The sequence below is a fragment of the Psychroserpens jangbogonensis genome (genome assembly GCF_000797465.1).
Classification (GTDB): domain Bacteria; phylum Bacteroidota; class Bacteroidia; order Flavobacteriales; family Flavobacteriaceae; genus Psychroserpens; species Psychroserpens jangbogonensis.
This window is the reverse complement of record NZ_JSWG01000003.1, coordinates 1-56,452: the sequence shown is the minus strand read 5'-3', so window position 1 is coordinate 56,452 and position 56,452 is coordinate 1. Positions and strand designations below refer to the sequence as shown.

70 protein-coding genes and 1 tRNA gene (1 of these 71 cut by a window edge) are annotated in these 56,452 nt (G+C 30.7%); 9 read left to right on the top strand and 62 right to left on the bottom strand.

The window, feature by feature from the left end; genetic code table 11:
* The 3 genes from RH81_RS02285 to RH81_RS02275 form a co-directional block, all read left to right on the top strand.
* A protein-coding gene (locus RH81_RS02285) for a type I phosphomannose isomerase catalytic subunit (protein WP_033957118.1) crosses the window boundary here: on the top strand, positions 1–668 show its 3' portion. 304 nt of this gene lie to the left of the window's left edge; only the last 668 of its 972 coding nucleotides appear in the window; its start codon lies off the left edge, out of view; it ends in the stop codon at positions 666–668.
* Positions 669–695: 27 nt separating this feature from the next.
* Positions 696–962: a hypothetical protein gene (locus tag RH81_RS02280; RefSeq protein WP_033957117.1), complete on the top strand. Its 267-nt coding sequence runs from the start codon at positions 696–698 to the stop codon at positions 960–962.
* A gap of 60 nt (positions 963–1,022) precedes the next feature.
* Positions 1,023–1,096, top strand: a tRNA-Thr gene (locus tag RH81_RS02275).
* Between the two features lie 62 nt (positions 1,097–1,158).
* Here the strand turns inward: RH81_RS02275 and RH81_RS02270 are convergent.
* The 10 genes from RH81_RS02270 to RH81_RS02230 all read right to left on the bottom strand — a co-directional run bounded on the left by RH81_RS02270 (position 1,159) and on the right by RH81_RS02230 (position 8,281).
* Positions 1,159–1,848 (bottom strand): DUF4369 domain-containing protein, encoded by a 690-nt coding sequence (locus tag RH81_RS02270; protein WP_033957114.1) that lies wholly within the window; start codon positions 1,846–1,848, stop codon positions 1,159–1,161.
* Positions 1,849–1,898: 50 nt separating this feature from the next.
* Positions 1,899–3,209 carry a DUF819 family protein gene (locus RH81_RS02265; protein WP_033957110.1) on the bottom strand — a complete coding sequence of 437 codons (1,311 nt, stop codon included), beginning with the start codon at positions 3,207–3,209 and terminating at the stop codon, positions 1,899–1,901.
* A gap of 63 nt (positions 3,210–3,272) precedes the next feature.
* A complete protein-coding gene (locus RH81_RS02260) occupies positions 3,273–3,452 on the bottom strand; it encodes a type II toxin-antitoxin system antitoxin (protein WP_033957107.1) in 180 nt (59 codons plus the stop codon).
* A 1-nt stretch (position 3,453) separates the two neighbouring features.
* Entirely contained in the window at positions 3,454–4,401 is a 948-nt protein-coding gene (locus RH81_RS02255; RefSeq protein ID WP_052172387.1) for an alpha/beta hydrolase, read from the bottom strand.
* Positions 4,398–4,901 (bottom strand): DUF1648 domain-containing protein, encoded by a 504-nt coding sequence (locus RH81_RS02250; RefSeq protein ID WP_033957100.1) that lies wholly within the window; start codon positions 4,899–4,901, stop codon positions 4,398–4,400. Before RH81_RS02250 ends, RH81_RS02255 begins: the two co-directional genes overlap by 4 nt.
* Positions 4,902–4,903: 2 nt before the next feature.
* Positions 4,904–5,071, bottom strand: coding sequence for a DUF4177 domain-containing protein (locus RH81_RS16715; protein ID WP_081988171.1), 168 nt, complete (start codon positions 5,069–5,071; stop codon positions 4,904–4,906).
* On the bottom strand, positions 5,068–5,253 hold the full coding sequence (locus tag RH81_RS02245; RefSeq protein ID WP_033957097.1) for a hypothetical protein: 186 nt from the start codon (positions 5,251–5,253) through the stop codon (positions 5,068–5,070). Before RH81_RS02245 ends, RH81_RS16715 begins: the two co-directional genes overlap by 4 nt.
* Position 5,254: 1 nt before the next feature.
* Entirely contained in the window at positions 5,255–6,115 is an 861-nt protein-coding gene (locus tag RH81_RS02240) for an SPFH domain-containing protein (protein WP_033957094.1), read from the bottom strand.
* Positions 6,116–6,363: 248 nt separating this feature from the next.
* Positions 6,364–7,290, bottom strand: coding sequence for an alpha/beta hydrolase (locus RH81_RS02235; RefSeq protein WP_033957091.1), 927 nt, complete (start codon positions 7,288–7,290; stop codon positions 6,364–6,366).
* Between the two features lie 385 nt (positions 7,291–7,675).
* Positions 7,676–8,281 carry an alpha-ketoglutarate-dependent dioxygenase AlkB family protein gene (locus RH81_RS02230; protein WP_033957088.1) on the bottom strand — a complete coding sequence of 202 codons (606 nt, stop codon included), beginning with the start codon at positions 8,279–8,281 and terminating at the stop codon, positions 7,676–7,678.
* Between the two features lie 33 nt (positions 8,282–8,314).
* Between RH81_RS02230 and RH81_RS02225 the strand changes: the two genes are divergently transcribed.
* Positions 8,315–8,995, top strand: a complete 681-nt coding sequence (locus RH81_RS02225; protein ID WP_033957085.1) for a M15 family metallopeptidase — start codon at positions 8,315–8,317, stop codon at positions 8,993–8,995.
* 7 nt (positions 8,996–9,002) lie between these two features.
* On the opposite strand, the gene RH81_RS02220 is transcribed toward RH81_RS02225, so the two are convergent.
* From RH81_RS02220 to RH81_RS02180, 9 genes are all read right to left on the bottom strand, one after another.
* Entirely contained in the window at positions 9,003–9,842 is an 840-nt protein-coding gene (locus RH81_RS02220; RefSeq protein ID WP_081988170.1) for an FKBP-type peptidyl-prolyl cis-trans isomerase, read from the bottom strand.
* Positions 9,843–9,962: 120 nt separating this feature from the next.
* Positions 9,963–10,514, bottom strand: a complete 552-nt coding sequence (locus RH81_RS02215; protein WP_033957079.1) for a hypothetical protein — start codon at positions 10,512–10,514, stop codon at positions 9,963–9,965.
* A gap of 135 nt (positions 10,515–10,649) precedes the next feature.
* Positions 10,650–11,084 carry a universal stress protein gene (locus RH81_RS02210; RefSeq protein WP_033957078.1) on the bottom strand — a complete coding sequence of 145 codons (435 nt, stop codon included), beginning with the start codon at positions 11,082–11,084 and terminating at the stop codon, positions 10,650–10,652.
* A gap of 139 nt (positions 11,085–11,223) precedes the next feature.
* A complete protein-coding gene (locus RH81_RS02205) occupies positions 11,224–11,955 on the bottom strand; it encodes an NAD(P)-dependent oxidoreductase (RefSeq protein ID WP_033957068.1) in 732 nt (243 codons plus the stop codon).
* 648 nt (positions 11,956–12,603) lie between these two features.
* A complete protein-coding gene (locus RH81_RS02200) occupies positions 12,604–12,972 on the bottom strand; it encodes a YrdB family protein (RefSeq protein ID WP_033957065.1) in 369 nt (122 codons plus the stop codon).
* Positions 12,973–13,030: 58 nt separating this feature from the next.
* Positions 13,031–14,611 carry a phytoene desaturase family protein gene (locus RH81_RS02195; RefSeq protein WP_033957063.1) on the bottom strand — a complete coding sequence of 527 codons (1,581 nt, stop codon included), beginning with the start codon at positions 14,609–14,611 and terminating at the stop codon, positions 13,031–13,033.
* Between the two features lie 43 nt (positions 14,612–14,654).
* Positions 14,655–15,197, bottom strand: coding sequence for a hypothetical protein (locus tag RH81_RS02190; protein WP_033957061.1), 543 nt, complete (start codon positions 15,195–15,197; stop codon positions 14,655–14,657).
* Between the two features lie 244 nt (positions 15,198–15,441).
* Positions 15,442–16,398, bottom strand: coding sequence for a hypothetical protein (locus RH81_RS02185; RefSeq protein ID WP_033957059.1), 957 nt, complete (start codon positions 16,396–16,398; stop codon positions 15,442–15,444).
* A gap of 2 nt (positions 16,399–16,400) precedes the next feature.
* Positions 16,401–17,852, bottom strand: a complete 1,452-nt coding sequence (locus tag RH81_RS02180) for an MBOAT family O-acyltransferase (RefSeq protein ID WP_033957056.1) — start codon at positions 17,850–17,852, stop codon at positions 16,401–16,403.
* A 265-nt stretch (positions 17,853–18,117) separates the two neighbouring features.
* Here RH81_RS02180 and RH81_RS02175 point away from each other — a divergent pair, with 265 nt between their 5' ends.
* The gene (locus RH81_RS02175; RefSeq protein WP_081988169.1) at positions 18,118–18,756 is read left to right on the top strand and encodes a YceI family protein; all 639 of its coding nucleotides are present in this window, start codon (positions 18,118–18,120) and stop codon (positions 18,754–18,756) included.
* Between the two features lie 50 nt (positions 18,757–18,806).
* On the opposite strand, the gene RH81_RS02170 is transcribed toward RH81_RS02175, so the two are convergent.
* Positions 18,807–19,031, bottom strand: a complete 225-nt coding sequence (locus tag RH81_RS02170; protein WP_033957051.1) for a hypothetical protein — start codon at positions 19,029–19,031, stop codon at positions 18,807–18,809.
* A 259-nt stretch (positions 19,032–19,290) separates the two neighbouring features.
* Between RH81_RS02170 and RH81_RS02165 the strand changes: the two genes are divergently transcribed.
* Positions 19,291–19,968 (top strand): class I SAM-dependent methyltransferase, encoded by a 678-nt coding sequence (locus RH81_RS02165; RefSeq protein ID WP_033957041.1) that lies wholly within the window; start codon positions 19,291–19,293, stop codon positions 19,966–19,968.
* Here the strand turns inward: RH81_RS02165 and RH81_RS02160 are convergent.
* From RH81_RS02160 to RH81_RS02025, 29 genes are all read right to left on the bottom strand, one after another.
* Positions 19,949–20,599: a hypothetical protein gene (locus RH81_RS02160; RefSeq protein WP_033957040.1), complete on the bottom strand. Its 651-nt coding sequence runs from the start codon at positions 20,597–20,599 to the stop codon at positions 19,949–19,951. The genes RH81_RS02165 and RH81_RS02160 overlap by 20 nt on opposite strands.
* Positions 20,600–20,641: 42 nt before the next feature.
* Positions 20,642–21,271: a hypothetical protein gene (locus RH81_RS02155; protein WP_033957039.1), complete on the bottom strand. Its 630-nt coding sequence runs from the start codon at positions 21,269–21,271 to the stop codon at positions 20,642–20,644.
* Between the two features lie 13 nt (positions 21,272–21,284).
* Entirely contained in the window at positions 21,285–21,974 is a 690-nt protein-coding gene (locus RH81_RS02150) for a HupE/UreJ family protein (protein ID WP_033957033.1), read from the bottom strand.
* A gap of 10 nt (positions 21,975–21,984) precedes the next feature.
* The gene (locus tag RH81_RS02145) at positions 21,985–22,191 is read right to left on the bottom strand and encodes a hypothetical protein (RefSeq protein WP_033957025.1); all 207 of its coding nucleotides are present in this window, start codon (positions 22,189–22,191) and stop codon (positions 21,985–21,987) included.
* 218 nt (positions 22,192–22,409) lie between these two features.
* Positions 22,410–22,766, bottom strand: coding sequence for a bleomycin resistance protein (locus RH81_RS02140; RefSeq protein WP_033957010.1), 357 nt, complete (start codon positions 22,764–22,766; stop codon positions 22,410–22,412).
* 32 nt (positions 22,767–22,798) lie between these two features.
* Entirely contained in the window at positions 22,799–22,954 is a 156-nt protein-coding gene (locus tag RH81_RS16980; protein WP_161791967.1) for a hypothetical protein, read from the bottom strand.
* A 56-nt stretch (positions 22,955–23,010) separates the two neighbouring features.
* Complete coding sequence (locus tag RH81_RS02135; RefSeq protein ID WP_033957003.1) at positions 23,011–23,517, bottom strand: hypothetical protein; 507 nt, start codon at positions 23,515–23,517, stop codon at positions 23,011–23,013.
* A gap of 239 nt (positions 23,518–23,756) precedes the next feature.
* Positions 23,757–24,452 (bottom strand): hypothetical protein, encoded by a 696-nt coding sequence (locus RH81_RS02130; protein ID WP_152604769.1) that lies wholly within the window; start codon positions 24,450–24,452, stop codon positions 23,757–23,759.
* 113 nt (positions 24,453–24,565) lie between these two features.
* Positions 24,566–25,420, bottom strand: a complete 855-nt coding sequence (locus RH81_RS02125; RefSeq protein ID WP_206539384.1) for an MBL fold metallo-hydrolase — start codon at positions 25,418–25,420, stop codon at positions 24,566–24,568.
* 107 nt (positions 25,421–25,527) lie between these two features.
* The gene (locus RH81_RS02120; protein WP_033956995.1) at positions 25,528–26,133 is read right to left on the bottom strand and encodes a hypothetical protein; all 606 of its coding nucleotides are present in this window, start codon (positions 26,131–26,133) and stop codon (positions 25,528–25,530) included.
* Between the two features lie 68 nt (positions 26,134–26,201).
* Positions 26,202–26,666 (bottom strand): tellurite resistance TerB family protein, encoded by a 465-nt coding sequence (locus RH81_RS02115; RefSeq protein ID WP_033956992.1) that lies wholly within the window; start codon positions 26,664–26,666, stop codon positions 26,202–26,204.
* Positions 26,667–27,097: 431 nt separating this feature from the next.
* Complete coding sequence (locus RH81_RS02110) at positions 27,098–27,583, bottom strand: hypothetical protein (protein WP_033956989.1); 486 nt, start codon at positions 27,581–27,583, stop codon at positions 27,098–27,100.
* A gap of 157 nt (positions 27,584–27,740) precedes the next feature.
* Entirely contained in the window at positions 27,741–28,118 is a 378-nt protein-coding gene (locus RH81_RS02105) for a hypothetical protein (RefSeq protein WP_033956984.1), read from the bottom strand.
* Positions 28,119–28,131: 13 nt separating this feature from the next.
* On the bottom strand, positions 28,132–29,505 hold the full coding sequence (locus RH81_RS02100; protein ID WP_033956981.1) for a S41 family peptidase: 1,374 nt from the start codon (positions 29,503–29,505) through the stop codon (positions 28,132–28,134).
* A gap of 58 nt (positions 29,506–29,563) precedes the next feature.
* Positions 29,564–30,709 carry a helix-turn-helix domain-containing protein gene (locus RH81_RS16305; RefSeq protein ID WP_052172385.1) on the bottom strand — a complete coding sequence of 382 codons (1,146 nt, stop codon included), beginning with the start codon at positions 30,707–30,709 and terminating at the stop codon, positions 29,564–29,566.
* Positions 30,710–30,838: 129 nt separating this feature from the next.
* A complete protein-coding gene (locus RH81_RS02090) occupies positions 30,839–31,267 on the bottom strand; it encodes a lipocalin-like domain-containing protein (protein ID WP_033956977.1) in 429 nt (142 codons plus the stop codon).
* 73 nt (positions 31,268–31,340) lie between these two features.
* A complete protein-coding gene (locus RH81_RS02085) occupies positions 31,341–32,102 on the bottom strand; it encodes a class I SAM-dependent methyltransferase (RefSeq protein WP_033956974.1) in 762 nt (253 codons plus the stop codon).
* 405 nt (positions 32,103–32,507) lie between these two features.
* Positions 32,508–32,981, bottom strand: a complete 474-nt coding sequence (locus tag RH81_RS02080; RefSeq protein WP_033956971.1) for a YHS domain-containing (seleno)protein — start codon at positions 32,979–32,981, stop codon at positions 32,508–32,510.
* Between the two features lie 29 nt (positions 32,982–33,010).
* Positions 33,011–33,367 (bottom strand): hypothetical protein, encoded by a 357-nt coding sequence (locus RH81_RS02075; protein ID WP_033956968.1) that lies wholly within the window; start codon positions 33,365–33,367, stop codon positions 33,011–33,013.
* A 74-nt stretch (positions 33,368–33,441) separates the two neighbouring features.
* The gene (locus RH81_RS02070) at positions 33,442–34,500 is read right to left on the bottom strand and encodes a helix-turn-helix domain-containing protein (protein ID WP_033956965.1); all 1,059 of its coding nucleotides are present in this window, start codon (positions 34,498–34,500) and stop codon (positions 33,442–33,444) included.
* Between the two features lie 199 nt (positions 34,501–34,699).
* On the bottom strand, positions 34,700–35,125 hold the full coding sequence (locus tag RH81_RS02065; protein ID WP_033956962.1) for a VOC family protein: 426 nt from the start codon (positions 35,123–35,125) through the stop codon (positions 34,700–34,702).
* Between the two features lie 218 nt (positions 35,126–35,343).
* Positions 35,344–35,766, bottom strand: coding sequence for a hypothetical protein (locus RH81_RS02060; protein WP_033956954.1), 423 nt, complete (start codon positions 35,764–35,766; stop codon positions 35,344–35,346).
* 132 nt (positions 35,767–35,898) lie between these two features.
* Entirely contained in the window at positions 35,899–36,339 is a 441-nt protein-coding gene (locus tag RH81_RS02055; RefSeq protein ID WP_033956951.1) for a hypothetical protein, read from the bottom strand.
* 71 nt (positions 36,340–36,410) lie between these two features.
* Complete coding sequence (locus RH81_RS02050; protein ID WP_033956948.1) at positions 36,411–37,274, bottom strand: cyanophycinase; 864 nt, start codon at positions 37,272–37,274, stop codon at positions 36,411–36,413.
* A 160-nt stretch (positions 37,275–37,434) separates the two neighbouring features.
* Entirely contained in the window at positions 37,435–37,794 is a 360-nt protein-coding gene (locus RH81_RS02045; protein WP_033956947.1) for a lipocalin-like domain-containing protein, read from the bottom strand.
* Between the two features lie 384 nt (positions 37,795–38,178).
* A complete protein-coding gene (locus RH81_RS02040) occupies positions 38,179–39,318 on the bottom strand; it encodes a T9SS type A sorting domain-containing protein (RefSeq protein ID WP_052172384.1) in 1,140 nt (379 codons plus the stop codon).
* A 344-nt stretch (positions 39,319–39,662) separates the two neighbouring features.
* Positions 39,663–40,022, bottom strand: a complete 360-nt coding sequence (locus RH81_RS02035) for a cupin domain-containing protein (RefSeq protein WP_033956946.1) — start codon at positions 40,020–40,022, stop codon at positions 39,663–39,665.
* Positions 40,023–40,045: 23 nt separating this feature from the next.
* Entirely contained in the window at positions 40,046–40,849 is an 804-nt protein-coding gene (locus RH81_RS02030; RefSeq protein WP_081988168.1) for a CPBP family intramembrane glutamic endopeptidase, read from the bottom strand.
* 53 nt (positions 40,850–40,902) lie between these two features.
* Entirely contained in the window at positions 40,903–41,403 is a 501-nt protein-coding gene (locus tag RH81_RS02025; RefSeq protein ID WP_033956944.1) for a TlpA family protein disulfide reductase, read from the bottom strand.
* 268 nt (positions 41,404–41,671) lie between these two features.
* Here RH81_RS02025 and RH81_RS02020 point away from each other — a divergent pair, with 268 nt between their 5' ends.
* Positions 41,672–42,016, top strand: coding sequence for a winged helix-turn-helix transcriptional regulator (locus RH81_RS02020; RefSeq protein ID WP_033956943.1), 345 nt, complete (start codon positions 41,672–41,674; stop codon positions 42,014–42,016).
* Positions 42,017–42,273: 257 nt separating this feature from the next.
* On the opposite strand, the gene RH81_RS02015 is transcribed toward RH81_RS02020, so the two are convergent.
* Positions 42,274–44,085 carry a serine hydrolase gene (locus tag RH81_RS02015; protein WP_033956937.1) on the bottom strand — a complete coding sequence of 604 codons (1,812 nt, stop codon included), beginning with the start codon at positions 44,083–44,085 and terminating at the stop codon, positions 42,274–42,276.
* Positions 44,086–44,310: 225 nt separating this feature from the next.
* Here RH81_RS02015 and RH81_RS16300 point away from each other — a divergent pair, with 225 nt between their 5' ends.
* Positions 44,311–45,342 (top strand): sensor histidine kinase, encoded by a 1,032-nt coding sequence (locus RH81_RS16300; RefSeq protein ID WP_052172383.1) that lies wholly within the window; start codon positions 44,311–44,313, stop codon positions 45,340–45,342.
* 7 nt (positions 45,343–45,349) lie between these two features.
* Positions 45,350–46,081: a LytR/AlgR family response regulator transcription factor gene (locus RH81_RS02005; protein WP_033956929.1), complete on the top strand. Its 732-nt coding sequence runs from the start codon at positions 45,350–45,352 to the stop codon at positions 46,079–46,081.
* A gap of 196 nt (positions 46,082–46,277) precedes the next feature.
* Here RH81_RS02005 and RH81_RS02000 read toward each other — a convergent pair whose 3' ends face one another.
* From RH81_RS02000 to RH81_RS01945, 12 genes are all read right to left on the bottom strand, one after another.
* Positions 46,278–46,991 (bottom strand): DUF4386 domain-containing protein, encoded by a 714-nt coding sequence (locus RH81_RS02000; RefSeq protein WP_052172382.1) that lies wholly within the window; start codon positions 46,989–46,991, stop codon positions 46,278–46,280.
* A 224-nt stretch (positions 46,992–47,215) separates the two neighbouring features.
* Positions 47,216–47,947, bottom strand: a complete 732-nt coding sequence (locus RH81_RS17110; protein WP_152604768.1) for a DUF6090 family protein — start codon at positions 47,945–47,947, stop codon at positions 47,216–47,218.
* A gap of 141 nt (positions 47,948–48,088) precedes the next feature.
* The gene (locus RH81_RS01990; RefSeq protein ID WP_033956924.1) at positions 48,089–48,502 is read right to left on the bottom strand and encodes an immunity 22 family protein; all 414 of its coding nucleotides are present in this window, start codon (positions 48,500–48,502) and stop codon (positions 48,089–48,091) included.
* A gap of 211 nt (positions 48,503–48,713) precedes the next feature.
* Entirely contained in the window at positions 48,714–49,160 is a 447-nt protein-coding gene (locus RH81_RS01985; RefSeq protein ID WP_033956921.1) for a lipocalin-like domain-containing protein, read from the bottom strand.
* A gap of 191 nt (positions 49,161–49,351) precedes the next feature.
* Positions 49,352–49,828, bottom strand: coding sequence for a DinB family protein (locus tag RH81_RS16290; protein ID WP_052172380.1), 477 nt, complete (start codon positions 49,826–49,828; stop codon positions 49,352–49,354).
* Between the two features lie 186 nt (positions 49,829–50,014).
* Positions 50,015–50,413, bottom strand: coding sequence for a VOC family protein (locus RH81_RS01975; protein WP_033956917.1), 399 nt, complete (start codon positions 50,411–50,413; stop codon positions 50,015–50,017).
* A gap of 168 nt (positions 50,414–50,581) precedes the next feature.
* Positions 50,582–51,487, bottom strand: coding sequence for a TolB-like translocation protein (locus RH81_RS01970; RefSeq protein WP_052172379.1), 906 nt, complete (start codon positions 51,485–51,487; stop codon positions 50,582–50,584).
* 164 nt (positions 51,488–51,651) lie between these two features.
* Entirely contained in the window at positions 51,652–52,821 is a 1,170-nt protein-coding gene (locus RH81_RS01965; protein ID WP_081988167.1) for an endonuclease/exonuclease/phosphatase family protein, read from the bottom strand.
* A 170-nt stretch (positions 52,822–52,991) separates the two neighbouring features.
* The gene (locus tag RH81_RS01960; protein ID WP_033956912.1) at positions 52,992–53,570 is read right to left on the bottom strand and encodes an NAD(P)H-dependent oxidoreductase; all 579 of its coding nucleotides are present in this window, start codon (positions 53,568–53,570) and stop codon (positions 52,992–52,994) included.
* Between the two features lie 61 nt (positions 53,571–53,631).
* Positions 53,632–54,195 carry a Crp/Fnr family transcriptional regulator gene (locus RH81_RS01955; protein ID WP_033957128.1) on the bottom strand — a complete coding sequence of 188 codons (564 nt, stop codon included), beginning with the start codon at positions 54,193–54,195 and terminating at the stop codon, positions 53,632–53,634.
* A 170-nt stretch (positions 54,196–54,365) separates the two neighbouring features.
* On the bottom strand, positions 54,366–55,031 hold the full coding sequence (locus RH81_RS01950; protein WP_033956910.1) for a DUF4386 family protein: 666 nt from the start codon (positions 55,029–55,031) through the stop codon (positions 54,366–54,368).
* Positions 55,032–55,242: 211 nt separating this feature from the next.
* Positions 55,243–56,319 (bottom strand): serine hydrolase domain-containing protein, encoded by a 1,077-nt coding sequence (locus RH81_RS01945; RefSeq protein ID WP_033956908.1) that lies wholly within the window; start codon positions 56,317–56,319, stop codon positions 55,243–55,245.
* Positions 56,320–56,452: the final 133 nt, after the last annotated feature.

Below are 56,452 nucleotides of genomic sequence, written 5' to 3'. Positions count from 1 at the left end.
TCCAATTACATCCAAATGATGAACTGGCTGCTAAACGTCATAATTCTTTTGGAAAAACCGAAATGTGGTATGTGATGCAAGCTGATGATGATGCAAACTTAATTGTTGGTTTTAATCAAGATATGACACCTGAAACATATTTGAAACATTTAGAAGACAAAACGCTTACCCAAATTCTAAATTTTGATAAAGTAAAAACTGGAGATACGTATTTTATAGAAGTTGGTCGTGTTCATGCTATTGGAGCTGGAGTATTGTTAGCTGAAATACAACAAACTAGTGATATTACATATAGAGTTTATGATTGGGATCGTGTTGATGATGAAGGAAACGAAAGAGATCTTCATAATGATTTAGCGATTGATGCTTTTAATTTTGAAATGGAGGATAATTTCAAAGTCGACTATGATCAAGACGAAAACACATCTAATGAAATGGTGAGTTGTCCTTATTTTACAACAAGTTTTCTTCATGTTACAGAACCAATATTAAAACTAAATACTAAAGATTCGTTTTTTATTTACATGTGTGTTGAAGGAGAAGCCTTGATTGAAACAGAGCATGCTTCAGAATTTATTAAACAGGGTGAAACCATTTTAATTCCTGCAGCAATAGAAACCTATAAAATAACGTCTACTAATGCAAAACTATTAGAAGTTTATGTTTAATTTTGTGGCAAAATAAATTTAAGTATTATGGCAAATGTTAGAGACCTAAAAAAAGATATCAATTTTGTTTTAGGAGATATTATTGAAGCAGTTTATGTTTGGGAATATACAAACACTGATAAGGATACAAAAAAGAGTGAAGCTATCATTGATGAAGCTATTTCAACTTTTGATGAATTAATTGCTAAAGTTAACGATAGAAGTGTCGAGAACAAAAAAGCACACTTTAAAACGATTAATAGCGAACTTGAGGAAAAAGGAAGAGCGTTAATCGAAAAAGTAAATAAATTATAAGCTTTTTTCATTGAGCTATTTGCAAATATCATTTACAAGTTTATATTTGCAGGCTGAAAAGCCGATGTAGCTCAGCTGGCTAGAGCAGCTGATTTGTAATCAGCAGGTCGTGGGTTCGAGTCCCTCCATCGGCTCAAAAATCAAAAAACTCCAATCGAAAGATTGGAGTTTTTTTTATATTGTTTTAATCCTAGACTTAGTTACTTTCTGATGAAGTTCTAAGGTCAATAGTTTCTTTTAGTAGTTTTCCGTACTTAGACTCTTTTATAGGAGGAGTTAATGTATTGTAAATAGTATCTAAATAACGAACGGTTGTATTAGGTACTTCATAAAGCGCTAAATAAGGCGCAACTTCACTGTTGGCATGGTGTAAAGCAAAACTAATAGTATAGGTATACTTTCGCTTCATGAAATTTAGTTGTTGCTGATCAAATGGAGTATTGGTCTTAGTTTCAAAATCAGATTGCATTAAATCCAAATTTCTATTATTCAATTTAAGTAAGGTTGATAAATACTCTTCAAGCACTACTTGTTGTTTTGACCCTTTAATTTTAGCATTAAAACTAAACAGTTTCCTAGTAGATTTTATTTCGGTAACACCAGTGTCTGCGAAAAAGGATACCCAGTTTTCTCGATCATCATTCTTATCTAATGTAAGAATCAATATCTCAGGCTCTTCTAAATCTGTATGCAATTCAAAATTTGGTTCACCTTTTATTTCAAGAGAATCTAATGTTATTATTAGAGAGTCCTGTTGTTTTTGTAAATAAACAGTTCCTTTTTTTAAACCTTTTACGTAACCCTTAAGTTTGAAGTTGTGCTGTTCTTCTTTTGCACAAGAAACCATTAGAAAACTAAGTAATATGACACCTAAAATATACTTCATGAATCTTTAAATTTTGAGCACAAATATATTAATCTTTTATTGTTTTAATACTAACTAACTGCTGCTAATTCCATCAAAATTGTACAACCAATGGCAGCAATAGTTCCTATGGCATAGCCAAATACTGCAAGTAAAACTCCAACGGTTGCTAACGATGGATGAAAGGCTGAAGCTACAATAGGAGCTGAAGCAGCTCCGCCAACGTTTGCCTGACTACCAACTGCTAAAAAGAAATAAGGTGCTTTAATGAGTTTAGCTACAACAATAAGAAGAATCGCATGAAATGTCATCCAAACAACACCAATAGCGATAAGTCCTAAGTTATCAAAAATAAGCATTAAGTCCATTTTCATACCAATACTTGCTACAAGAACATATATAAAAACACTACCAAATTTACTGGCACCTGCACCTTCATAATTCTTGGCTTTTGTAAAAGATAATGCTACAGCAATTATAGTTGCGATACTAATCATCCAGAAGAATTTAGATCCTAAAAAAGTAAATATATTCCTTGTGGTTTGAGAGTCGATACCAGCAACAAGATCATTAAAGAAGGGTGCTAAAAAGTTTGAGCATAAATGTGCAAAACTAACGGTTCCAAAGGCAATAGCTCCAATAATCATGATGTCTGCTAGTGATGGATTTCGTTTTACTTTTTCAGAAAACGTAGACATTTTTTCTTTTAATTCTTCAATTGAAGAGGTATCTGCTTGTAACCATTTATTAATTCGATTGCGTTTTCCAATTCCTATTAAAATAAGAGCCATCCATATATTAGCAACAACAATATCAACGAATACCATTCCGCCATAAAGTTTTTGGTTATATCCATAAATTTCTAGCATTGCTGTTTGGTTGGCTCCACCACCAATCCAGCTTCCAGCCAATGTTGAGAGTCCTCTCCAAACGGCATCTGCACCAAAACCTCCAACTGTTTCTGGAGATACAGCTGCAATTAATAAAATAGCAATTGGTCCTCCTATTACGATACCTACAGTTCCAGTGAAAAACATAACTAGTGCTTTCCAGCCTAAATTAAAGACGGCCTTTAAATCGATGCTTAAAGTCATTAAAACCAGGGCAGCTGGCAGTAAATAGCGACTAGAGACATAATAAAGACTAGAACTATGTTCTGTAATTGCACCTGTTTCTGAAACTGTTTGCCATTCAGGTGAAATCAATCCAACAGTTGTTAATACTGCAGGAATCATATAGGCCATAAATAAGCCAGGAACAATTTTATAAAATTTAGGCCAAAAACCTGTTTTTATCGATTCGGTTAAAAAGACAAACCCTAATGAAAGCATTAGAAGTCCGAAAACAATTGTGTCATCTGTAAAAAGAGGTGTGGTATCCATATTTTAAAATTTCTTTAGTGTCTGCAAAATACCAAAATAAAAGCGCATAAAAAAAACGACTCGCTATGAGTCGCTTTCAGTATTCTTTTTTGGTTTGGGTTGTCTGTTTTTTTCTTTAAGATATTGCATAAGCATCCACTCAATCTGACCATTGGTACTTCTGAATTCGTCACCAGCCCATTTCTCAATTTGCTTGAGCATATCTTCATTGATTCGTAATGCAAATGCTTTCTTTTTAGACATCTTATTTTTTTATAAATGTTTCGATCACTTCTACTAATTCTTCAGATAGCATAAAATCAGGAGTCATGTAGGAAGCCAAATTGTCTTCATCCTTTTCTATAATTTTCAAAACATGGTTCATTTTATCAATGATTACCAATTCTGATTTTGGATTGGCATTATGTAAATTATGAGCATCTTCAACCTTAACCTGAAGGTCTTTACTACCGTTAATAATTAAAATTGGTATGTTTAATTTTTTGATTTCTTCGTTAGGATCAAGTGGTAAATAACTAATTAAAAATTGATGATTTTGTTTAGCAAATAATCCAACTAACATTGGATTAACCTCTTTGATTGTACCTGTAGAATTTAATTCTTCAATATGTTGCTCGGCTATTTTTGCTAAATCAGGACTTTGAGCATTAAGTTGTTTGACTATGGTTATGTCTACGGATTCACCTAGTCCTGCTAAAGAAATGAATTTGTTTATGTTTTCATCAGCCGCCATCATTGATACTAAAGATCCTTGACTATGTCCAATTAAGGTAATACTGCTAAAAGTTTTATTGTTTTTGAAGGTATTTATTACTGCTTTAATATCGTTTACTAGGTCGTTAAATTCATAACTTTTTAGAATATGTTTTATATTAGAAGGTGTGACGTTACGTTTATCAAATCTAAAAAAAGCAATATCTTTAATAGCTAATGCATAAGATAAAGATTTGATATAATTTCCATTAACTCCAAATTGAGGTTGATTACCATTGCGATCTGGATTTCCAGAACCTGGAACAAAAATAACAAGTGGTTGTTTATTTAAATAGGGATTATAAGTTAATGTGCCAGGTAATTTAATACTGTCGTTCATTACTAAAACTTCTTTAGCTCTAAGATTTTTAATGATCTCTTGGCTAAATAAGAGCGTTGTCGATAGTAAGGCTAAACTAAAAAACAGATATTTCATCATTTGTTTATTTTTTTCTTATAAATCAAAATAGCTATAGGGAATAAAATACTTAATCCGATAATTAACGGAAGAATCCATCCATCCATATTACTATTGTTGCCTTTGGCAGATTCTACAATGCTATACGTAATTATTCCGAAGATAAACATTATAAATAGATTTGTAAACCGAACAATTCTTGTACTTAACCTATAGTTTTTAAGTGCATTTTCTTCGGTAATATTTACCATATAATTATGCAAATATGGATACCTGTTTATAATGTACAAACCAAAAAATAAAACAACACCAATAGCTGGGAGCAACCAGATCGTGATTTTTTCACTGTAACCATCAACTTCACCTTTGGCATTGAAGTGAGATGGAATACTATCTGGTAATTCTGTATAAGATATGATCGCGTATGCTATCAATAATATTAATATTGTAGCAGAAATAATATCTAGAACTATATCTAATCCTTCTAACGGGGCTTTTATTTTTGGTCTTCCAGTATTCATGATTATCTGTTTTTATCTCTTTCAAAAATAATATAAGAAATAGTATGTTCAATTGGTAAAATATTATTTACAACCCATCCTTCTCTAGCATGATTATTTATAAGGTCTTCAAGTTTTTCAACAGTATTTCTAAATCCTAATTTTGGTTTGACTACTTTATATTCTTTCATAATTTTTTGTTGTTTTCATCTTTAAAGATTACAAGAGCTAGAATAACACCTATTATAGTTCCTATTAATGAGCCATAAATTACTCCCATGGCAACATTACCTGATACAGCACCAATCGTTGTTCCTAGACTACTTCCTAGAGCAACACCAATAGCGATGCTATATGTTTGATTTTTATTCATTTTAATGATTTAGTGTACCAGTGTTAAGCACTGGAGACGCATCTTTATCTCCACATAATACAACCATTAAATTACTTACCATGGCTGCTTTGCGTTCTTCATCTAAATGAACAACCTCTTTTTTACTTAATTGCTCTATAGCCATTTCAACCATACTCACTGCACCTTCTACAATTTTATGTCTTGCTGCAACAATTGCTGTGGCTTGTTGACGCTTAAGCATTGCATTTGCAATTTCTTGAGCATATGCTAAATATCCAATTCGTGCTTCAAGCACTTCAATACCTGCAATTGATAAACGCTCATCAATTTCTGTTTCAAGCGCTGTACTTACTTCATTTACACTAGAACGTAATGTAATATCTTCGTCAACACCTTCATCTGCAAAATTATCGTAAGGATACATGCTTGCCAATTTTCTAACAGCTGCATCAGTTTGTACTCGAACAAAGTTTTCGTAATTATCTACATCAAAAGCAGCTTTATAAGTGTCTTGAACACGCCAAACTAAAATGGTGCTTATCATTATGGGATTTCCAAGTTTGTCATTTACTTTCAAACGCTCACTGTCAAAATTACTTGCTCTTAGCGATATTTTCTTTTTGGTATAAAAAGGATTTACCCAATAGAAACCATTCTTTTTTACAGTGCCAACATACTTTCCGAATAATAATAGTACTCTAGATCCATTTGGTTGTACCATTATAAATCCAGGAGCGATAAATATAGCTGTAACTATAGAAAGAACTGGCCAAGGACTTTGAAATGCAATCACTGTGATGATGCCTCCAAAAAATAATATAAGAAACACAATGAGCATTAGGTAACCATTTGCTGGGACTATTATTTTTTCTTCTTTCATTGTAATAAGTTTAAATTAAATAATTCAATATGATATTATTTTGATATCAAAGTTACATCAAAGATTTTAGATAAACAAATTGAGTTTGGCATACCATTTGCTTTATATAAAGTGTAAATGATTATGATGATATTAAACGAGGAGTGATTGCCTCAAATAAAGGAGTAAACATTTCATTTGGTTGGTTAGTAAAAAAGCATCTCAGACTTGAGATGCTTTTTTAATAGGCTATACTAGGTTTGTTGAACTTAGTTCTTTATAAAACTGACAAGCTCAGTAATTAGATCACTAGATATTAATCTGAATGATTCATTATATGATTTTGAGTTTTCCAGTTCTTTTCCTTCAATTATGAATAAAACGTGATTCATGTTCTCAATTATTTTAAACGTTGCTTTAGAAGATGAATTTTTCAAGAGTTCTGCTTCAGAAACTGGTACCTGTAAATCTTTTGTACCATTTATAATAAGTGTAGGTATTTCTAAGTTTTTAATAAGCTCTTGAGGACTGTATTGCATCCAACTCATCATAAAGGGTTGTACATCTAGACTAAAAATACTGCCCAAAGCTTGAGGATAATCTTTTGTGAGTTGTCCTTTTCTTAGGGATTCAAATGCACGCTTAGTGGCTTTTACAAGTGCTGGGTCCATCTGAGTAATCTGATCTATGACGACATTATCGATCGATTTGCCAGAACCTGCTAAAGAGATATATTGGTCAACGTTGTCTTGTGACGCTACTAAACCAACTAAACTTCCTTGTCCATGACCTATAACCACGATTTTAGAATAGATATCTTGAGATTTAAAATAGTCAATGGCAGCATTTGCATCTGTAATAAAATCATCAAAAGAGATGTTTGGATTTACTTTTCCTTTTCTAATTTGCTTTACTATTCGCTTATCATATCTAAACGTCGCTATGTTTTGATTAGATAAACCTTCGGCAAGTTTTTTTAAAACATTGTTTTTCTGAAAATTTTGATTTCCATTCCTGTCTGTTGGACCAGCATCAGCAATTATTATGGCTAGAGTAGGAGCACTACTATCATTAGGCGTTAAAAGTGTACCATCCACATGTTTATTAATTGATAGATCTTGAGCAGTGAAATTGACCTCTTGACCAAATCCTATTAAAGTACAGAGTAATAGTATATAGTTTATAAATGGTTTCATTTTCTTTTTTTGGAACTTTTCTTTATCAGATATCAAAAATACGTAAACGAATTTTGTTTATTCATAACGTTTTAAAATCATAATTATTTAAAAAAGGATGTAAATAACTTTGTTTTTCTTGTTTAATCATTTTGCATTTCATCGATGAAATGCATGTTTTCATCTTTAAATGTTAAAATTAAGTGTATTTCATCGATTAATTATGTATTTTAACTTGTACATTGAAATAGAGTTCTATATTTGAAGTGTACTAAAATTTAGTTTTTAGTTCAATGGATTAATTAATTAATATTTGCTTATGTATTGAGTTAGTAACCCTAAATCTATCACATAAATAAAACGCAAATTAGGAAAACCGAGATTGAGGGATCTCGGTTTTTTCTTGTTATATAGGTCGTATACTTCTAAAGGTTAAATTAATCCGTTCTCCTATAGTTTTCTTAGTCTTTGCAATTTGATGTAACCAATAATCTTGCATAGCACCTTTCATTATTAAAAGACTACCATGTTCTAAGTCTAGTTTATAACGTTCTTCTTTTAGTGTTCTGTGTTTAAAATGAAAAGGTCTAGCTACTCCCAAGCTTAAAGATGCGATAACTGGATTTTTCCCTAATTCTTTTTCATTATCTGCATGCCAACCAATACTATCGTTTCCATCTCTATATAAATTAATTAGAGCTGTTGTGAATTTTTGTTGTGCTTCTGTTTCAATGTTCTGTTTCAATTCTAATAATTCTATAGTAAAAGGAGTTGGATGCATTGTAATATTGGAGTAGGAGTATGAGGCTTTGTTTTCAGAATAAAGTGCAGTTAACCTAGGTTGTTTATGGGTTTTCCCGTATATAGTAATATCGTCATGTTGCCAGTCTACATTGGATTTTAATAACTCAAAATAGTGATTGGCATTCTGTTGATTTAAGAAATTCGGAATGTAAATGAGTTCTGCATTTGGAAGTTGTAAAATCGTTTTTTCTTCGGAAAATAAGTCCATCACTAAATTTTTATCTAAATTAGCTTATATCCTATGAAACTCAAAATTACAATCATATCAATAGTAATGCTTTTGTTTGCTTTCGGTTCTCAAGAATCAAAAGAACTTTCAGAAGGATTTGTGTATGCAAAAAACGTGATTCCTGATTTAAATATTGAGTTGCGATACCTAACGACCAATAATTTTGTTGGTGATACTATTGATGGTTACAAAGCTAATGTGCTCATCATTACTAAAGAAACTGCTCAGGCTCTCAAAAAAGTTCAGCACGAATTACAACAGCAAAATTTATGCTTGAAAGTTTATGATGGTTACAGACCACAACGTGCAGTTAATCATTTTATGCGTTGGGCTAAAGATTTAAACGATACGATTAATAAACAACAATTTTATCCAAATGTAGAAAAGCGTTATTTGTTTCGAGAAGAATACATTGCTACGCGTTCAGGCCATAGTAGAGGTAGTACTTTAGATGTAACTATTATTGATGGCATTACAAATGAGCCTTTAGATATGGGAAGTCCATATGATTTTTTCGGAAAAGAATCTTGGGTGAAACATTCAGATTTAACGGAAGCACAAATTGCTAATCGACAACTTTTACAAGAGGTTATGCTGAAACATAACTTTAGAAATTATGCCAAAGAATGGTGGCATTTTACATTGCGTTGGGAACCATTTCCCAATACCTATTTTGATTTTGAAGTTGAATAATTTATGATTAGTTACTACTATCGTTTTCAACTTTTGTTTTTAACTCCAGCATTTTATTGTGCCACCATTCTTGGTTAGTCGCTTGTTTTGCTAATGGTTCAACTAAGACAAGAGCTTCACTAAATTTACTTTGAGATTCAAGAGCAAGAAGTTTGTAAAAAGAAAAACTTTGCTGCACATCCTTATCGTTTGATTTCTTTAAAAAATAACCTGCTATTTCTTCTGATTCAGCATATAATGTTGCTTTATTGAGATTCAGTACTAATTCTGATAAATCTTCAATATCTGTATGGTACTTATTCTTAAGATCACTGTTTAAAATACGTTCGTAAAAATCTGTAGCAGCCTTTGAGTTTACAGTAGAAGCTAGGTTATAAAGAGTATCTCCTAAAAGTTCTTTGGGAGGTGAGACATATCTTACTTGATAAGGATTGTAAATAAGTGTAGATCCTCCTGGTACACCGTTTTTTTCTTGTTTGCCGTATGCTAATGAATCTGGAATTAAAGCGATGACTTCATCACCTTCTGCTAAGTAACTGTTTAACTCTGAAAAACCCTTAATAAGTGAAGTCTTACCATGAATAAAAGCAAATATCGAATCCTTATCTCCAGACGTAGTCCAGAAAACTTCAGGATTATCATTTATATATAGTTCTGTATACGCCTTTATTTTTGAGCCATCTTCAACTTTTTGTCCTGAACCTTCTTTCAAATAAATGTATTTAAGTCCGCTAGGTGTTGTAATCGTATCGTTTAAGACAATATTTCTGTTAAGGTCATTCTTTTTATCGCTACCACATGATGTTAACATTAAGGTAATTATCAATAGGAAAATTGAATTTTTCATAATGAATTATAAAGGTTATAGTTTGTTTTTACTTGAAGGCGAAGATATAAAAATTGAAAGAAATTAAGAATAGGAATTTCTCAAATAATACAAATCACTTGATTAATTTCCGGTGTTGTTTTAGACCGTAGTTTTCCGTTTTGAAATTTCAAAAATTCCTAATATTAGAATTCCGATAATAAATCCTTGCAAAAATATCATAGATAACCCAAAAGTAAAAGAGTCAGACCAAACAAGATTATTATTTACAGGACTATAGTCTCTATGAAAGCTTGTGACTATGATTACAAAACGTTCAAAGAAGAATCCAATTTTCATTAAAAATGCGACTATCAAAACGTATAAAAATTTCTTAGATAATTTCTTGATAAACAAGGTGAAAGGTAAAATAGCTGAAGAAAAAAACATCATCCAATATGTTGTTTTATACGGTCCAGTTGCTCTGTCAATAAAGGAGAATTTTTCAGGAAAGAAAATAAGCCCTATCAAAGAATAAATTATAGACACTATTGTGTAAAGTAATATAATCCAGCAAATTATATTCAATGCTCTTTTTGTTTCAAATCTGTTTTTGAAAAATAATTCAACCAAGATTAAAGTAAGTATTATTGGAATTAAACAGTAAATTAGATTAGCATCTACTATTTCAATAATCCATTTATATAATTCCATTCTTAAATTTTATGGTATTCTTAAAATTGTGCTTGGTGTATTCCAGTAGGATTAATTTTGTCTTTTCGTTACGCTCTTGACAGTTTAGACTAAAGACATGATATATTTATCAATGAAGTCTTATTTAATTCATTCCTAATCTAATGGAATTATAAGTACTGGTATTTTTGATTTTTTCACGATTTGCCCAGATATACTTCCGACAAATGCATTATAAAGAAAACCATGTTCATGATGACCAGCAATAATTAGATCAACATTTAACTTTTTAGATTCTTCCATAATCATTTCTATTGTAGCGCCTTGGACTAGTAAACCTTCAGCTGTAACTCCTTTTTCCTTAAGCTCATTAGAGAGTTTTTGAAGTAACTTATGTTCTTCTCTAAGTTCTGATGCGCGACTATCTCTTATATATTGTGGACCAACTTCGTAGCCAATAAAATCAGGATCTGGAGCAGCAATATGTACTAGCCATATTTTTGAATCAAATTGCTTAGCCAATTGGAATGCTTTTTCAACAAGCAATTGTTCGTCGCTATTAAAATCGATTGTAACTAATATATTTTTCATGACTCATTATTTTAATGACCTTTAGCGAATTCTTGCATGGTTTGTTATGCTTTACTAAAGATAAGAAAAATGAAGGAAAATAAGATTCAGAAACTGAGATTTTATGGGATCATAATTGTTCGTATTGATTTTAAAATTTCTATTTTGGAGTAGATACATTATAAATTACTGGCATTTGTCCTTTCCATTTATTCCATAATTTTTCATCACTAATTAGACTTGCCATAAAATGACCAACATTTATGCGACTGGTCTTACCAGCGTTAAAAATTGCACTTCTAGTTGGAGATGGGTGGATTTCATAATCGGTTACGTCATCATTATCAATTAAACCGTCTGGTCGCACAGCAGTCCATTCGATTAGTTTGTTGTTTTGCCCAACTTGGGTTCTTAAATAATCTGCAGCTTTTTCATTATCCACGTGAGGTGGTAAGAGTAATCTTAAAAGCCCGATTACAGCTTTTTGGGCAAACGAAATAGGTTCATTTAAATCACGATTGCGATTACCTGTTGTATTCATTAAAACAAATTTAGTAGGTCTTTCTGGATTATTTGCTTCTATAGCTTGGCATAATCTACGAGTAGCATCTGTCACCAACTTTCTAGGTTGTCCATAGATTCCTTTCCAGTTCATATTATGTCCTAAACATGATGCGACGGCATGACAATCAAGGGTCAAGTCTATAAGTTCTTTATCATTAAAATCTAAAAGACTTGCAGAAATAATTTTCACGTGCTCATTGTTTTTCCATGTATGTGGCAATTTTTCAGGAGATCTAACAACTGCCTTAACTTCATGTCCTTGAATTAAAAGTTGCTCTACAAGTTGTCTTCCTGTTGCGCCGCTTGCACCTACTACTAAAATGTTCATATGATTTATTTTTTATTCTTTTTAATTAGAGTTTGATTCTTACTTGACGACAAATTCGTTCATATGTTACAGATATGAGAATTGCGTACAATGATTATGGATTTATAGAAATTTGGATTTTTATTTATAGTATTCATGTTAAGGTTCTGCTCTAAAAGTATCACTGTCAATTCCTTAAATATTTGTTAAATTCTGTTAACAAGGGTTAATTGCCGTAACAATATTAAAACAATGTCGTCTATAGAATATAAACAATCGAATAAATCAATTATGAGAACATTAAATACAAATAGAATAACAACGACATCAAATACAACGAAAACCTTTGTTTGGAATTCGAAAAGACGTTACAATTAAACTAAAAGTAAAAACATATAATAACCATTCAATCAACTAAATCATGAGAACATTAAATACCAACAGAATTACAGCAAAATCAAACGCAACGAAAACATTTGTTTGGAATACAAAAAGACGTTATAGTTAGTACCTCGTTATCGAAAGATAACTCATCAATCAAAACAATCAGTAAACACCCTTGTTAATTTATTTTTTCAAGGGTGTTTATTTTTATATCAGTTTTTAAAAGCTCGAATTTTTCGATTATACAGCGAAAACGATTAATTAATTGTGTTGTTTTGTGGATTGTTACTTAGAGATGAGCCATGCGATTCTATCATATGATAATATGTAATGGATTATTATTACTACTCCAAAAGCAAAACTAAGTTTTACTAACCCCAAATTGTACAAAGAATAAATCGCAATTGAGAATATTCCAAATTCAATAATGAGACGTACAATTCCACGAGTTGGAATTACAGTTTTTCCTGAACGGCTAGGATCGTCTGGAACTGCAAATATTCCCCAAATTGCTGCGAGAATAATCGGAATACCAAATGCTAAGACAAATTTTAACCATCCTTCCGTTTGATTCCATCCCCAAACTCCAACTGAGATTAAGGCACAAATTTCAAGAATGAATCGAACTAATAAGTTGATTGGATGTGATCCCATTTTTATTTTTTATTATAACAGCTGTTGCAGTACGATTTCTTATGTCTAGAGTTTTAGTTTAAATCTTTTTCAGGACATTTTTACCCGTTATTGCCATAGAAGTTAGTACACCAGAGAATAAGGCGCCTCCAACTCCTGCAGTTACGATATCTTGTCCTGTTAAATAAAAGTTTTTGATTGTTGTTTTTGGTTTTAAAAAAGGTTGTCTGTATCGAGAAGGACTATGGTCTAATCCATAAATTTCTCCTTTTTCATAATTCACAAAATGTTGTGTTGTTAGAGGGGTAGATAATTCGTAACAATTTATTTTGCCTTCTACTTGTGGTAGTTGTTTATAAACTTCTTTTAATAAGCGTTGTGCAATTTCTTCTTTTTTAGCTTCATAATCTTCACCTCTTTTTTTCCATGGTGTTCCTTCCCATTTTTCGAATGTTTCGAATGGAATTAAGGTAATAACATCAATAGTACTTTTACCTGGATAGCGATTGGACCAATCTGGATCTTTTGCAGAAGGAAAAGAAAGATATACTAATGGAAAGGGTTGAGATATATCTTTTAAATAGTTTTTAATACAAGTGTCATGATCATTATCTTTTGGGTAAACCCAATAATTGGTTTTTGGAATGCCAAGTTCTTCTGGAGTTCCATCTAAACCAATATACAAACTAGCATGAGCTACAGATTGCTTTACTTTTTGTAACTGTTTCTTTAATTGTTGTTTCTCAACTGTTTGTAATGGCAGTAGCGTGTTATATGTCGTCATTATACCAGCATTGCTAACGATATTTGCAGCTCTGAATTGTTTTCCATCTTTCATGCGAACACCAACAGCAGTATTTTTTTTAATAATTACTTCATCTACTTCTGCGCTTACCAAAACGGTTCCGCCAGAAGCAGCTATTATTGGATCTACTTTTTTTGCAATTTGAGAAGATCCTCCAATTGGAAAACTTCCACCATCAAAATAATGCCTTGCTACAGAGGCATGCATTGAAAAACTACTTTGTTTAGGTGGTAAACCGTAATCACCATATTGAGCAGTAAGAACCTTTATTAGAGTTTCGTTGGTTGTTAATGACCGAAGAACTTCATAGGTTGTTTTATCTGAGTATTTGTAAAATGGTTTTTTCAGAAATTTACCAAATAGAGTATTCCATAAGGGTGAAATACCCTTACTTATATAATAGTTTTTACTTGTTTTCACAGCTTTAAAAACTAAATCGACATAGGCATTAATTGCTTGTTCTTCTTTAGGGAAATAAGCAATCATTTGTTTTTTAAAATTCTTTACCCCTTTTACAAAATCATATTGCTGATCACCTATAATAATTCGATCATATACATCTCCCATATCTGCCCATTTTAATTCACCATTACTGATATAATCAAACAGTTTTTTTAAAAGACTGGTCTCACGTTGCATTTCTCCTATATAATGTATTCCTACATCCCATTCGTAACCTTTGCGCTTAAAGACATGTGTGAAACCACCAGGTGTGTAGTGCTTTTCTAAGACCAATACTTTTTGTCCTTCTTTTGCTAAAATAGCAGCAGTAGCAAGTCCTCCCATTCCAGAGCCTATAATAATTGTATCATATGTCTCCTGTAGTAACGCCTTTTTCTTATAGGATTGAATCATTTATTTATTTTATAATATGTTACAACACCTTGAATGTTGTCGTTTAATTGCAGTCAAATTGTGTCTTTTTATTTTTCCACTGAATCCAATATTCTTGTAAACCTTCAGGAGTAGTTTTTAACTCGCTAATATTTAATTTATGACCTTTCATTAATACGCCACTTAGTTGCAGTTTTCTTTCAGATAAAGCTGGAGTATGATTCCATCCACCTACGTGGTCAAAAGATGTATAAGCATTACATTTTGCGAGAACAGATATAAAGGGAATAGATAATTTATAAGTAACATGTCCAGAACCCATTCCTTTGGTAGTCATGCTGATTTTCGAAAAATCAACTTTTCTGTAGTCTCCGGAATGATATAATACCTTTAGTTTATCACCTACAGCCTGAGACATTTTATTTGAAAATTGGTGAGCAACATCAGATCTTTTTACAAATTCAGGTCCAACATAAGTTCCTTCACAACCATCAGAAGAGCATTTGATTTTGGTATCTTGAACTACTATATTTGCTAGCTTTTTTTTAGAATTATTACAATTAATAAAACACAGTCCTAAAACTAAATACGTAACTAATTGTTTCATTTAAGGAAATTATTCACTTTGTTAGCATTTCGTTATTTATTCTATAATTTGGTAGTCAACACTTAGTTTTCGCAATTCTCTTAAAGAGGAACCTGAGTTTTTGTCTTAAACTTCAATGTCTACATTGACTTCTTCTTTGAATATACTTGTAATTTCATCTGTCAAGAATTCATCTATATTATATAAAATCTCTGAAACACAAAATATTAATGTAATAATGTGTTAGCATTGAGGTGAGTCTGCGCTATTCATTTACAATATTATACGTTCTAAATTTTTCGATTTCCTTATTAATAAATTCTGTTTTTTTATTAATTGATAATAACCCATTTTGAATTAATTCATTAAACCATAGAGAAAAAACTTCGGCTCCTTGATAATTGATATGTCCAAAATCTCCAAATTGATTATCTTTAAGAGGGAATTTATCAAAATCTAAAAAATCTAGATTTTCAAATTTTTGCTTTTTTAAACTAAGTAATGCCTTCTCATTTTCTCTAGGAAAATATTTGTGTTGAGGGCTTCTTATTAAAAAGACTTTAACATTGTTAATGTTACAATAATTAATAATTTTTTCTAGATAGTTTAAATTTTCAATAGATAATTCCCGTGCTTTAGGAGTATTAGTATTAGTATTTAGTTTTTGGATTTCCTCTTCTATATTATTTCTTATTAATTTTTTATACCCACCATATTTAGGTTCGATTGTGATGAAATCAAAAGACAGTACCCGAGATAAATTATTACGAGTTGAAGTCGAAATAGCATTCAAGAAATCTTGTGAATTTTTCTCATACAAGAACAGCATATCATCTTTTTTCATAAAAGGTGAGTGCCAAGGAAAATATGCATTCATTTTTTCGTGGCCCCAGATCCACTCATCCATTTTTTTGTCTATCAAACTATTTGAGTATTCGATAAATACAGCTTGAATATTATTGTTTGGAATAATTTCTTTAACTTTTTGATATGTAAAAAAGTACGATTCTCCAGATAGAGAAAGGTTTTTAAAATTTTCTAATAAATCGTCATCAAATGCACACTCTGGATGTGAATGACCGAATATTAGATATTTGTATTCCTCAGAAAGATTAAAATCTGAAGTACGTTTTATTGTATAATGAATTAATAAAACAAAGGCTATTATGCCTATAGAAAACGTAAGAAGTATTAAAACAGTTTTATTTATAAAAGTCTTCATAGTTAAAATTGAAAATATATAAATTGTTGTTCTTTGCCTAAAAACATAAATATTAATAAAACAATACTGAAATATAATGAAAGGCGAAGGTATTTGTTCCAACGAAAACCAATCTTTTCTAATGCATATTCAGATGTTCTACCTTTCCATTCAATTATAATAAACAAGATTATCATTATAATAACTTGTAGTGTGAATAATCTTGAGGTTTTAAATTTTGGAAAATCAAAAATTGAACTTGAAAATATGGTAGATAAATAGGAAATAGCGTGACCAATATTTTCTGCTCTAAAAAACACCCAAGCCAAAACAGTTAAACTAAATGTAATTCCTATTTGAAACAATTCCTTAAAAGACGGTAAATATTTTCCTTCTGCAACCGTATCTTTGTTTGTTCTATTTTTATTAAGTAATAGTAATGGTAAAAAGTATAAAGCATTTAATGCTCCCCAAATAATAAAAGTCCAATTTGCACCATGCCAAAATCCACTTACTATAAATATTATAAATGTATTTCTAACTTTCATCCAAGTTCCACCGCGACTTCCTCCCAATGGAATGTATAAATAATCTCTAAACCAAGTTGATAATGAAATATGCCAACGCCTCCAGAATTCAGCTATATCTCTTGAGAAATAAGGAAATGCAAAGTTTTGTTTAAGGTTAAATCCAAAAAGTCTTGATGTCCCAATTGCTATATCAGAATATCCTGAGAAATCTCCATAAATTTGGAATGTGAAAAATATTGCTCCTAAAACTAATGTGCTTCCTGAATAGGAATCTGAATTGTTAAATATTTCATTCGCTAACTGTGCTGAATTGTCTGCGATTACTATTTTTTTGAAGAGTCCCCATAAAATTTGCCTTAATCCGTCGACTGCCTTAGTATATTCAAAAGTCCTTTTTTTATAAAATTGGGGTAATAAATTTGATGCTCTTTCAATTGGTCCAGCAACTAATTGAGGAAAGAAACTTACAAATGCTGTGAAAGCAATAAAGTCTTTTGTTGGTTCAAGTTTTCTTCTGTAAACATCAATTGTATAGCTCAAAGTTTGGAATGTATAAAAACTAATTCCAACAGGCAGAATAATATTTAACGAATTTGCATTTAATTCTGTTCCAAAAAAGGAAAAGGCAGAAACAAAATTATCAAGGAAGAAATTATAGTATTTAAAAAATCCTAAAAATCCAAGATTTACTAGTATACTAATCCATAGTAATACTTTTCTTTTTAAAACATTCCCTTCAACTAATAATCTGCGACCAACGTAATAATCAATAATTGTACTAAACAAGATTAACGATAAAAACCGCCAGTCCCACCAGCCGTAAAATGTATAACTCGCAAGAACAATTAAATAGTTTTGGAGTTTTAGGTTCTTATTAGCAACAAACCAATATAAGACGAAAACTATAGGCAAAAATACTGCAAAATCTATTGAGTTAAAAAGCATTTATTTTTCTGTTCTTTAAATGTTTGTAATTCTGTTTCTTTTTATGACGCACATTGTTTTCATATATAGATCTCTTCGTTGTTGTATTTCGTTGTCTTGGTCTAAATTAGTAAAAGAAAACGAACCTGAGAAATATCCATAAGGTTTTCAGGATAAACCTTAACAGATCAATAAAATATACTCTTTTTGACATTTTTTTGACATTTCATTTGCAGGTTTAACACTGAAGTGGACATATATTCGTGGAAATAAAAATTATAATATCATGAAAAATATCAAATTTGTTGTGTTGTCGTTAGTCGTATTAGTAATAATGATTGTTGCTAGTGGTTATACTAAAGCCACTCCAGTTTTTCACGAAAATGAGGAGGTTCTTGTCATTGGAAAGAAACAAAATCAAACAGTTAATTTATTTGTAACGCATGGACATTGCAGTACACCGTTTGCTGGAATTGTTAATGATTTAAAAGTGGGTGTAACTAAACGAGATGACTTGGGTAATCCCCTAGAAAACATGAAGATTTCTTTTGAAATAAACCCTAATACATTTAACGTGTGTGCAGGAGATGACTTAACAGCGAGAATTAAAACACCTGGTTTATTTATTGGAGAGAATGATGAAAATATCACTTTCAAATCTACTATTGTTTATACAATGGGAATCGATTGGTATCAAGTAAATGGTAAAATGTCTATAAAAGGAGTTGAAAAAGATGTTAAGTTATTTGTAACTGGCGTTAGAGATCCAAAAGATGCAATGGCTAGTTCACTTGTTTTACAAGGTCAAATGAATCTGTTTGATTGGGAAATTGACTATGATTTGATTGTTAATGGTATTTCGGACACTGTTCCAACTAAATTGATGTATATCAACATGAAAATTGATATGCAAAACATTCAATAGCAATAATTTCCTTAGTAAATGATGTTGACGATGGTTTAAGATAAAATTATTTATTCTATAATTTCGTAGTCAATACTTAATTTCCGCAAAGCTCTTAACCCAGATCCTGAATTTTTATCGTCAATCTCAATATCTACGGCATCTCCTTCTAATAGAATACTTGTAAGTTCAGCAGACAAGGATTCATTAATGCTAGATGAAATTTCTGCAATACATTTGGTTATCGCTCTTCTATCTGGCCTTTGAGCATCACAAGACAATAAGTTTAATTTCATAATAATGATAAATTAATAATACAATATACCTGAGTTGAGGTATATCGGTGTTATACAATTTGTTCTACTTTCTTTACTTATTCAGTTGTAACAAATCAGTTGATTAAAGATATAAATTTAATTTGAAGTAGGAGTGAACTATTGATTAATCACGTTTCATTAAAACGATTTTTATTTAGTGAGTTGTAAGCCATTTAATAAATGATATTGCTTATAATTTGTACGTTTGTTTTAGTTTTTGAAGATCTATAGAGCGTTTATGAAGAAGAAAGAAAGTGGAAGTAGTAAAATAAAGAAACCTTGGCCAACTAAAGATGCAATGGAACAAGTTTATGCAAAGAAACTTTGGGGTGATAATAAATCTGATTTTTATTCAGGTGCAGGATCGCATCAACCAGAGATTGTAAATCCATATATCGACGTTGTAACATCATTTTTAACATCTTTTAAAAGGCCGCTTGTGGTCTGTGATTTAGGTTGTGGAGATTTTAATGTAGGAAAAGAATTGGTAAAACATACAGCTAAGTATGTTGCGGTAGATATAGTAGCAGATTTAATAGAGCATAATAAGGAAAATTTTAATGAAGAAAATTTAGAATTCCATTGTTTAGATATCGCAGTAGATGATTTGCCTATAGGAGATTGTGCTTTATTAAGGCAAGTGCTTCAACATTTATCGAATGCTGAAATTCAAAGCATTGTGAGCAAATTACATGGTTTCAAATATGTTATATTAACAGAACACATGCCTGAAGGGGATTTTGTTCCTAATAAAGAGATTATTTCGGGGCAAGGAACTAGACTGAAAAAACAAAGTGGTATAAAACTATTAGCTCCACCATTTAATTTTAAGGTAAAAGAAGAAAAACAGTTATTGTCTGTTGTTTTAGATGATGGTCAAGGTGTGATTTCAACTACTATTTATGAGATTTTTTAATTAGCTTTTTTTTAATAAATTTTGAATTCAACCAGACCTCTAACATTTCATCCTTGTCCGATTCGTTATTGTAATTAATATTTACGCCAAAGTCAAATCCGTTAATTAAACGACTGTACATTATTTGATTCAAAATAACTTCATCTTTTGGACTATAAATTGTAAAAGTATAAGTGTGAAAATCGAGATCATCAATTTTTACAATTTTTGTTGCTGTCGAATCAGTTTTAATACCTTGTTGCAAATAGGTTTCATAAATTAAGATTTTTAATCCAGCATTATTTTCTTCCCATTCGCCTTCATATTCGAGTTCAAAGGGTTCGGAAGTCGATTGAAACATGTTGAATACATTTTTTTGAAATCCAATAAGGTTTTTTAATCCAGAAATATCAATTTCACCATCTACCATATCTTCTATAACATCTAAACCTTTCTTTTGATTTTCTTCATTTTGTTCTCTAGAAGTCACTTCCCAATTACTAGGAATGTTCATAGTCCATCCTATTTCTTTACTTGAGTAAAAATCATTTTCGACTTTCCCTTCATCAATTTGCTTGTTTGGATCAACTTGTTTACAGGAAGTAATTGATAATATAAGTGCCAAAAATATCACTCTGTATGTTATTTGCATTGTCTATTGTGTTTGTGTGTTACAACGTGTTTGTGTATTCTTTTATTTAAATAGTTCATATTGCCCATTTAGTCTAATAGTAACGACAATATCTTCGTTGGTTTCGTTTCTAAAGTACCAACCATGTTTTCCTTCAAAAGGAGCTGTTAATGTTCCCGCCATATTATTAGAATATGCCAGTGTATAACTCTCATAAAACACATTTTTAGGAGGGTTTTCTTGTTTTACTTCACCATGAAAATCTATATAAACAATACCTTTATCTGTTGACCATTCGTATTTGGTGCTACCATATTTAAGACTTTTAAATTTATATTCAATTCCTTTTTCAGCAGGTACGATAACCTCTATGGTATCTTCTCTTTCAGGATACTGAACTTCTGGAGGTGGATTACCTGCTTCCTTCGGCTTTGAAACGCTTGAAGGAGAGCCTAGTTTATCCATTTTTATTTTCTTAAAATTCAGACTAGAATTGGTTTCATTACTTTTTGATTGTTCATTGCTTTGATATAATTTTGAAAAACCAAAAAATTTGCCTGTTCCTAAAGGATCTAAACCATATTCTGCAGGTAAAACGGCGGTTAGAAGCACAATGGCACCAATTGTAAAAGCAATGATTAGTGATTTTAATAGTTGGCCTTTATTTAAATTAGGTTGATTATTTGCATTCATATTATAGTAAGTATTAAGAAATAAAGTATCCTGTTAATTGATAACCAACTAACAAAAAGCCAGCTGCCATTAAAATTAAGTTGGTGAGCTTAGAGAATTTGATAAAACTGGCGTACTGTCGCCAAAATGAGATAATTAAAAGTACAAAACCTAATGCCAAAAATTGACCAATTTCTACACCTAAGTTAAAGCCTAATAAATTAGTAAAAAGCCCTTCTTTATCAAATTCAAATTCTTGTAATTTCGTTGCAAGTCCAAAACCATGAAATAATCCGAAAATTAAAACGGCTACTTTAGTATTGGGCTGTTTGCCAAATATCTTTTTGAATCCTCCTAAATTATCAAAACCTTTATAGACTATAGATAAGCCAATTATTGCATCTATTATATAAGGGTTTACATTGATATCTGCCATAACACCAAACAAAAGAGTAGCACTATGTCCAATTGTAAAATAACTTACATAGGTGATGATTTCTTTGGTTCGGTACAAAAAAAAGATAACTCCCACTAGAAAAAGTAAATGGTCGTAACCTGTAATCATGTGTTTAGCGCCTATATAAAGAAAAGGTCCAAAAGCAATGCCTTTGTTTGTGTTTAAAAATGATTGCGTCTCTTCATCTACGCCATGTGCATAGGCTGAAACAGAAATAAGACAACACAGTATTAGTATAATAAGAGTTGATAGTTTTACTAATTTCATGAAGTTTTAATTAGTGTGCATGCCCATGTTCTTTTACCTGACGAATACTATCTAGTCTTCTTTTTTCGGCTTCATCATCAGTGTCTTCAACGGATGCTTTCTTCTCTTCTGAAGCAATTTCTGTCTTAGGTTTATCTTCCTTCTTTTTCTTGTCAGTACAAGCTGAGAATACACCTACTGATAGAGTTAAAGCAATAATTAGTGTTTTAGTTTTCATTTTCTGAAATTTAATGTTGTTTGGTTTTCTTTGCTAAGTTGTTTTATTTGTTTTTTTGTAAAGAATGTGTTCGTGTAAGGTTTTATTCTCTCATGTTTTGTGTTGAGCACTAAGTTAGCAAATAAAGAGAAGCCATTTGTTTAAGCTCAAATTTTTTCTGCAAATAACATAAAGACATGGAAGAATCTACCTTGTAGGTAATTCGATTTTATAATTCTCTATATGTCTTGTCCAAAGGTCAACAGATTATTATCTGGATCGAGTATAGAAAATTCTTTTTGTCCCCAAGGTTTTATTTTGAGCGGACCATTCGGGTGAATTTGAGTTTTATTATCTAATAATGATTGGTAAAAATCTTCAATATGATCAGTTCTAATATAAACTTGGCCATAATTCTCTTTAGGATCTAGTGTTTTAAATTCAAAGAAGTGAATTTGAATTTGGTCTTTTTCAATCATTAAATAACCATCATAGTCAGCACTTCCAAATTCCTTAAACCCCAAATTGTTTGCGTAAAATTCTCTCGTCACTTTTTTGTCACGCATCGGCAATTTTGGATGAATCTCGGTTAGCATATTTCTTTAGTTTGGTTTATTGACTTTAATATTTAACGATCTCTTGAAACACCAATTTGTTTCTGAATTTCAGATAGCTTTCCTTTATTCTTATCAATCAAAAGTTCCATGTTTTTATTTAAAAAATGCCCAGAACCAAGACCATTCACGTCATTATCGTTTATGAAATTACATTCGAATTGCCTCAAACAAGAATCTGATCATTCAAAAAGTTTTCTTGTAAATAATAATAATTTAAAGTTTATTAATGATAAGCTGTGTTATGAACCAACTTAGTGCCACAAGTACCACAATTGTCGGCAGCTCCAGATCCTCCAGCACAACCTTTTCCACAGGTATAATGCCATACTCCAGCTGTATTTTGACTAGGCTCTTTTGCGGCAGCAGGAGCAATAGGTGGATTAGCGTAAGGAGCAGAAGAAGTTGGTGTACTATTCGCATTACTATGATAAGATGTGTTATGTGCTAAAAGACCTCCACAATTATCGCAGCTAACAGCTGATCCTGCACCACCAGCGCAACCTTTGCTGCAGGTATAGTGCCAAACTCCTTTTTCATTTTGAGCAGGCTCTTTAGTAACTGGGTTAGTGGTAACTGGGTTTGTAGTCGGAGTCTTTGGAGGAGTAGCCGTATCAACTACTTCCAATTGTTTTGAGTCGTCTTGTTTTGGTGTTTTAGCAGAGTCATTACAGGAATATAAAGAAATGACCGAACTGAATAATACTATGGCAATGATCTTAAAGTATTTCATAATAGTGTTTTTTAAATAGGTAATTAATTAAGCAAGATAATTTAAATTTTTAAGATTATTCTTCTTTTGAATGTTGCAATAAATTTCTAGGTTGGCAATTTCTTAAATCTCATGCAGTTTTCTAAAAGTTAATCCAAACTACTGTTGCTTTTCCAATTTATAATTTTGATTTTATGTTTTAAAACAAATAGGAGTGAAGCATTAGTTTTACAGGTTGTTGTCCTTGGGTTGTTTTTGAATTAGTGAACAATATTTAAAAACTGGTTAGAAGTACATTTCTCATTTCTAAACTCGAGTAGTAATCCCATTGATTTATTATTACTGTATTTAATATTTGAAATTTCATTTTCAAAAGATAGAGTCACATCGCTATTTGTTTCAATGTTAATAATTGTCAATTCTCCATTTCCGTAATAATTGGTATATCCATAGATTAAGTTTGAGTCTATGAACACAGGTTGGCCTGGTAAATTATAAGAATTGAAATTTTTTAAATCAATTAATAAGTAATTCCAAGATTCGTAACCCGTTTGGGAAATAATTATAAAATGACCCACTTTGGCAATGAAATCATAATTCCTGATTTGTTTGGAGTTCGAATTTAAATATGCTTTTTCAATTTTTAATATTTGATCTTGCTGATTTTTAAATTCAAATCCAGTTTTTGTTTTCTTAAAATTTAACGGGTAAGATTTAAACAAATGGTTTTCTATTACCTCATTATTGTCTAAAAAAGTGAATTCATTTGCGTTAAATGATTTTGAATTTGAGCAATATGATTGATATTTTTTAATGTCTTCTTTTATTATTTGATTAAGGCTAATAGAACATCCGTTATTGCTGTTTATTGTTGGGTTAATGGCACAATTTATTGAAACTTGACTATAAGCTTGGGTAGTAAGAAGTATTAGAATAATTATTTTGAGTGCTTTCATTTTGTTCTGAATTTTTGATCCCATAGATAAAATATTAATAGCTAACTATCAATCAAAGTTAACGAGCTAAAGTAAAAAGCTATTTCAATGCAATATAGTTTTCGGTAAAACCATTACTGCTGTAGTTTATACATCTGTTTAACTTGTCGCTCAATTTCTGTAGCGAAATCTTTATATAAGAGTCTATTTTTAGGACCTAATTTCGCTCTAACATCTAAAAGTGTTGCATTTGGGTTTTTATCATTTTCATAGTCCGCTTTTACTTGTTTCCAAACGCTCGATAATAAATCAGCATCTCGAATCACCGATTTTACTGTTGTTGCTTTGCCGTGTCCTGTTAAGACAATTGTGGGATTTAATTTTGCTACGGCGTAAAGGGTGTTAATTAAATTCGGAACATTTCCATGGTGTGTAATAATCGGCATCCAATCAGAACTTAATACATCTCCTCCAAATATGATTTTCTGTTTCGGCAACCACATCAAAATATCTCCAGGAGAATGTCCATCATTGGAAAAAATGAATTCAACGTCTACTCCTCCGAAATTACGTTTTTGTTTGTGAGTCAATAATAGAGTTGGATATACAAGTTGCGTAGAACCGATTTCACCTTTAGTCACACGTGAATAAAATTCCATGGATCCTTGTCCATCCTCTTTCATTGTTCCTAACGCTTGGCTACTTGCAATAATTTCAACATCACTTTTAGAAAAAGCCGCATTTCCTAGCCAATGATCTGCATGACTGTGAGAATTAATCACCCAGCGAACCGGTTGATCAGTGACTGATTTAATTGCACTTTTAATTTTGTTCCCAATTAATTCAGACGATCCAGTATCAAAGAGCAGAACACCTTTTTCGGTAACAACAAAGTGACTATTAGAATTCCAGCCCTTATTCTCAGGAGTAGGTAAACCAAATGATGGAGAAACGATGCTATAGACATTTTCGGCTATAGGAGTTACCACAAAATCAAAATTTGAATTAGTTGCCCACACATGAGTTGTTATCAACCCAATAAGGCCGAAAGTTAGGATGGTTTTTACAATTGATTTTTTAATTCTTTCTTTATTATTCATCGTTTAAGGAATTCAGTTTCACTTCTGGATTTTAGTCTTATTATCATGGCGAAAATTGTTATGGCTACTAGACTAATATATCCAGTTACATTTTTAAAAACACCAAGATTAGCTATAGCGAGAATTATTCCTATAATTCCAGAACTTCTATTTCCAACTAGTTCATAATCAGATCCGCTTTCAATTTGAATAGCTAAATATAGCGACCAGACAAAAATTAGTGTAATGAATAATAACGCAAAAAATTGTGCTTTAGAATACCTTATTACGCTTGGGAGTTCTTTACAATATTTTAGATTTGGATTATCTGTTCTTATATATGCGAAAATCTCTTTTTTAAGGTTATCATTATCAATAAATAGTTCTTCTTCTGAATTATTACCGTAAAATATTTTAATATAATTTTTTCCGCTTTGGCTTTCTATTTTCTTGATGTAAGAGTATGGAATACTGAATAAATTTTTCAAAAAAGAAAAATCTGTAGTGTCGGCATTTATTCGGTTAATCTCATTCTCTTTTAGATTCCCTTTATAGATTGATTTGTCTTTAATCAAAATCAGTTTATTTGATTTAGATTCTTTTAGTTTCCAAATTTTAGGCATTCAGTTTGGTATTAGTGGTAACGTGTCTAAGTGCACGCTGAATGAGTAATTGATCAGTTATAGTCTTTTTAATCAACGATTAAAACATTACCTCTATTTCTAATCAACATTACCTGTATTATTTTTTCAACCAATTCCATGTCGATTTTCATTCGATCAGCTATTAACTCTATGACTTTTTCCTCGTCTTTGTTAAGAATTCCGTCTGCTAATACTATTTCAACTGCCATTGAAAACAAAGTGTCCTTATCATTTTCATTAACGAATTCTGAGCAAGCCTCAACCAAACCAATTCCACCGATTTTTAATTTTGCTTCTGAAACTGAATTGTAAAGTGGTGAGATATCTATTCCCGAGAATTTTTGTTTAAGTACAATCATTCTCGAAAGAGAATCAATTTCTACATCGCTCACTTCTCCATCTGATGACATGCAAGCATATAGGATTCCAATCCAAGCTTCAAAATCTGAAAGAGGTTTATAGATTAAATCTTTAATTTCTGGTGTTTTTACAAATTTGTCAAATAGTCCCATTCTTTTGTTTTATAGTTTTGTTAATATTTAATTATAAGGTTGTTGTGAGTATTGTTTCATTCAATTGCCTCTTTCCATTACTTCCCTTTTCTTATATTCTTTTTTAGCCCTCTTTTGTTGATAATAACCTACGAAAACTAAAGATAATGGGAAAAATAGAATTATCAATATCCACTTAAAAATGTTTAAAATCAGATTCACTTTTTTTCTTTTTTAAGGCAATACATTTTAAGCATATTTCTTGCTCCAATTTAAAAATATAAATTTAAATTGAAGCAAGAGTGAAGCTTTAATTATACACGTTGTTGACCAAAGTATTTATTCTATCAAATTTCTATTAATAAATCCTTCGAATTCATTGGAGTAAATTGAATGCTTACTATAGGAGGATTTAATGAATACAACAAATCTGAATTTATCCTTGCAATCCTTTACTTTATAATTTTAAAGCTGTTATAAAAAAGTTCAAATTGCTCATCTTTAATGCCTGCGTTTTCAATCTGAAACCAAAATTCGGTTGTTTTTATAACTATAAATTCGATATATTCTTTTGGTTTTTCTTTGTGAGTAATTACCGTGTGAATTCCATCAAGGCCATTAATAGAAATGGGCTTTTCAATTATATCATAACCATCATATAATCCATCATGATTGAATATATAATTTATTCTTTCTGTGTTTTCTGGTTTACTCAGCCATAACATCCATTCGGCATTTTTAAAACCACTTTGTTTTCCACACATAAAACCACCTTTACCACCTTTTGCAATCCAGTCTTTAGGATATTCGATTTTATATCCAATAGTGTCGTCTACAAATAATTTCCAATCATTATTATTAATTGAAGTGTTTGATTGTGAATGCGAAGAAATTCCAATTAATAAGATGATTACTAAAGATTTAGGCTTGAAATTCATAGTTTTCAATTTATGTACAATAAGTTATTGGCTGCTATGAATACTAAGATAGCAAAAAGATAGAGCGTAACGAGAATTCTGAAAAATTTCTGTGGTAATCATTACACTCGAATAAGCAATTAAGTAGATTCTACTCTAAATATAGATAATTTGTACATTATGTGAGATTACTCCAATTGGAATGATTGTTTTTTTTAACCTGTAGAATTAAGAGTAAAACAACTATACCTAGTAAACCCAATAAAGATTGTCCAATTCCTAATCCATTATATATATTTATTACTACAGCTAATATATTTGTTACAATCAAACCCCAAACCCCTTTTTTAATCCATTTAAAAACTAATACGATAAAAAGAATATTTATAAGGCTTAATATAGCCAGGAAAAATAGCATAAACGCTGGGATGCCATTATGGAAATCACTAGCCACTAAGTTCTGTTTAAAAAGGTATAAAAGCGCAGATAATATATTAATTACAAGCATAAAAATTAACCACCCAGTCGTTATTCCTGTTCTTTGTTTTGTAGTCATGATTTATAGTTTTTTATTGATTAATGAGTTCAAATATTTTCTGCATATTTGGATCTAAATTATTTTTGTATTCAACAAAGCTTAAAATATTGAAGTAATTAGGTTTAATCCATTTCCTTTTGTCATTAAAATCTGAGTCTTGCCAATATTTGTTTGAGGCGCTAGAAAATAGGTTGCTATTTGGTAGAATAATGCGATTATCTTCACCAACAAAATTTGGACTAGACCCTGTATATTCACCTACAAAAATGGCGTTGGTTTTTTGTTCTAAATTTGTTGCTAAATTCATGGCTGCAGAAAAAGTTCTTCTTCCGACAATTACATAAAGGTTTCCTTTTTTGTTAATGTTTTCTGATTTTAGAATGTTTGAAATAATATCTTTATTCAATTGATTATTCCCTCCAGAATTTAATCGTATGTCAATTACCAAATTTTCAACATTATTATCATCTATAAATTTAAACATCTCTTCGCAGAATGTTTTTAGGTTTTTTTTGGGGTTATCAAAAACTACATTTATTTGAAAGTAAACCATAGATTTTTCTTTAATATGCTCAAATGAGTAAAAATCTTTAGGGAAATCATTGATGTTTTTTAAATATAATGGTAAAGGATTATTAGAGTCATCATGTGCATTCATCCAGTCTGGTCTAACATCTACGAATCTAACATTGTTAATATCAAACAAACTAGAGGTGATTTTTTCAGTAGTAATATTATCATTAGAATCTTTTACTTCTATTGTTATATTTTGGATGTCATCAGTAAGGTTTAGAGAATATAAAACTTCAGGAATTGTCATATATACCTCTATTCCTAAAACTTTTATCCATTGTTTATTATCTCTTGGAGTTATTTCTTTTAAACGCTTCTTTATTTTCTTAATAGGAACGCCTCCGATTGTTATTAGTTCTTTTCCTATAAGATTTTGATACAAAGAATCTGCTCCTTTAATAAAAACACCATCTTTAAAATCTTGGAACGCAATAGGTATTTGATGAAATTGGTATTCCCCTTTAAAAGGCAAATAAATTGAAGTATGGCCATCTCCAATCTTAGAAACAACTTTCATGGTTTCTGTTATAACTTCATGATCTTTCAATTGTGGAATTTTTGAGATTATTTGACGAAATCCCGAATTCCATTCTTTTTTCGTCATCAATCTGAATAAGTTGTAATGTTCCGTTTCAAACTTTCCTTTTAAAAAATTCAAGTCTTGTTTCCAATTTGCAACTCTAATGGATTGCTCCTTTGCATTTGTATTGTCTTGGACTGAAACATTGTTTTTAACAGCACAAGAAATCATACAAAAATAAATACCTACGAGAAATAGTGCGTATTGAATTCTATGATAGGCAGGTTTAGATGTCTTTTTTATTGTTTTCATTTTATCTAATAATTTTAAATTCAATGCAAACAAAAGGTATTATACCTATTAAATCGACCTATTTTCTAATCTGGGACGCATTTGTGTCATTTGATTTTTTATATTCATAAGGAGTCATACCTGTCTGAGATTTGAAAACACGATTAAATGAAGATTTACTAGAAAAACCAGAGTCAAAGGCAATAGCTAGTATCGTTTTATTTGAAGTGTTTGGGTTGATAATTCTCTTTTTAAATTCTTCTACGCGATAACAATTAATGAAATCCTGAAAAGACTTTTTAGATCCTTGATTTATTATTTGGGATAAATGATGTGTAGGAATATTAACTTCATTTGCTAGTGACTCTATTTTTAATTCATCATTAAGGAACGGTTTCTCCTTTTCCATATAATTACTTAAAGTTTCTTGCCAGGCTACTATATCTTCTAGATCTAAAGATGAGGTTTTGTATTTCGGACTCTTTTTAATAATTAATGAGTCTGACTCAGACAAAACAACAATTGGAAACCGAACAGCCATAAAAGCTATACTATATATAAGAATTATTAATATTAAAGCAATAAAATTTGGGCTTCCAACTATAGGTTCGAAACCTAAATACTTTATTGAAATAAAATAGATTATAGATAATACCATGGCCAAAATGATTAATAAAAGTAAAACCCTAAACCACGAAATAATTTTTTTTGTATTGGTTTGATAAATGACTGTTTTTTTTGTTTTAGTTAAATTATGAATAAGCATATAGGAAAGCAAAATGTAAGTGCCTAGCTGAATTGCTTTTAACAATTCAATTATTAAAACGTAAATAGGTATGTTGCTACTGGTGTCACTTGAACTTATTGCGCTTGAAATTAATTCAATAAGTGTTAAAAAGACAACTAATACGAAAAATGGGATAAAATGAAAAATATGTTTTCTAGTGCTTTTATAATTTAATTTTAGTGTATGCTTAAAAAACAAGTACAGACTAGGACCAATTAATAGAGGAGAAGAAATAGATATAATTCTTAAAATAATTTTATAGTGATAACTATCTAATTCATTTAAAAGCTCGAAAGCTATATGAATAGCACCAGCAAATATTAAAAGACTTAGGTATTTGTTTTGTATTGCACTCGACTTATTAAACACTAATAAGCTCACAATTAGATACAAACCTTGTGCTAGCCCAATAATTAAAAGAATATTCCAAAAATCCATGGAGCTAAATTAGCAAAAGATAACGAACCTGAGGAGAATCTTTAGGAATTTGCCTGTGCTAGTTCGAATCACTAATGTTCTAGTGCACGCAGAGTCAGCAATTGATTATTCGTGTTGCTCCATACAGTTTTATTCCACTTTTTCGTATTGGTAAGTGGTTCTATTATTATCTTCAAGCGTTTCCCCATTCCTATAAAAATTTTCAATACTCAATACTGTAGAAGATAAGGTGAGCACATTGTATCTGAAATCAGAATTTTGTCCAAAGAGAATAGTTAATTCAACTCCATTTAGACTGTATTGCTGATTTTCAGTAAAGAATTCGCAAGGATCATTATCCGTATAATATGAAATTAGAGTTTCATTAGAATTAAAGGTTAGCGTTTCTTGTAATTCACAAGAGGATAAAATTTCATTCTGCCCATTGTAAATTTGATTTACCAAAATCCATTCTCCGATTATTGTAGGTTCATTTGAATTTGAATCGTCGTCATTTGAAGAGCATGACATAATTGTTAGTGCGATTAAAATTCCAAAAAGCAAATTCAGTTTTTTCATTGTAAAGTTTGTTTTAAATTGTTGGTAATGAGGATGTGTCTAAATAGAATTTCAAAATCATAGGATAGATCACTTATTGACAAACAAATATCTGTTTTAACGAATGATCATTAAATGCTTCTTCTTCAAAACCTCCAAACTTATTAATAATATTAAAACCATTCCATTCCAGATATGAATCTAATTCTTGAGGGAAATACAATCTCATATCCAAATTTTGAATCGAATCAAACTTACCATTTATATAATATTGCCATTCTATGCGATTAATCTGAGTTTTATTTTCATATCGCATGATCTGCTTTATCAATATGTCTCTTCCATCGTTGGTGGTATATTTAGCAATTTCTTTTTGTTCTTTTTCACCCTCAACAATAAATTGAATATTCGGATTAAAGCAATCTAACAGAAATAAACCTCCATCTTTGAGATGATTGTTTACAGCTTTAAAGGCCTTAAATAAATCGTCATTTTTATATAAATGATGGATTGAATTAAATGGAATAAAAATAAGGTCGAATTTTTCTGGTAGATTTAAAGTTCTAATATCTGCTTCAATAAATTCTACATCTAATCCTCCTTCGGACGCTTTTGTTTTTGCTTGTTCAAGCATTGAAGGCATGTTATCTACTCCACTAATATCATATCCATCCTTTGCAATTGGAATAGTAAGTCTGCCTGTACCACAACAAAGCTCAAGGATACGAGCATTCTTGTTTTTTGGTAGCCACCGCTTGTAAAAGTCCAAATCAGCTAGATTGGTATTCATTCCATCATAAATATTGGCATCATAAATTAAATCGCCAACTTTATAATTACTATCTGTTTTGTCCATCAAAATCTATTATTTTATTATCACATCACTCAAAAACAATGTACATTCCTATCAAAAAAGTAATTGCCCATAAGGTGTTCTTGTACGATTTGGCGACTTAGATTTCTAAGGAATTTCAGTCGATGCAAATCAGAAGATTAAATATATAAATTTAAATTGAAGTAGGAGTGAAGCAAGAATTAAACAAGTTATAGTCTACAACTAATTAATCTGATATTCATTGTTGATTTATAAATGTTCTTCAATTGAGAAAATGTGATTTATAATTGATGCTAATGTGTTTGTGTATGAGTTTAGCGAATTTATGACTACTACTTTTCAGAAAATAATTTACGCAAATAAAAAGTAATAGCGATTTGAATTAAAACTCAAATCGCTATTACTTAATCACATTGTCAGCTGACGTTAGTTGAATGTCAAGCTTAATTTTTTCCAGTTTTTAGTTGCTCCAGCGACGAGTTTGTTATGATTGTGTTCACTTAACCATAATTGTTGAGCATCTAAATTGAGGTCATATAAGAAAAGGAAATACTTTCCATCTTTTACAATGAACTTATTTGGATCTGGTCTAAATTTTGCACCTGCATAGATTCCAAAGGCACAAAACCCTCCATACTGAGGTTTATATTTGTTTGGATTGTTATCAAACGTCATTTTTTGTTCAACTGATGTGAAATAATAAACTATGTTTTCATGTACAGACTTAAACTCCTTTAATCCTTTTTGAGCAATTCCTAAATCTAAATATGATACTGGACTATAACCCTGTAGGTGAATGGTACTGTTATCTACATTGTTCGCCATTCTATCTTGAGCAGATAGACTAATTGTAAATAGAAATGCTAATAATACTAGTGATGCTCTTTTTAATGTTTTCATTTTTCTAATCTTAAATTGTTATTGTTTTATTATTCTGCGTTGAAATATTCTTCTTGAATTACTTTTCCTTCGTCATTCCATATTCTACGAATGATTTCATGCCAGTAAATTTTACTACCATCTTGCATGTCAAAATCGAATGTGAATTCTGAGGCAGAAACATTTCCTTCAACAAGAGAATGATGTAATGTAATACCATTTACCTTCGCGATTGCTCCAGCAAATCCTTCCATTTTAGCAACCATTCCAGCTTTGTCTGAAGTGGTTCCTCCTTGTCCATGATCTGACGTGCTAGCACTTTCAGCAAAAAATTGCTTTACAGCATCTACTACTGCTCCAGTTGAAACTACAGCGTCCATTTTTGTTACTTGATCTTTAATATTCATCTTTTTATTTTTTAGTGAATTAATACACTGCAAAGATGATTGAGAGTAAGAGTTTGAATGCTACAAAAAAAGGACTAAGAATTGTACTTTTTTATTCTAAATTCTGTGGGAGTGATTTTTGAATAGTGTTTAAAAAATCTTGAAAAATGATTTGGCTCTTCAAACCCTAATTGTCTTGATATAGAAGTAATAGATTGACCTTCAAGAATCATCAATTTAGCAGAGTTGATTAATTCTAAACGGATAAGTTGGCCTAAAGAAGTATTCATTTTAGATTGCACTTTATTAGAAAGTGTCTTGATAGAAAGGTTCATTTTATTGGCATAAAATTCCAGTGATCGTTCTTGTGTGTGATATTTTTGTAGAAGTTCTAAAATGTCTTGTGAAAACAAATCTCTGTTTTCAAAATCGAAATTTTCTCTAAACTGTTTAGGGGTTTGGCCAATAGAGTTTTTAAAAACTCTATTAAAATAGGCGTCATCTTTAAATCCCAAATCATATGAGATTTCTTGAATGTTTTTATTTGTAAATGCAACTTCTTTTAGACTCTCATTTAGTCTTTTGGAGTTCACTAAATTTTTAACTGATAATCCGATTTTATTCTTAATTAATGCTTGAGCATTATATCCTCTGTCATTTATTAGGTTTACTAAGTCGTTACTAGATAAATTATTTGAATACTCTTCGTCAATAATTTCTTTAGCATCAAAGATGACTTGATATTCTTCTTTGTTAGCTTTAAATGGGTTTTGCCAATACCATTGTTTAGAAGAGATATCTATAATGTTAGCAGAATTGTCAGTTAATGCCGTTTCAGATAGAAAGGTGTTACAATCTTCACATTCTAATAAATCTATATAACCTAAAGAAATTAAATGTTTAAATAATACTCTAACTTCATTGTCATAAAATTTACGCTCATTCGAGAATTCAATTCTTCTAACAATAAAATCATTTGATAAGAACTTAATGTATTGCCCTTTTTCTAAAAATATTGCTTTCTCTTGCCAATCAAAGTAATTCTTAAAATCGACTTGAATACTTCCTTTACCTGAAAGAATATGAATAAGAGTATGACTTTCTATAAAGTATACTTTATTAATTTCAGGTGAGAATTTTTCAACTTTTTGCATTCAGTTTGTAATGTTTGCCAACGTGTTCGTGTATGGTTTGTGGGACTAACAATCCACATCATTTTCAGTTGCAGCAAATCAGATGAATAAAGTTAATAATTTAAATTGGAGTAGAGAAGTAGCATTAATTAAATACGCTGTTGATTGTCGTTATTTCGTTTAGTCTTTTAAGTCGGATGGCTTATATTCTAATTCGAATTTATTCTGAAAGATTAAGTTGCCAAGAAACACCATATTTATCTTCACACCATCCGAATTTTTTACCAAAGCCGTAATCTCCTGAGTCGTAATTATCCAAAGGGACCATTACCTGGCCTCCATTTGAAGAAAGTTTTTCGAATAAAGTTTGTATTTCACTTTCAGAGCTGCATTCAACAAACAGTGATACTCCTGGTGTAAATGACCAAGCGTGATTAAAATTACTTTCGGAAACCTTGTACTCTGTACCATTTAAGGTAAATACTCCATATTTGATAAGTTCCGGTGTTCCTCCTGCCTCTCCTTCGAAGTATTTTATGATATTTTTAATTTCCGAATTTGGAAATATAGATGTGTAGAAATTTATTGCTTCTTCGGCCTTTCCGCATTGATCACCTACAAATGTTAGAAATGTTGTTGTTTTCATTGTTGTCCTTTCATTAATTTTCTAAAGAATTTTATCATTTGTTTGCGGTTTGTCATATTGAAGAACAACGCGTTCGTGTATGTCTTGTTTTGCCAATTCACTTCGCTAGAGTGTTACATTGAGGACTAAGATAGCAAAAAGAAATAGCGAAAAGGTAATCCGTAGGGCTTTCCGAGTAAGCATGGCAGACGCAATGAATTATATACGTTGTTGGTATTTTATTTCACTCTTTTTAACAACCAAATGCCATATGAAGTATCTGGATAATCATCATTATCCACGGGAACATTATCTGTAATTGACCATGTTCCATAAATTGAATCAAAAGCAGAATCAATATAGCCATAATGCTCAATTTCCAATTGACCATCATCCATTACTTTTTCTGAACTTCCAAAATTCTTTAATCTTGGGATTTTTGGATATTTTTTTATAAAGGAAATAAAGTCATTTTCTGAAAATCCTTTAATTTTTCCTTCAAGTGGTACGGAGTGTTCAGAATTGTCTTCTTTAACTGTACCAATAAAGCTATCGTTATTCCCTTGAAGATTGACACTAATTTTCACTCTCTGACCGAATTGTGGTAAAGGGTATCCTTCTCCATATTCATAGTAACCTTCCCAATTATCTATTAAGTTCATAAATGTTGTCTAACGTGTTCGTGTATGACTTGTGCTATCTAAAAATCACAGGATTATAGGATATAGCAAATCAGATGATTAAATTTATTAATTCAAATTGAAGTAGAAGTTCAACTTTAATTGTACAGGTTGTTAGCTGCAGTTGTCTTTCACCTTGTCCAATGCTTGAGGAAATGTATTTGTCATAAATTCCAAATGCTCATCCATGATATCTATTTCAACTGTAAGTGTGTTAGCATCCTTTCCTTTGATTAGTTTATAAGTTTCTATAGCTCCTGACCACTTTTTTGTTTCGTCATCAAGGGGTTGCTCGATTCCTCTCACAACATTTCCAATATGCTTAAACTGTATGATATTATTAGGAATGTGTTTTTCGATTAAACTGTAGATACCACTTTGGTCTGGAGCAAGGAAATGTACTTTACTGCCTTCTTTCCATTCATCAGTTACGGCATAAGACCCTTCAAAGAACACACTGGCCCATTCGCGATAACAACTCTCATTCCAGAGCGCTTTCCATATCGCGGTTTTCTCAGCCTTTATATCAATCGAAAATTTTAATCTGTTAATCATTGTTCATTTGTTGGACATTATGAAATATAAGCGTTGTTGGTAACTTTGGCAATTCACAATGTTTAACTATTTTAATTCCAAATTACTTTTCGTTCTCTTAAATTATATTTATCACCACTTTTAAGAAAATAGAATAATTGATTTTTATTGGGTAATTCCTTTAGATCGGAACCTTCTCCAGACCAGAAAGATTGATCATAGATAATAACATAACTTTTTCCTATCACTTCGAGAATATCTCCTTTAACAACGATAGCAGTGCTCTCATCAATTCCGATACCTAAAAGCTCAGGTTTATTCTTAAGAATTGTAAACATATCAAATTGTCTATTTCTTGCTAAGACGTGTTGGTCAATTGTAATATTTGAAATAAATCCGAATCCAACTTCATGGTCTCCCATCATAATTTGATTGTTTTTTGTATCTCCTCTTGCCAAATAAGAGCCTTGAATAGTTGCACCTGCAGATGAGCCAGCAATTACACCTCCTCTGTCTAATAGATTCAACAATTCTTGATGTACTTTAGTATTTAAATAGCTGTCTGCAATACGCCAATGTCTACCACCAGTAAAATAAATCCCTGTAGCTTCCTTAATTGGCTTAACAAAATCATCTGTATTAGCCATAGTAGAATCACTTGTATGTAAAATGGTAAAATTTGGAATACCATATTTTTTAAAATTAGTTTTTAGCAGCATTGTATCTATTTCGTTATTTCTAACAAACGCGGTAGGTATTACGACTATTTTAGCAGAATCTCCGCCTGCTAGTTTTCGGAATTCTGTCATAATGTTAGTATCACTAAGTTTTCCGCCTCCAATTGCTATAAGTGTTCCATTTTTACTTCCTGTAGTTATTTTAATGTCCTGCGAATTAATGATTTGCGGGAAAAGAGTAATCGTAAGAAACAGAAATGATAGTATTAGTTTTAGCATTATATATTATTATTTATAATCGAATTATTTTTTTTGAATCATGGTAGCTAACATGTTCGAGTATGCTTTGCTTAGCACGTGTGCTGAATTGGTTAGCAACTAATTTAGGATAAGCTTTACCAGTAATTAACTATACATGTTATTGGCAGTAGTTTTTTTACTATTCACTTCGTAATAAAGTCAGGATTTCTTTTTCTCCGAATCTACTCATTATGAATTGCAATGTATCTTTGTTCAATTTATTTATCTCAACTCCTATCTCTAATTTTCCAGTTGGAGTAGAATATAATAATCCATTTGAAATTTTGTAAACACCTGATTCTTCAAGTCCTGAAATTTTTGAAGAATATGTTTTATCTTTTTTGAAGTTAAAATAAACATTGTTTTTACACCTGTCTTCTCCTGTTGATTCTGTAATCCATTCAGAACACTTCCATTCTCCTTCAATTTTTTCATATTCCTCAGAATTATTACAAGAAAATAATAACAGTCCAAAAATTAATACAATTGATTTTTTCATAATATTTTATTGTTTTATTAATCTAATTTAGAATTAGGATTTTATAGTGATTAGCCAGAACTTTATTTTAGGAACCAACCGATTGCAAGTAGTACAAAGAGAATAATAGCGAGAGTTAAACCAGTTATTTTTTTCTTTTCCTTATTGAAGAACAAACTCATAGTAAATGGATTGAATTAATAGTTAACCAGGGAACATTACAATTACTGCCAACATGTTCGTATATGTTTTGTATAGCTACGAATTCGCAGGGTTTTAGCTGTTGCAAATCGTATGTTTAAAGATATAAATTAAAAATGGAGTAAAGAAATAGTACTTTCTTACCAATTTTTAATAATCACAATATACTTATGAAAACATTAATGATTTTACATTTAAATAAGTTTAATTTTTTACAACTTTTTTTGTTATTGTGCCGTTAGAAGTTTTAACACTCAATAAATATACACCTGTATTTAAGCTGGTTAGATCTATAAGTCCATCAGTTGATTTTAAGTTTAAATTTACGCCTAAAGTATTGTAAAGAATTATCTCTTTAAGTTCCAACGGATTATTGGTTTCTATAGTAATTACATTACTAGTAGGATTAGGAAAAATACGTATGGTATTTTTTAGATCTTCAAAACTTGAGATTGACAGCGTATTATCTATATGATTTTGAAAAAATAACCAAGCTTCTTCACCTGCATTAATATCCATATTTCCCCAAGCTCCAGGCCAATCATGTCCACCGCCTACAACTTCGTAATACCATACCTCATTATTATTAATACCATTTAAATACTTTGAACTATTTACAAAACTTCCGTCAGAGTTATCGATATTTGGTAATGTTTGAGTATCAACCGAAGTACATTCATTTTTTTCCACAAAATAATTTATTGTAAAGGGTATACTAGGATAAGCTCCCCATCCATCATTATTATTTGGATCTCCAGTTAATGGTGTAACATTATCTTGAGAGCCATGTATTTCAAACAAAGGTATCGGTGGACTATCATCACACTCATTTAGTATGTCTTGTATAATCATGCCAGCTACAGGTGCTACAGCCTTAAACGTATCATATGCTTGGCAAGCAAGCATGTAACACATTTCTCCTCCATTAGAAAATCCAGTTGCAAACGTATAATCAGGATTCAAATTATGAGTAGTTTGAAGATATTCGGCTAAATCAGTTAAAAAACCAACATCATTTACGGTTTCAGATTGATGAAAATCATATCCAACATTCCAAAACCGATTTCCATCCGAATCAAAGGTTCCTCTAGGATAACAAACAGCAAAACCGTATTGATTTGCAATTTGATTCATTTCAGTATAACTTCTCATACTATTAGCATCACCAGTAAAGCCATGCATAACAAATACCAAAGGCATATTCTCATTTAAATTTGAAGGCTCATGATATAAATATTGTCGGTCAATACCATCATGTTCGAATGTAATAAATTGTGCTTGAGTTATTAAATGTGAAAACAACATAACTATTATGAAAATAGTTAATTTATACTTTTGTTTCATTTTTGAGAATTTAGAATTGAATGTGCATGTAAAAAGATAAATGTAGCAATTCTAAATTGGTATTATTGATTTTGGATGAGTATTCACATATTATTGCTATCTAAGTATTCGTGTATGATTTGTATGACCTAGAATCCGTAGTATTTTTGGTTTATGCAAATCAGATGATTAAATATATAAATTTAAATTGAAGTAGAAGTGAAGCATTGATTATACACGTTGTTAGCCTTTCGTTTTATTTTCAGTTCACAGAATAAAGTATTATTGCCTAATGCGAATTGGGATATCTCATAAAAATTGTTTTGGCAGTAAAGTAATAATAATTGTGGTTTTTGGTATTTTCGTTACTTTAACTGTTGTAATATACTTTTAGAGATAGCATTTGTTACAGAACCCGTATGCTTTGTAGTCTTGTTTTCGACTAACATAATACTACATTCTTTTTTAGAACTAACACGATGATTTACACCACGTTTCACAATAAATAAATCACCCTTTTTCATGATGAACGGCTCTTCGTTTTCTATTTGGAATAGGAGTTTGCCTTTAATAATATAAAACAGTTCTTCTTCATTTTGGTGATTGTGCCAAGGAACTATGTCGCCTTTTATTTTTACAATTTTCACAAAGACATCATTTACTTCTCCTATAATTTTTGGAGAAAAATAATCTTGAATTTGATCCAATTTTTTAAAGATATTCATAGTTTAAAACATATTAAAAAACGTTAGAAACTCTTGTTTAACTTTTCCTGCACTTTAGTTTTATCTGTTTTTTTAAGAATAAAAAGAGCAATAATAAATAAGGGTAGACATATAAGTATAGAACTGAGTGATGCCGGTTCTTGTGTCACTTTGCTATTGAAATTTGGTAAAAATTGAATTGAAAAGAAAAAATTAATTAGGGCATGCGTAATAACTAGTGGAATCATTTTATTAGTTTTTAGCAGTATTGCACCAAAAAAGAAACCAATAAACGTTGCAAAAACAACTTGGATTATTACAGGTGTTATTGGTCCGTCGCTGAAAAGATTGAAGAGATGAAATAGGCCAAATGCAAAAGCTGGGATAAAAGTACCTAAAAATAATCCTGATTTTAGCGAAATGTATTTCTTGATGAATAAGGCTTGAAGTACACCTCTAAATAAAAACTCTTCGGCAAATCCTACAGCTAACATGCTTAGTAATAACAAGACAATGTTTGGTAATTCTATTTTGGTTAAATCTGCTGATATTATTGATACTATACCTAGAAGCATTAAATAAATAGGAATTAAATTTAAAGATTTAAACTCCCACTTATAAATAGCCGAGAGCCCTCCGATAACGTTTAAGTTCCATTTTTTAATTAGCATATACCCAATTAGAGCTAACATGCTCATTTTTATGGATAGATTAATATATTCTGCTTGAAAGCTTGATAATGATAAGCTTAAAAGAATTCCTTTTAGAGGGATTAAACTTACCATCCCAATAATGGCTAGCAGTATTGCTGTAAAAAGAAAAGGAGATCTAGTTTTAATATCTAACATGATATTGTTTTTATATTTTATTCGTGGTTATTTGTATACGTTGTTGGCAACAGTTATCTTATTCTCTTTATTAATTCTTTAAGGCTTTCAATATTCAAGTCACTTGTGTGTTTTGCAATTAAATTCCCTTGAGCGTCATAAAAATAAGTGGTTGGTAAAGCGGTAATTTCATTAAGCCCATATTCAGATAGTTTTTTAGAACTCTTCAAGAAATTGAAACTATAAGGTTTAGAGTTAGCGAAAGACGTAATTTTCTCTATCGATTCATCAGAAATCATTACAAAGTTTACTTCATTGCCCAAACGTTGTTTTACTTCTTCGAAGTATGGAAATTCTTTATGACAAGGAGCACACCAAGTTGCCCAATAATTAACAACAAGAGGCTTTCCTTGATATTTGGCTAGTTCTATTTTATTTCCTTTTAAATCTTGTACTTCTAGCTGGTCTATTGATATATTTGGTGTTACAATAAACTTACTATAAAGAATTACAACTGTTATAATTAAAATAACACAACCTATTGCAAACCCTTTCCAAAACGACTTCTTAACCATAATAATCTTATTCTAATATTAATACTAGTATCAGTAACACTAAAAGTAGTACTACAAATCCTGTTAATGAGCCTATTAAAAAGCTTACTTTTTTACCAATTTTCATCTTATCTAATTAAATATAGAATTCAAGCAATAGTTATTATACTTAAATTTTTTTGTACAAAGGAAAGTAATTAATATATTTACTGCAAGTACTTACTATTTTGTACACTACATACTAAAAGTATAGTAATGCTGATATACAGGTAATTAAAATCAAATAAAATTGAAAAATAATAAGGAAGTCGTTCATTGTATTGTCGATTATGGTTTCAAAAGAGTTGGAGGAAAATATAAAGGACGCATATTATGGGTGCTTAGAGATAGTGTTTTAAGATATGGAGAATTAAAACGAGCGATTGTTGGAGTTACTCCAAAAATGTTAACCCAAACCCTCCGAGAGTTAGAAGTTGACGAGTTGGTTTCAAGAAAAGTGTATTTAGAAGTGCCCCCAAAAGTTGAGTATGCTTTAACTAAATCAGGCCAAGAATTAATTCCTTTTATTGAGCAACTAAGAATTTGGGCTAAAAATCAAATGGAGCAAAAAAATATTACGGTAAATTCATTATAGACTTAATGTGTTTTTTCTTAAAATGAAAGTATTAACTTCAGTATTCTTTTTCAAGTTGCCTCACTTTTTAAAAGGGTTTTATAGTTGGTTAATAGGCTGTCATGGTGAAGGCTAACGGCTTCGTGTATGATTTGTGGGACATAGAATTCGCAGGATTTCAGTTGTAGCAAATCAGTTGTTTAAATATATCAATTTTAATTGAAGTAGGAGTGAAGCAATTAATTATACACGTTGTTAGCGGTTGGCTATTTTCTTGTTCAAAATGAAGATTTAAATACTGCTTTAAATTTTTTGTTATCGTCTATTAAAATCAATCCTTTTTCAGATATTTTTATTTTTAAATCCTGCATGCCATCATTTTGGTGACCATTAATAAAAAATTCATTTTCATTTATGGGTGTTAATTTTACTTTTTGAATAGCGCTTGTTCTAATGTCATCATCCATAAACATACCTTGAATTTGATTCACTGAGTTAATTGCTATCACAAAACCTACATCTTCTTTTTCAAAATGAAATCTAATATTTACTGTTTTAACAGCTTCTCCTTCAACTTTATAAATATTATAAGATTTGAATTCTCCGGCTTGTTTTATGAAATAAGCCCACATTCCTTTTAATTGCTGCTTACCTTCCTCTGAGGCAAAGAAGCCTTTCATATCATCACTAGAATAATCGATAAGCCCTTCGAATTTTTGGGTGCTCATAGCATTCGCAAAAAACAAAGCAGTTTCACTAGGTTTATTGTCTTCTTTGGCATCTCTTGAAAATTTATAGGTAAAAACTGACCAAGATTCTGTACCTATTGTTTCAAGTGAATAATCATCACCTTGTTTAGATAGAATTAATGAATGATTGGTGTCTATCATATATGTTCTTCTAAAGTCTGCAGTATTTTGGTTATTAATCTTAATCGCTACTGGTAGTAATTCTGGATTTTTACCTTGTAAAACTGCAATAACTTTATCAATTATTTCTCCATCAACAAACTGGCCTTTACCTTGAAATGTACTTTCTGTAATTAGATCCGTAGAAGTTGCATTGGATAGGATGATTATTTTAATATTTTTTTGAGGTAATGACCCTATTATGGAAGTAAAACCTGGAAGTAAACCGGTATGGTTAATCCATTTTTCTCCCCCTTTATTTTCAATTCTCCAACCTAATCCGTATTCCGAATTATTAACGCCTCTAGATTGTGTATAGCTGTAAAGCTTATCTACAGACGCCGGTTTTAATAATGTTCCGTTTTCTAAAGCTTCCATAAAATTATATAAATCATTGGTAGTAGAATTAATATCTCCACCACCAGTTATCCAAGAGGAGTGAATGGAGTTACTCAGTCTTTTAAACTCATTCATACCTAAGCCTGTATGTGGAAAAGCTCTTTGGTTTAAGGCTTTATAAGCGTTAACAGCCGTGTTTTTCATGTTAGCAGGTTTAAAAACAGCTTGTTCCATGTAGTCAGCATATGACTGTTTAGTTACATTTTCAATAATATATGCTAAAAGCGTATATCCAAAATTATTATATTCATAAGCTGTTCCCGGTTCAAATTTCAGTTTTGAATTTTTAAATTTTTCAAAAAGTTCATTTAATGTAATCGGATTTTCTCCAGGCATTACACCATTACCTTGATCGTCTATTCTACCTACATTGGCTTGCATACCAGAACTATGGTTTAATAAATGGCGAATTGTGATTTTCTTAGAAAAATCAGGAATAAAACTTGGGAAATAAGTGCTAATTGGCGTTTCTAATGTAAGCTCGCCCTGGTCAACTAACTTCATTATTCCCACAGCGGTCAATGGTTTAGTAACAGAAGCAATCCTAAATATGGAATTTCCTGTATTCTTTTTGTGATTTTCCGCATCAGCATCACCAAAGCTTTTTCTATAAATAATGTTATCGTTTTGGCTTATTAATACGTTCCCTATAAAACGATTATAATGCGTATAACTTTCAAATACCTCGTTGATGTTTTTTTCTAATTTTTTATTTGAACCTGTTTGACTAAATGAATTAAACCCAAGGATTAATACTATTATGACAGCTATTGATTTCCTCATTTTTTTAATGTTTTATGATTAATATGAAGCAATAGTAATGCGTTACTATTGTAAAATAAAATGAAAGTGATTGTTTGGTTCTTTATTGTGGTGGATGCTCTAAACGATGTGAAATAGCATAAACTTCACAGTAATATTCAGTTTGGTCACTTTAAGCATCCATTTTATCCCTTTACGGATTTGGAAAGCGATTAAAACTCTATTTTTGATACTTAAACAGTTAAAATGAAAAAGTATCTAGAATTAATAATGCATATTTTAATTTGGGGAATTTTCTATTTTTTAATTTTAAATTATGTGAATACCATATCTGATTTCAGGAAAGATGCAGGTCCATTTTGGCTTGCAATATTGTTTGGAATGCTTATGAACCAAGTTATATTTTATTCTACCGCTTTTTTTATTGTTCCTAGATTTTTACGATTGAAAAAAATGCCACTTTTAATCATTACCTTAATAAGCACTTTTGTTATCATAAATTTGTTTGAAAGCTTTATTGACTATTATTGGTTGGTTGGTTTTTTCTCCAGTGAGAGTGAGTCTTATCTGAGTTATTTAGGCTATAATGCAACGAGTAGTTTTTTTATCCTCTTACTTGGTTTATCATATGCCTTAATTAAATATTGGTTTCAAAGTGAAAAACTGAAACGAATTTTATATGAAGAGAAACTAACTACAGAAATGGCTTTTTTGAAATCTCAAATAAACCCTCACTTTTTGTTTAATGTGCTCAATAGTTTTTATTCTAAGGCCTTAAAAAACAATGTACCCGAATTGGCAGATGGCATTGCGAAATTAGCAGAGTTGATGCGCTATATGGTGTATGAAACTAATGAAGATAGCGTGCCATTGGAAAAAGAAATTCATCATCTCAAGAAATTTATTCAGGTATATCAGTTACGCATTGCAGAAGACGATGATGTGTTTATAAATTTCGCTATAAAGGGAGCAGTTGAAAACGTAAAAATAAGCCCTATGTTGCTTATTCCATTTGTTGAAAACGCTATTAAACATGGTATAGACACAAAGGCTAAATCCATAATAGATATATCTTTAGAGGTAACTCAAAATAAATTATCCTATAAAGTTACCAATACAATGCATCAAGCCATTTATGGTTTGAAGGATAGTGCCTCTGGTTTCGGTCTTGATAATTTAAAAAAAAGACTGTCTATTCTGTATCCCAACTTATATACTATGGAAACAAAAGAGGAAAAAGGATATTTTATATCTTTACTTGAACTGAAATTTGATTAACTATTTTATGAATTATATAATAATTGACGATGAACCAGATGCTATTGATGTTCTTAAATTTCATCTAAGTAATATTCCTTTTATGGAATTAAAAGCAACATTTAGAGATCCTATGGACGCTCTTGAATATCTTCAAAAGTATACAGTTGATCTTCTTTTCTTAGATATCAATATGCCTAAATTATCTGGAATTAGTTTTCCCAAGTTTTTACAAAAACAGCCACTTATTATTTTCACAACAGCGTATTCAGAATATGCATTAGAAAGTTATGAACTTAAAGCTGTGGACTATCTATTAAAGCCTATTGAATTTGATCGATTACTTCAGGCAGTAATGAAAGCAAAACTAGCATTAAATCAGAATAAAGTAACTGTAGAAACAAGTCCTGAAACTTCTCATTCTGTATCTGAACAAACCGTTTTTATCAAAAGCGGTTCGGAATTTCATCAATTACCCATTCAAAATATAAAATACATAGAAAGTGAGGGTAATTATGTAACGTTCCATACTGCAAAGCGTTCTATTCTAGCACGTTATAAAATTTCAGAAGTAAAAGAATTATTGCCTCAACAGTTCTTTGTAAGAATACATCGCTCCTATATTATTGCAACAAAACATATAGAAACGGTCAAAAAACATTGTGTGATCATAGATGGGAATGAGATTCCAATAAGTAGTAATTATAGAGAAAGCTTTTTAGCTATAATAGACAGTATAAGCAAGAAGAGAAATAATTAAACCTAAAGGCAATTAATTTTATCATCTATTTGTTGACGCTAACCGCTAACGTGTTCGTACATGATTTGTGCGACTTAGAATCCGCAGGATTTTCAGTTGTAACAAATCAGATGATTAAAGATATAAATTTAAATTGAAGTAGGAGGTTAGAATTGATTATACACGTTGTTGTGCTTTCGTTTTTAAAATGTAAATATCATTCCAATTTCTTTATTCTCGACCCTTTAATTAAAAGCCATAACATAAATATCAATTCTCCCATTGTAAAAATAAATAGGAAGCTTGTATCTATTTCAGGAAAAAGAAAAGCACTCAGATTGTCAATCATCCAACTTAATCCAGCTAGAATTAAAATAGCTCCAAATATTTTTGGGATATAAGTGGCCTTATATACTAAGTAACCAAGTAATATTAGATATAATCCAAAAACTATTAACCCAAAACTACCTTCAACTCTAAAGGCTTTTATGTTTAGAAAAATATCATCATTTATTTTGCCAATTCCTGTATGCTTTAAATGTTCGATGGATTTTGCGATACTCAATATCTTTAAGAGGTTATATAATGCAATGAAATACATTGCAGTATAAATTAATCTAAACCAAGCTGTCAATAGAGATAAACTTTTATTTACAGGTTTTAGAAATATATATAATGCCCAAGCAGCAACAACATCTGCAATAAGGGTTATTAGAATTAAAAAAATAGCAATACTAAATAAATGCTTATTATTTATAATGTTTTCAGCTGTTTTTGTCGCATTACTATAATCAATAAGTTTCGGAAATATAGAAAACTCAGCAAAGGGTGTTGTCAGTATCATAACAAACAAACTTATTCCTGCAATTAATGCTGCTTTTGATAATGATATATCCGTTTTTCTATTAGTAATAGTAGTTATTGATTTCATCGTTATTTATTCTTTTCAAGTAAGACTTAATTTCTGAAGACTTGTTACAAAATGAAAAATCATACTAGTTCTAAATGAAGCACAACGTGTTCGTGTATGGTTTCGTTGCGATTGCACTAAGATAACAAAAAAAAGACAGCGTAGAGAATTCCAAAATAGCCTTTAAACAGCTTGGCAATGAATTAAACACGTTGTTAGCCTTTCGCTATTTTAATAATTAAATTCTATTTGTTTATTGGTTTAGTTAGCTCAATTATTTTATCTAGCGTCTCTTTTAGTATTTTTAATTCTCCACTAGATGTTAATATTTGATCAACAAAATCGTGTCTTGATTTTACTTTATATTCAAACTCCAAAGTTTGTAAAACTGCAAAATTGTTCCGTGAATCTTTAAGGTTAAAATTCCAATCAAAATGTTTAGACATATAAGGATCGTATTGATTCCAAACATAATTTCTAGAATACTGTTCTTCTTCTTGATAATCCTCTACTAAATCATTCCAAGATATTAAAAGGTTACGTAAGCTTTTATCATTAATAATATCAAAAGAAGAGGTACTCATAAGTGCATTAATACTTGATTGAGAAGGATTAAATGTGTGACCTCCATAAGAATCCCAAAGGTATACTGATAATGAATCTAAAACTTCTGGTTCTGGTTTTGATTTTATTGGAAAGAGGCTCATGATTTTAGAGCAGCTAAAATGTATTTTTCTATGCCAGTAAAGAACCGAATCTAATTGCATTTTGTTTTCATTAAACTCCTTATGAATGTTTGCTAATACAATTTTTTCCTTGTTAGATTTTAGTCGGTTTTCATTCCAATCATTTATTGAGAGAGCAATCAAAATTCCAATAACCACAAGAATAACTTCGCCAATTGCATACTTCAAGTACTTTCCAGTTTTGTTTTTTCCCATAAGGTCGTATCGTATTTTTCTAAAGAATTTTATCATTAGTTAGTGATTGGTTTTAATGAAGGCTAACGTGTTCGTGTATGGTTTCGTTACGTGAGTACTAAGTTAGCAAAAAGAAACAGCGTAGAAAAGATTAAACACCCTTAAGCAATGAACTACAAACGTTCTTGGCTAACGTTTTTATTTCAATTCATATTCTTTTCGGAATACAAACTCAATCGGTTTCCCATTTGATTCCATTCCATGGTATTCAAATAACATTTCATTTGTTGAGTTTTGGTTTTTTTCTCCAAATAAAAATGAAATTGAATTCCGATCAGTTAAGTTTCGTTTTTTTAGTTCAGCGATAAGTTCATCGAAAAAATATTCAGAGTCGAGTAAGTCGTCTTTATATTCAGTCAGTTTATTCAGTTCCAGCTTGCTAAACCACCAACTTTCCATAAAATCCTCATCGTAATATAGTAATCCAGAATCTTTTGCGAATTTCGATTCAGATTCGTCTTCATTTTCATAATCAAAATTCAGGTAGTTTTGATAGAGTTCATTTTCGGATTCAAAAGTCCCAATCCAAACACAAATTATCTTTATAGTCATCGATTCTCAAATATTAATTATACACGTTGTTATGTGCAGTTTTAATTCTTTTATTAATAATCATTGGATTCCAATACGTTTTTATCCAATATAATGTTTATTAGATTCCATTATGTTTTCGGATTTAAAAAAAGATAGCAGCTAAGAGTAAAACTTAAATTTTAGTTCTTAACTGCTGTTTTTACAAGTTCTTATGTGCTTTTTTTAGGTCTTAATTTGCTTTAGTATATGTATCGATATAAATAGAAGTTTCACTGTTAAATGTTTCTTCATATCTTAATTTAAGTGTTGTAGCATTTAGTTCTATTATTTCTTCACTATAAAAATCGGTTGCGTCATTTATATCAGAAAAGGTAAGAATATTGCCATCAATTGAATAGTTTTCAGTTGATGTAAAGGCTTGAGTACATGGACTGCCAGAATAATCAATTTGCTCGACTTGCATTCCATCATAAATAAAAGTTTCTAATAATTCGCATTCAGATAAAGGTCCAGAATCCAGAGCATTTTCAGATTGTGCAGTCCAAGTCCATGAACCTATTATTAATTCTGCATTAGTCAAAGATGTGTCTGTGTTATCATCATCACTATCGCAAGAGAATATTAATCCTAGCGTTAATACTAAAAATATTCGGGTAATTTTTTTTACTTGTTTCATTCTTTGTTTTAATGTTAATTTTTAGGTTTTTTGTCAAATCAAACACAACGTGTTAGTGTATGATTTGTGCGGAAAATTCAGTTTAGAATTTTCCGAGAAGTGAATATACAAAAATGTGGGAAAAGTTCATCTTCTTAACCAGCTAAGCATTGAATATACTTTGTTGACTATAGTTTTTAGCTCTTTATACTTTATAAAATTTTGTATTTGATAATCATTTTTTCAATTTGAAGCCTGTGCCTTAAAACATGAACAATTGCGTGTTCTATGATGGCTTCTAAATCGTAAGTTGTCCAAGAAGTTTTGATTATTGTATTCATTAATTGGTTATAAGTCAGGTGCCATTTATCTTCAAAAGTTTCAATAGTATATTGAAACATTTTATCAAGTTCAAATATGCCTTGTTCAGTTTTTGTGATTTCTATTTTAGGAATTACATAACTATTTCCAAACCTTTTTCTAATATGATTTGCATAAACATATCCAGAACGAGTAATATGTAAAACTAAATTTTTTACTGATTGAAAATCTGTATTAACGTCTTTGCTATATACTTTTTTGAATTCATCATCAGGAATCTTAAGCATCAGAGTTTTTAATTCCTCAAGAGCTTTTTCATATTCATCAGTTAAAGCTCCGATTGCACCATTTCTATATGTTTTTTGCATTTTAATTCTGAATTTCCTTAATTACTGCCAACGTGTTCGTGTATGATTTGTCGGACCTCGAATCCACAAGATTTTTAGTTGTAGCAAATCAGTTGTTTAAAGATATAAATTTTAAATGGAGTAGAAGTAAAGCATTAATTATACAAGGTGTTGTACTCTGTATTTTATTTAGTTTCCAAATCCCGTTTACTGCAAATAAACTTCCAATGGAATTCCGTTTGGATCACGAAAATAGAATGCATAATACGATTCTGAATATTCAGGATATTTTTTCGGTTCATGAGTGATTTTTACATTCAGTTTAGTAATCAGTTCATAAATTTTATCAACTTCCGTTTCGCTATTCAATTCAAATGCCAAATGGTCTAATCCGACATTACGGACAAATTTTTCACTTGTTTTAGCTCGATCATACCGTATATAAAGATTATGTTCGCCCTGTTTATAAGATTTCATTGTTCCCAAATCTCCTTCTGTAACGTGGTCAATTTCAAATCCCATTTCGGTCAGTAATTTGTCATAAAATAATTCGGAATCATTAAATTCTTTTACGTTAAAAATTATATGTCCGATTATCGCTTTCATAGATTTTTATTGATTTGGTATATTGTGTACAACGTGTTCGTGTATGGTTTCGTTGGGTTTGGTACTAAGATAGCAAATAGGAGTGAGCCCATTGTTCAGCAGCGAGGAAATTCCGAAGGGAATTTCAGATGCAATGAATTTTACACGTTGTTGGGAGTAGTTGTTGTTTTATTGCCTTAGTTTTTCTATAACCTTTGTACTTACCCAAAAAATATCTACATTTTCAAAATCGTCTGATCCTACATTTCTACTAAAGAAAAGGTATTTACCATCTGGCGTTATACTTGCAGAAGCTTCCCAAGCGTTAGTGTTTATTTTATCTCCCAAATTAATTCCATTACCCCAAGTGCCATCTTTTTGTTTAAAACTGATATAAATATCAGATTCACCAAAACCATCTTCCCTTTCAGCATCAAATAATAAATACGATTCATCTGGAGCTATAAAAGGATGGCTTAAAAAAGTTCCTGTGTTTATTGCTTTGGGCAAAGCTATAGGTTCTTCATGCTTTCCATCTATCAAACGTGAATAGCGAATTGGAAAAGTTGAATCATTCTCTTTATAGGTGTCAAAATAATACGTACCATTTGCAGATGATGAGAGACGCATAATATACATAGAATCATTACTTACAGTAGGAGGTTCAAGATTTTGTAATTCGGACCATCCAGATTCCGTTCTTTTTAGATATCTATCACCTAAATGCATGGTTTCACCGTCTGGAGCTATTACTGGTCGTCCTATCCATGGAGATGCTACTTCTGATTTTTCCCACATCCCATTAATTTCATTGTATTTGTATTCGTAAAAAGCTGATTTTTTATTTTCTTCTCCTCTTCTAATAAAATAAAATGCCTTCATATCTGGGGTAAATGCACCATCGTATTCATAAATTTCTGTAGACACAAGACCTGGAGCAAATGGTATAGGAGTTAATCCTGGTGGTTTTTGACCAAGATATGGGTTTTCTATGGTCAAAGAATCATTTTCTTGTGCATTCGAATTCTCAGTTTTACAAGCACTTAAAAATATTACAGATAGCAATACTGAGAATTTAATTATGAGGTTTTTCATTTCTTAGTTTGTTTTAATAACTGCCAACGTGTTTGTGTATAATTTGTTGCGTTTGTTACTAAGATAGCAAAAAGGGAAGAACGTGCGGGAAATCCGCCAGGATTTCTCGATAAACGCATAAACAGCCACGCAATGAATTATACACGTTGTTGGTAGTTGCTTAGTCATTTCATTATTACAAGTTTTCGAGTTGCAATAATATTATTATTTGATAGTAGTTTAGCGATATAAATACCATTCGAAAACTCATCAGCATTCAAGCTAATAGAAGATTGTCTTTCATTGATATTTAGTGTTATTATTTTTTGACCGTTTAAATTAAATATCACAATTTTATTAAGTTCAGCTGTACTTTTAAATGAAAAGGTAGTTTCAGAACTAAATGGGTTTGGATAATTTAAAAAGGATGGCTTTGGATTGTCAAAGTCAGATACACTTAAATTATCATCTATCAATAATTTTAATGCAACTGGTCTATGGTCAGAAATGTTTTCATCATATTCTATCCATCCACCAGTTAAATATTCGTCTATTTTAATGGTTTGGATGTGAGATTCAATATCTTGAAATTCATTAAATAATTCATTAGTTATTATTATATGATCAAGATGTGAAGGCCATGACGGAAAAGACCATTCAGAATTATTACCTGCCGCAATTTCATAATCTGTAAACAAATAATTGTCAGAATCATCCAAAATCATTTGAAACACATTATTTTGGGTGTCATCCAATAAGTTATCATTTAGGTCTCCTAAAACGATAACATTTTCATTAGTAAAATTGGCGTCAATATATTCTTTCAACAAATTATTAGCAAAATACCTTCTTGTTTCTTCGTCATTATTAATTGGGATGTTTAAAATTCCATCACCACAACATTTGAAATGATTATTTATAATAATAAACCGTTCACCCATGTAATCCAAATCCATTATCATAGGTGATCTAGGAAAATAATTCCAAAATTCTGAAGTGGTATATATTTCATAAAGACTGTTGATTTGTATGCTATCTGTTTTGTAGATATATGCTAAACCACCAAACCATAAAGACTCTAAGTAGCCATCATATGAACTTAATTCACTAATCATTTGATTAAAGGCATTGATGTCATTGACTTCTTGTATTGCTAGTATATCGACATCTAAGGCTTCAATTAGATCGATGACATAACTTACTGTTATTTGACCGTTTTTAGGGAATTGTTCTATATTCCAGGTTATTATTTCAAATGTGTCATCTGAACCGAATGATAAATCCTCAATGCCTTGCGCTATCATATATTGAAAGCCAAAGAATTGAAGCAATAATATAAAGACAAGACGATTCATACTGACTTAAAAATTAGTTCTGCTTTAGAAGTTACTACCAACGTGTTCGTGTATGGCTTGTTGCGTTGGCAGGAACTAAGTTAACAAAAGAAAACGAACCAGAGGAAATTCCGTAGGAATTTCCAAGTAGGCTATGACCAGCAATTGGTTATACACGTTGTTAGCTGTAGTTATTTTAGTTTTTCACCTAACTTAATTACTTTTTTCAACCATGTATTTCGAGCATCTAAAGTTGAACTTATAATTGGTGAAATATAGGTCACTTTTATAGGTCCTATTCCACAATATTCAAGTGTTCCTTTTTTAAATTGTTTTAAAGCAGGTCTTTTCATAATTATATAATCATACCATTTTGGTGTGTCTGTTGTGATTATAATCCTAGAAGTTTTTCCTTTTAATAAGCCAATTGGAGCCGACTTTCCTTCAATAAAGTCAAAAGTTATTCCTGGAAGGAATGTCCTATCTATGAAGCCTTTCATTAAAGCGGGTAATCCAGCCCACCACAATGGAAAAAACCAAACGATATGATCAGCTATTTTTATTTTATCAATTGCATCTTTCAAATCTGGTTCTAGTTCGGTTCTTTGACGATATCCAAATCTTAAATTGGGATTAAAGTCAAGCTCAGAAATATTGATTGTGTCAATGACTGCATTTGTTTTATTTGCACCGCTCTTATAGGCATCGTATAAAGCATAATTGTAGCTCTGCTTATCGGGATGTCCATTAATTATTAAAATTTGTCTCATAATTTGTTCTTTATTTTTTACAAAGAACAGCAAGATGAAATTCATTAGAAAGGACATTTGTCTAATTCGATATCAACTTTCTTATGCGACTTAAATGTCGTTGAGTAATTCCTAAATAGGAGGATAGATAGTTTAGAGGTATTAATTGTAAATATTGAGGGTCGTTTGTTATCAAATCTTGATACCGTTTCTCAGCGCTTTCTTTTTGCAATAAAAAAATTCTTTTTTCCATTTTTATATATTCTTGCTCAGCAATGAATTTAAAAAACTTAAGCCAATTAGTGCTTGAGTTCTCTAGTTTTAAAATTTCATTTCTTGAAATAGTTAACAATTCAATATCTGACAAGGCCTGAATATTCTCTACCGTTTTGGTTTGTGATAAAAATGAAGAATAAGCACTAACAAAGGAATTGGAAAAAGTAAAGCAGTACGTTACTTCTTCTTCTGAAGATGAATAATAGAATGACCTAAATAACCCAGAAATCACAAACGCTACTTCTTTACAAGTTTTTCCTTCTTGGATAAAAAAATCACCTTTCTCCAGCTTTTTATAAGTTACTTTACTTTCAAATAAATCAATTTCATCATTCGATAGTATGTTAAATGATTTTAAGTAGTTTCTCATTTTTTTAATTACTGCCAACGTGTTCGTGTATGGTTAGTTGCGTTGGCTAGCAACTAAATTAGTAAAAGAAATCGAATCAGAGGGAAATCCGCAGGGTTTTCCGAGTACACACAAAGTAAACAATGGGTTATACACGTTGTTAGCAAACGTTTTTTTTAAATGAATTTTTTTTAGTCCTCTACTATGATAAATGGTTTATTAATCATAAAAACTCCAATCCATAAGAACCAAATTATTTGACTAATTCCGAAAATTTCTGTGAAAATTTCTAATGGATAAATGGTTAGAATTCCTGCTATTCCAACTAAAATTCCAAGAAAAATTAATGGTTTTGAAAATAATTGTCCTTTCAAGGCAATGATGCTAAGTAATAACACCCAAATTCCTCCGACAATTTCGTTTCCTCCGCCAAGCCCTTCAGAAATAATACTAACGCTAGACCAAACTAACATTGCATTCTCTGGGTCTTTAATTCCAATTCCGATTACAGAATTTAGGCCTATGTTTGCTATCATTCCACTGGCGATAACTAGTCCGACCCAAATTATTCCAAAAGCAGAAGCTAATTTTGAAAAGATTGGCGAGTAGCTTTTTAATCGTTGATGAATTGCAAGAACTAATATCGCTAATAAAATTCCAAATAATACGTAGCAAACAAGATTCAATATTGACAAAGTGAGGTGATTGTCAGATAAGAAATTCAATTCCTCTACTATACTAGCGTTTGCATTTGGGTAAACTAATATGCCACCATAAACAATGAACGCAAAAATGTAGATTAGGGCTTCAAGAATTGCACATATTCCGCCTATTTTTTGTATTTTTTTTAATTCCATATTGTTAAACCCTTTTCACTCAAGACGATTTTATTTCGATGTTGTTACAAGGTTCTTAAATGTATGCTAACGTGTTCGTGTATGATTTGTGCGACCTAGAATCCGCAGGATTTTTGGTTGTAGCAAATCAGTTGAATAAATATATAAATTTAAATTGGAGTAGAGAAGTAGTATTAATTATACACGTTGTTGTACAGCGTTTTTTGAGAGTTTAGTTTTTTGAAGCCAATTCCGCTATTTTCCTTGTAAGTTTGGTTGGCGAGTTACAAAGGCAATTTGTTAATCCAATCACATAAATATCTAAATCAGGTAAATAAACACCCATTGACTTGAAACCAAAAACTGCACCTCCATGTTCAAAAGTCCGATTGTTGTTTATGGTTTTAATATGCCAGCCATAACCATAGTTAGTATGCTCTCCGTTATTCAATGTATAATTCGTAAAAGCTTTTTCGGTTGTTTCTTTACTTATTAAAAGGTTGTTTTTTATCGCTTCTTGCCACTTAAACATATCATCAACTGTAGACATCAAACCACCACCAGAATAAGCTAAAGTAAGACTAAAATTCATTCTGTTAATATAACTATCATTCTTTTGGTACCCTGAAGCTCTATTTTGAATTACCTCTCTCTGACTTGCATATTGTGAGGCTGTCATCTTTAATTTATTAAAAATTTGTTTCTCAACAAAATTAGCATAAGGCTGTCCAGTTACTTTTTCAATGATATAACCTAATATCACATATCCTGAATTATTGTATTTATATTTTTCCCCAGGAACAAAATCGATTGGCTCGTTTTTAGAAAATTCAATTAACTCTAAAGGAGTCAAATCTTTTTGTGAAATTGAATTTAGACCTTTGACCTTAGTATAATCTTTAATCCCTGAAGTATGTGTTAACAAGTGATGTATTGTTATTTTATTCCCATTTGTAGGATAATCAGGAATAAACTTGGTTATTTCGTCATCCAAATTCAGTTTGCCTTTTTCCACAAGCATTAAAATGGATATTGCAGTGAACTGTTTTGTCAAAGAACCTATTTTGATGACATTGTCGGTTTTCATTGGAACATTTAACTCAAGATTTGCAAGACCAAATGCTTTTTTATAAATGACACTTCCATTTTTAGAAATAAGGAAAGTTGCTCCAGGAGCATTGTCTGGATATTTTTCCTGCAATAAACTATCAATTTTGGTTAAATTCTGTGCATAGCATATTGATTGTGAATTAAGGGATAAAACAGTAACTATTAATAATAGATACTTTAAATAAACTGCTTTTTTCATTATTTTGCTATTTCTAAATGTTATTTGCTCGTTGGACGACAAATCAAACTTTTAGGTTACAAAAAAAAGCAAATTGAAATTATTGATTAAAATTATAGAATTTGAATAGTTTTTTTAAATGTCTTGTCCTGAA

Coding starts and splice junctions, on each gene's coding strand:
- RH81_RS02110 (WP_033956989.1), bottom strand. CDS start 27,583: ATGAATTTCAAGCCTAAATCTTTAGTAATCATCTTATTAATTGGAATT.
- RH81_RS02055 (WP_033956951.1), bottom strand. CDS start 36,339: ATGATTAACAGATTAAAATTTTCGATTGATATAAAGGCTGAGAAAACC.
- RH81_RS02220 (WP_081988170.1), bottom strand. CDS start 9,842: ATGAAAAATTCAATTTTCCTATTGATAATTACCTTAATGTTAACATCA.
- RH81_RS02200 (WP_033957065.1), bottom strand. CDS start 12,972: ATGGGATCACATCCAATCAACTTATTAGTTCGATTCATTCTTGAAATT.
- RH81_RS02005 (WP_033956929.1), top strand. CDS start 45,350: ATGAATTATATAATAATTGACGATGAACCAGATGCTATTGATGTTCTT.
- RH81_RS02270 (WP_033957114.1), bottom strand. CDS start 1,848: ATGAAGTATATTTTAGGTGTCATATTACTTAGTTTTCTAATGGTTTCT.
- RH81_RS02230 (WP_033957088.1), bottom strand. CDS start 8,281: ATGGACTTATTTTCCGAAGAAAAAACGATTTTACAACTTCCAAATGCA.
- RH81_RS01955 (WP_033957128.1), bottom strand. CDS start 54,195: ATGAGAAACTACTTAAAATCATTTAACATACTATCGAATGATGAAATT.
- RH81_RS02150 (WP_033957033.1), bottom strand. CDS start 21,974: ATGAAATTAGTAAAACTATCAACTCTTATTATACTAATACTGTGTTGT.
- RH81_RS02215 (WP_033957079.1), bottom strand. CDS start 10,514: ATGGAATTATATAAATGGATTATTGAAATAGTAGATGCTAATCTAATT.
- RH81_RS02105 (WP_033956984.1), bottom strand. CDS start 28,118: ATGACTACAAAACAAAGAACAGGAATAACGACTGGGTGGTTAATTTTT.
- RH81_RS02255 (WP_052172387.1), bottom strand. CDS start 4,401: ATGATGAAATATCTGTTTTTTAGTTTAGCCTTACTATCGACAACGCTC.
- RH81_RS17110 (WP_152604768.1), bottom strand. CDS start 47,947: ATGATAAAATTCTTTAGAAAAATACGATACGACCTTATGGGAAAAAAC.
- RH81_RS02030 (WP_081988168.1), bottom strand. CDS start 40,849: ATGTTAGATATTAAAACTAGATCTCCTTTTCTTTTTACAGCAATACTG.
- RH81_RS02045 (WP_033956947.1), bottom strand. CDS start 37,794: ATGAAAAAATCAATTGTATTAATTTTTGGACTGTTATTATTTTCTTGT.
- RH81_RS02190 (WP_033957061.1), bottom strand. CDS start 15,197: ATGAAACAATTAGTTACGTATTTAGTTTTAGGACTGTGTTTTATTAAT.
- RH81_RS02025 (WP_033956944.1), bottom strand. CDS start 41,403: ATGGTTAAGAAGTCGTTTTGGAAAGGGTTTGCAATAGGTTGTGTTATT.
- RH81_RS01950 (WP_033956910.1), bottom strand. CDS start 55,031: ATGGAATTAAAAAAAATACAAAAAATAGGCGGAATATGTGCAATTCTT.
- RH81_RS16715 (WP_081988171.1), bottom strand. CDS start 5,071: ATGAAAGAATATAAAGTAGTCAAACCAAAATTAGGATTTAGAAATACT.
- RH81_RS02235 (WP_033957091.1), bottom strand. CDS start 7,290: ATGAAACCATTTATAAACTATATACTATTACTCTGTACTTTAATAGGA.
- RH81_RS02205 (WP_033957068.1), bottom strand. CDS start 11,955: ATGAACATTTTAGTAGTAGGTGCAAGCGGCGCAACAGGAAGACAACTT.
- RH81_RS02160 (WP_033957040.1), bottom strand. CDS start 20,599: ATGCAAATAACATACAGAGTGATATTTTTGGCACTTATATTATCAATT.
- RH81_RS02090 (WP_033956977.1), bottom strand. CDS start 31,267: ATGAAAAAACTGAATTTGCTTTTTGGAATTTTAATCGCACTAACAATT.
- RH81_RS02075 (WP_033956968.1), bottom strand. CDS start 33,367: ATGAATATTAAAGATCAAGTAACAAAAATGGACGCTGTAGTTTCAACT.
- RH81_RS16290 (WP_052172380.1), bottom strand. CDS start 49,828: ATGCAAAAAACATATAGAAATGGTGCAATCGGAGCTTTAACTGATGAA.
- RH81_RS02040 (WP_052172384.1), bottom strand. CDS start 39,318: ATGAAACAAAAGTATAAATTAACTATTTTCATAATAGTTATGTTGTTT.
- RH81_RS01975 (WP_033956917.1), bottom strand. CDS start 50,413: ATGAAAGCGATAATCGGACATATAATTTTTAACGTAAAAGAATTTAAT.
- RH81_RS02080 (WP_033956971.1), bottom strand. CDS start 32,981: ATGAAAACATTAAAAAGAGCATCACTAGTATTATTAGCATTTCTATTT.
- RH81_RS02070 (WP_033956965.1), bottom strand. CDS start 34,500: ATGCAAAAAGTTGAAAAATTCTCACCTGAAATTAATAAAGTATACTTT.
- RH81_RS02210 (WP_033957078.1), bottom strand. CDS start 11,084: ATGAAAAATATATTAGTTACAATCGATTTTAATAGCGACGAACAATTG.
- RH81_RS02180 (WP_033957056.1), bottom strand. CDS start 17,852: ATGCTTTTTAACTCAATAGATTTTGCAGTATTTTTGCCTATAGTTTTC.
- RH81_RS02240 (WP_033957094.1), bottom strand. CDS start 6,115: ATGAAAGAAGAAAAAATAATAGTCCCAGCAAATGGTTACCTAATGCTC.
- RH81_RS02175 (WP_081988169.1), top strand. CDS start 18,118: ATGAAAAATATCAAATTTGTTGTGTTGTCGTTAGTCGTATTAGTAATA.
- RH81_RS02135 (WP_033957003.1), bottom strand. CDS start 23,517: ATGAAATACTTTAAGATCATTGCCATAGTATTATTCAGTTCGGTCATT.
- RH81_RS02265 (WP_033957110.1), bottom strand. CDS start 3,209: ATGGATACCACACCTCTTTTTACAGATGACACAATTGTTTTCGGACTT.
- RH81_RS16300 (WP_052172383.1), top strand. CDS start 44,311: ATGAAAAAGTATCTAGAATTAATAATGCATATTTTAATTTGGGGAATT.
- RH81_RS02170 (WP_033957051.1), bottom strand. CDS start 19,031: ATGAAATTAAACTTATTGTCTTGTGATGCTCAAAGGCCAGATAGAAGA.
- RH81_RS02155 (WP_033957039.1), bottom strand. CDS start 21,271: ATGAATGCAAATAATCAACCTAATTTAAATAAAGGCCAACTATTAAAA.
- RH81_RS02015 (WP_033956937.1), bottom strand. CDS start 44,085: ATGAGGAAATCAATAGCTGTCATAATAGTATTAATCCTTGGGTTTAAT.
- RH81_RS02260 (WP_033957107.1), bottom strand. CDS start 3,452: ATGTCTAAAAAGAAAGCATTTGCATTACGAATCAATGAAGATATGCTC.
- RH81_RS02085 (WP_033956974.1), bottom strand. CDS start 32,102: ATGGACAAAACAGATAGTAATTATAAAGTTGGCGATTTAATTTATGAT.
- RH81_RS02140 (WP_033957010.1), bottom strand. CDS start 22,766: ATGCTAACCGAGATTCATCCAAAATTGCCGATGCGTGACAAAAAAGTG.
- RH81_RS01970 (WP_052172379.1), bottom strand. CDS start 51,487: ATGAAAAACCTCATAATTAAATTCTCAGTATTGCTATCTGTAATATTT.
- RH81_RS02245 (WP_033957097.1), bottom strand. CDS start 5,253: ATGAATAAAAATCAAACATATAGCATCGCTATTGGTGTTGCTCTAGGA.
- RH81_RS02225 (WP_033957085.1), top strand. CDS start 8,315: ATGAAACTCAAAATTACAATCATATCAATAGTAATGCTTTTGTTTGCT.
- RH81_RS02000 (WP_052172382.1), bottom strand. CDS start 46,991: ATGAAATCAATAACTACTATTACTAATAGAAAAACGGATATATCATTA.
- RH81_RS02280 (WP_033957117.1), top strand. CDS start 696: ATGGCAAATGTTAGAGACCTAAAAAAAGATATCAATTTTGTTTTAGGA.
- RH81_RS02115 (WP_033956992.1), bottom strand. CDS start 26,666: ATGGGACTATTTGACAAATTTGTAAAAACACCAGAAATTAAAGATTTA.
- RH81_RS02165 (WP_033957041.1), top strand. CDS start 19,291: ATGAAGAAGAAAGAAAGTGGAAGTAGTAAAATAAAGAAACCTTGGCCA.
- RH81_RS02065 (WP_033956962.1), bottom strand. CDS start 35,125: ATGAAAACAACAACATTTCTAACATTTGTAGGTGATCAATGCGGAAAG.
- RH81_RS02050 (WP_033956948.1), bottom strand. CDS start 37,274: ATGCTAAAACTAATACTATCATTTCTGTTTCTTACGATTACTCTTTTC.
- RH81_RS02130 (WP_152604769.1), bottom strand. CDS start 24,452: ATGAAAGCACTCAAAATAATTATTCTAATACTTCTTACTACCCAAGCT.
- RH81_RS02185 (WP_033957059.1), bottom strand. CDS start 16,398: ATGAAGACTTTTATAAATAAAACTGTTTTAATACTTCTTACGTTTTCT.
- RH81_RS02250 (WP_033957100.1), bottom strand. CDS start 4,901: ATGAATACTGGAAGACCAAAAATAAAAGCCCCGTTAGAAGGATTAGAT.
- RH81_RS01990 (WP_033956924.1), bottom strand. CDS start 48,502: ATGACTATAAAGATAATTTGTGTTTGGATTGGGACTTTTGAATCCGAA.
- RH81_RS01985 (WP_033956921.1), bottom strand. CDS start 49,160: ATGAAACAAGTAAAAAAAATTACCCGAATATTTTTAGTATTAACGCTA.
- RH81_RS02195 (WP_033957063.1), bottom strand. CDS start 14,611: ATGATTCAATCCTATAAGAAAAAGGCGTTACTACAGGAGACATATGAT.
- RH81_RS01965 (WP_081988167.1), bottom strand. CDS start 52,821: ATGAATCGTCTTGTCTTTATATTATTGCTTCAATTCTTTGGCTTTCAA.
- RH81_RS01945 (WP_033956908.1), bottom strand. CDS start 56,319: ATGAAAAAAGCAGTTTATTTAAAGTATCTATTATTAATAGTTACTGTT.
- RH81_RS01960 (WP_033956912.1), bottom strand. CDS start 53,570: ATGAGACAAATTTTAATAATTAATGGACATCCCGATAAGCAGAGCTAC.
- RH81_RS16305 (WP_052172385.1), bottom strand. CDS start 30,709: ATGGATTTTTGGAATATTCTTTTAATTATTGGGCTAGCACAAGGTTTG.
- RH81_RS02100 (WP_033956981.1), bottom strand. CDS start 29,505: ATGAAAACAATAAAAAAGACATCTAAACCTGCCTATCATAGAATTCAA.
- RH81_RS02035 (WP_033956946.1), bottom strand. CDS start 40,022: ATGAATATCTTTAAAAAATTGGATCAAATTCAAGATTATTTTTCTCCA.
- RH81_RS02145 (WP_033957025.1), bottom strand. CDS start 22,191: ATGAAAACTAAAACACTAATTATTGCTTTAACTCTATCAGTAGGTGTA.
- RH81_RS02060 (WP_033956954.1), bottom strand. CDS start 35,766: ATGAACTTAATAGATAATTGGGAAGGTTACTATGAATATGGAGAAGGA.
- RH81_RS02120 (WP_033956995.1), bottom strand. CDS start 26,133: ATGCCTAAAATTTGGAAACTAAAAGAATCTAAATCAAATAAACTGATT.